Raw genomic sequence first — 57,671 nt, 5'->3', positions numbered from 1 at the left:
CACGAACGGATCGAGCGCGCCCGGCTTCACCCGGATCACCTCGGTGAGCAGCACGCCGGCGTTCGCGACGATCAGCCGGCCGGGCTCGAAGACGAGGCGCACGCCCCAATCGCGGGTCACCTCGGCGACCATCTTGCCATAGGCGGCCGGCAGCGGCGGCACCGGCAAGGCCGGGTCGTAAGGAACGCCAAGCCCGCCGCCGAGATCGGCAACCTGAATGTCGTGGCCGGCGGCGCGCAGCTCGCCGATCAGAGCGCCGACCTTCTCGAACGCGCGGCGCAGCGGCGCAAGATCGGTGAGCTGGCTGCCGATATGCACCGTGACCGCCTGGATCGCGAGGCCGCTGAGCGCGCGTGCCTGCTCATAGGCGGCGAGCGCTTCGGCGATCGGCACGCCGAACTTGTTGTGCGCAGCGCCGGTGGTGATCTTGGCGTGGGTGTTGGCATCGACGTCCGGATTGATCCGGAAGCCGACCGGCGCGACCTTGCCGAGCGCGGTCGCGACGTCGGACAGCATCTCCGCTTCGGCGAGCGATTCGAGATTGAACTGGTAGAGGCCGCCCTCGAGCGCCAGCGCCATCTCCGCCGCTGTCTTGCCGACGCCCGAAAAGACGATGCGCGAGGGCGCGATCCCCGCGGCGATCGCGCGCTGATACTCGCCGCCCGAAACGACGTCGGCGCCGAGGCCCTCGCGTGCCAGGGTCGCGAGCACGGCGGCATTGGGGTTGGCCTTGACCGCATAGGCGATCAGCGGGTCGGCGAGATCGGCGAGCGCCTCGCGAAAGATGCGCGCGTGGCGCCGCATCGTCGCGGTCGAATAGACATAGACCGGCGTTCCTACCGCTGCGGCGATGGTGGGCAAGGGAACGTCCTCGCAGTGCATGATCCCGTTGAGGAGTTGGAAATGGTCCATGGCGCCAGTCAGTCGAGGAAGGAGCGCGGCCTATATCGGCTCTGCCAAAATTCAACAAGCTACGGGTTGCATAATTATGCACGCATGTGCATAGGCCCGCGATGTCAATTCGAGTCGCCATTTTTGGTGCGTCGGGCTTCGTCGGTGCGGAGCTGCTCCGGCTGTGCGCCGCGCATCCCGAGCTCGAGCCAAGCCGCTTGTTCGGGGACAGCCAAGCGGGTTCCGCACTGGCGGCCGTGCATCCGCAGCTCGCGCTCGCCTATCCCGGCGCATTTGTCGAGCGTTTTTCACCCGACGCGCTGACCGGCATCGATCTCGTCTTCGCGGCGCTGCCGCATGGCCAATCGCAGACACTCGCCAGCGAAATCCTCGGGCGCGACATCGCCTTTGTCGATCTCGGTGCCGATTTCCGGCTGCGCGATGCCGACGTCTATCAGCAATGGTATGGCGAGCCGCACCACGCGCCCGAGCTGCTCGACCGCTTCGTATACGGCATTCCCGAGCTTCACCGCGCGGCGATCGCCGCCTCCCGCTGCGTCGCTGCCGCCGGCTGCTATCCGACCGCCGCCATCCTCGCGCTCAAGCCGCTGGTCGATGCCGGACTGGTCGATCCCGCCAGCCTCGTGGTGGATGCCGCCTCCGGAGTGACCGGCGCCGGACGGGCGCTCAAGGAATCGTCGCATTTCAACACCGTCGCCGAGTCCTTCTCGGCTTACGGCCTGCTCAACCACCGCCACACGGCGGAGATGGAGGCCTCGCTCGGCGCGCGCGTGCTGTTCACGCCGCACCTGCTGCCGATCAACCGCGGTATCCTCGCGACCTGCTATGGCACCGCGACACGCGAGATGGACGCAGGCGCGCCGCTCGAGGCGTTGCGCGCCGCCTATGCGGACGAGCCGTTCGTCCATGTCACCGATCAGTCGCCGGCGACCAAATGGACCTTGGGCTCCAATGCTGTCCACGTCACCGCGCGCTACGATCCTCGGACCGGGCGGGTGCTCGCCATCTCGGCGCTCGACAATCTCGTCAAGGGGGCGGCCGGGCAGATGATCCAATGCGCCAATCTGATGCTCGGCTTCGATGAGCGGGCCGGGCTTTCCACTGTCGGGGTCTATCCATGAGCGTTACTGCTGCCGAAGGGTTCGTTGCCGCCGGATGTCACGCGGGGGTGAAGCGGCGGCGCTACGACATGGCGCTGGTCGCGACCGTCGATGCCAAGCCGGTGACGACGGCCGCCGTCTTCACCCAGAACAAATTCTGCGCCCCGCCGGTGCAGCTCGACCGCCGCACCCTGGAGGAGAATGGCGGGCGCGCGGCAGCGATCATCGTCAATTCGGGCAACGCCAATGCCGGGACGGGCGAGGCGGGGCTGCGCGATGCGCAGGCGATGTGCCGCGCCGCCGCCGACGCTGTCGGCTGCTCGGCCGAGGACGTGCTGGTCTGCTCGACCGGGATCATCGGCACGCCATTGCCGATCGACAAGATCCTCGCCGCGACCCCGAAGCTCGCCAAGAAACTGTCGGTCGACGGGGCGCACGACGCTGCCAAAGGCATCCTCACCACCGACAAGGCCGCCAAGGAGGCGGTGATCGAAGGATCGACGTTCATTCTAGGCGGCATGGCCAAGGGCTGCGGGATGATCGCGCCGAATATGGCGACGATGCTGGCGTTCCTCACCACCGATGCGGATGTCGAGCGCGACGAGCTGCAGCGCATCCTGAAGCAGGCGGTCGACCGCACCTTCAATACGCTCAACGTCGACGGCGCGACCTCGACCAACGACACCGTCTTCCTGCTCGCCTCCGGCCGCAAGGGGAGGCCCGACATGGCCGAGTTCGCCGACGCGGTGCACAAATTGTGCGAGGATTTGACCTTGCAGATGGCTTATGACGCCGAGGGCATGACCAAGCTGGTCCGGCTCCGCGTGACCGGCGCGTCGAGCGACGGCGAGGCGCGGACCGCCGCCAAGTCCATCGCCGAGAACAATCTGATCAAATGCTCCTGGCACGGCGGCGACCCCTATTGGGGGCGGCTGCTGGGAGCGGCGGGCTCGGCCGGCGTGGCGTTCGAGACCGAGCCGACCCAGGTGTCCTACGGCGGCATCCTGGTCGCGGCGGGCGGCGTCGGCGTGCCGCACGACGAAGCCGCCGTCGCTGCCCATATGAAGCGCAAGGAGGTCGATATCCTCGTCGATCTCGGTCTCGGCGCGGGCGAGGCGCAGGTGCTCGGGATCGATCTCGGCCCAGGCTACATCAAGGAAAACAGCAAGACATCATGAGAGACGCTGCCGTAACCGCCGACGTTCTCGTCCAGGCGCTCCCCTATATCCGCCGCTTCGCCGGCAAATCGGTGGTCGTCAAGCTCGGCGGCGCCGCGATCGATGTCGAGCTCGACCGCGCGCTCGCGCAGGACGTGCTGCTGCTGCGCAGTGTCGGCGTGCGCTGCGTGCTGATCCACGGCGGCGGTCCGCAGGTCGACGCGGTGATGCGCAGGATGGGCAAGGAGCCGGAGTTCCGCGACGGCTTGCGCGTGACCGACGCCGAGACGCTCGAGATCGTGCGCATGGTGCTGGTCGGCAAGGTCAACCGCGACCTCGTCGCCACGATCAACCGCGAGGTGCTCGAAGAGCCGGTCGCGGTCGGCGTTTCGGGCGAGGATGGCGGGCTGCTCACCGTCACGCCACGCGACGGCTCATTGGGCTTTGTCGGCGACGTCGAGAGCGTCCGCGCGGGATTGCTCCACCAATTGCTCGACGATGGCCTGACTCCGGTGGTCTCGACGATCGGCGCCGACGCGACCGGCCAACCCTATAACATCAACGCCGACGAAGCGGCGCGGGCGATCGCGGTGGCGATGGGCGCCGAGAAGATCGTCTATCTCACCGCCGCGCCGGGGCTGATGGAGGACGTCAACGATCCCGACAGCCTGATCCGCCGCCTGAGCTGCGCCGAGCTTCGCGAGCGGATCGAGCATGAGAGCGTCAGCGCCGGCATGATCCCGAAGCTGCGCTCCTGCGCCGATGCGTGCGAGGCCGGGGTGGGCACCGCGCATATCATCGACGGGCGCGTGCCGCATGCGCTGCTGATCGAGCTGCTGACCGACGAGGGAGTAGGGACGATGATCAAGCGGGAGCGCGACTGGTGAGCCGGGATCTGCTGACGATCGCGGCGCTCGACCGGGATTCGCTCGGCCGCATTCTCGACCTGTCGACAGGCGATGCTCCCGGGCGGCCGCTTGCCGGCAAAGGCGTCGCTCTGGTCTTCCAGAAGCCGAGCGCGCGGACGCGCAACTCGATGGAAATGGCGGTCGTGCAGCTCGGCGGCCATCCGGTCTATATCCAGAAGGACGAGGTCGGCCTCGGCACGCGCGAAAGCGCCGAGGACGTCGCGCGCACGCTTGCCTGCTACCACTCGCTGATCGCAGCGCGGGTGATGGACCACGGCCATCTCGACCAGCTCGCCGCCGCCGTGGACGTGCCGGTGCTCAACATGCTGTCGGACAGCGATCATCCGCTGCAGGCGCTGGCGGATCTCCTCACCGTCAAGCAATTGCGCGGCACGCTCGAGGGTGCGCGCATCGCGTATATCGGCGATGCCAACAATGTCGCGCGCTCGCTGGCGCAGGGCTGCGCCTTGCTTGGGGTCGAGCTGAGGGTCGCCAGCCCGGACGGCTATGGCTTCTCGGCCGAGGAACTCGGCGGCTTCGGCGCGGCGGTGACGCAGACCGGCGATCCGGGCGAAGCGGTCAGAGGCGCGCAGTTCGTCTACACCGATGTCTGGGTATCGATGGGCCAGGACGACGAGGCGGAGGCGCGCAACGAGGCGCTCGCGCCCTATCGCGTCGACGAAAGCCTGATGGCGCAGGCGGACGACGCCTGGTTCCTGCACTGCCTTCCGGCCAAGCGCGGCCATGAAGTCACCGATGGCGTGATGGACAGCGCCAGGAGCGCGGTCTGGCGCCAGGCCGAGAACCGGATGCACACCGCGCGCGGCGCGATGGCGTGGATGCTCGGCGCATGATCGAGACGTTCGGCACCGGGACCCCGTCACGCGCGCGTCGGCAGAAGGCGATTTCGGAGCTGATCCGCGGCCAGCCGATCGCCAGCCAGGAGGAAGTGACCGAAAAGCTCGCTTCGCTCGGCTTTGCGGTGACCCAGGCGACGGTGTCGCGCGATCTCGAGCAACTGGGCGCGGTCAAGGTCAAGCGCGGCGGCGTGCTTGGCTACGCACTGCCCGAACAGTTCGCCGAAAGCGACTGGTCCGCCGATCGGCTGGCGCGGATCCTGAGCGAATGGGTGATCTCGGCCGAAGCGGCGGGCAACATCATCGTGCTCAAGACGCCGCCGGGATCGGCGCACCTCGTCGGCTCGGCGATCGACCATGCCGCCCCACCCGAAGTCGCCGGCACCGTGTCCGGCGACGACACTTTGTTTCTTGTCGTGCGCGACGGCTATCCGATGGGCGTCGTGCTGCACCGTTTCCGCGCGCTCGCGGGCCAGGAGTGAAAATGAGCGATACCAAGCCGAGGAAGGTTGTGCTGGCTTATTCGGGCGGCCTCGACACCTCGATCATCCTCAAGTGGTTGCAGACCGAATATCGCGCCGAGGTCGTCACCTTCACCGCCGATCTCGGGCAGGGCGAGGAAGTCGAGCCGGCGCGCCAGAAGGCGCTGCTGCTCGGCATCAAGGCCGACAACATCTTCGTCGAGGACCTGCGCGAGGAGTTCGTGCGCGACTACGTCTTCCCGATGTTCCGCGCCAACACCGTCTATGAGGGCCAATATCTGCTCGGCACCTCGATCGCACGGCCGCTGATCGCCAAGCGCCAGATCGAGATCGCGCGCAGGGTCGGCGCCGACGCGGTCTGCCACGGCGCCACCGGCAAGGGCAACGATCAGGTGCGTTTCGAGCTTGGCTATTATGCGCTCGAGCCCGACATCAAGGTCATCGCGCCGTGGCGCGAGTGGGATTTCGCCAGCCGCGAGCAATTGATCGCCTTCGCCGAGCAGCACCAGATTCCGATCGCCAAGGACAAGAGGGGCGAGGCGCCTTTCTCGATCGACGCCAACCTTCTCCATTCCTCGTCGGAAGGCAAAGTGCTCGAGGATCCCGCGGTCGAGGCGCCCGAATATGTCCACCAGCGCACGCTCTCGCCGGAGGACGCGCCCGACAAGCCGACCGTGATCAGCATCGCGTTCGAACGGGGAGACCCGGTCGCGATCGACGGCGAGCTTCTGTCGCCGGCGGCGCTGCTGACGCGGCTCAACCAGCTCGGCCACGACAATGGCATCGGCCGGCTCGATCTCGTCGAGAACCGCTTCGTCGGCATGAAGTCGCGCGGCGTCTACGAAACTCCGGGCGGGACGATCCTGCTGGCGGCGCACCGGGGCATTGAATCGATCACGCTCGATCGCGGTGCGATGCATCTCAAGGACGAGATCATGCCGCGCTACGCCAGCCTGATCTACAACGGCTTCTGGTTCTCGCCCGAGCGCGAGATGCTCCAGGCGCTGATCGACAAGAGCCAGGAGCATGTCGCCGGCACTGTGCGGGTCAAGCTCTACAAGGGCAATGCGACGGTGATCGGCCGCGAGAGCCCGCTGGCGCTCTACGACCAGGATCTGGTGACCTTCGAGGAGGGCACCAGCTCCTACGACCAGCGCGATGCCGCCGGCTTCATCAAGCTCAATGCGTTGCGGCTGCGGATTGCGGCGGCCCGCGATCGGCGGCCGCAAGACTAGACTTGAATTTCCCCTCCGCGCCGGAGGGGAAAAGTCACTCTTCGGCCTGCAGCGCTGCCTTCGCCTTCGCCGCCTGCTCGCGCACACGCTCGGGCGCGGTGCCGCCGTAGCTGTTGCGCGCCGAGACCGAGGCGTCGACGCTGAGCACGTCGAGCACGCGTGCATCGATGCGCGCATCGATTGCCTGCAGTGCCTCGAGCGGAAGCTCGGACAAGGCGGCATTGCGCTTGTCGGCGAGCCTGACCGCCTGGCCGGTGATGTGGTGCGCCTCGCGGAACGGGATGCCGGCAACCCGCACCAGCCAATCGGCGAAATCGGTCGCCGTGGCATGGCCGGCCTCGGCGGCGGCGCGCATCCGCGCGACGTTGAACCGACTGGTCTCGACCATTCCGGTCATCGCGGCGATCGACAGGCCGAGCAGGTCGTGCGCCTCGAACACCGGCGGCTTATCGTCCTGCATGTCCTTCGAATAAGCGAGCGGCAGGCCCTTCATCGTCACGCTCAGCGCGGTGGTCGCGCCGACGATGCGCCCGGCGTGGCCGCGCACCAGCTCGGCGGCGTCGGGATTGCGCTTTTGCGGCATGATCGACGAGCCCGTCGAATATTCGTCCGGCAGCTCGACGAAGCCGAACATCTGGCTCGCCCAGATGATGAATTCCTCGGCCAGCCGCGACAGGTGCAGCGCGCATTGGGTCGCGGCCATCAGATAATCCAGCGCGAAATCGCGGTCGGAGACGGCATCGAGCGAATTGGCGGTCGGCCGATCGAAGCCCAATACCTTCGCTGTCGCATCGCGATCGATCGGGAAGCCGGTGCCGGCGAGCGCCGCCGAGCCCAGCGGGGATTCGTTGAGCCGCGCGCGCGCATCGGCGAAGCGCGATCGATCGCGGCGGAGCATCTCGTGATAGGCCATGAGATGGTGGCCGAGCGTGACCGGCTGCGCGATCTGGAGGTGGGTGAAGCCAGGCATCACATCCGCTGCATGCTGATCGGCACGATCGACCAGCGCGCCCTGCAGTCCCGCCAGCGCGCGATCGACCTCGTCGATCGCGTTGCGCACCCACAAGCGGAAGTCGGTCGCGACCTGGTCGTTGCGCGAGCGCGCGGTATGCAGCCGCCCGGCGACGGGGCCGATCAGCTCCGCCAGCCGATGCTCGACATGCATGTGGATATCCTCGAGCGCGAGGTCCTCGGGGACGCCGTCCTGCTCATATTCGGCGGCGATGCGAAGCAGTCCCTCGCGGATCGCCGCGGCGTCGCCAGCAGTGATGATCTCCTGGGCCGAGAGCATCGTCACGTGCGCGAGAGACGCCTGGATATCCTCGCGCCAGAACCTCTTGTCGAAGCCGATCGAAGCGTTGATCTCGCGCATGATCGCGGACGGCCCCGCGGCGAAGCGACCACCCCACATCCGGTTCGATTTGTCGCCATCGTCGCTAATCTTCGCTCTCCTCGCCCGCTCGCGGCTGCGGTAAGGAAAAGGGCGGTGAGGCGCAAGATTGCGCCCGATCAGGGCTCGGGGTCGGGGCCGCCGTGGCTCGGCGCGGTGAGCAGGCGCGGCGCGAAACGCGCGAGCAGCGCGAGCAGGGTCGGCATCGCAAGCGTGTTCCACACGTCCTTGACGCTCTCGGCGATCTGCCACGCGCGCTGCCATGCGGGCCAAGGATCATAATGGAGATCATAAGCTTCGTTGGCCAGCACGGCGACCAGGACAACCAGCCACGGCAGCGGGCTTCGCAGCGACCGCCTCAGGATCAGGGCCGCAAGCAGCTGGACGATGATCCCGGCGTGGACGTGAAGCGCGTCCATGTCGAGGCCGGTCGCCGTCACGATCCCCAGCTTGAATCCGAAATAATCCATTTCGCTGCCCCAGGCATCGCTTACGGTGAGGCTTTGGCCAATCCAGCTGATCAAGGAAAGCGCTATGATGGCCGTCGGCAGATCGTTGCGTGGAACCGCTTGGCCGCGCTGGCGTATAGATTGATTGCGCCGGCCCGAGGCAGCAGCTAGAATCGCTTGGCCTCGAACGTGCGCCAGGATCGCTTGCACTCGCTGCGGGCGAATCGCGGTTGGGGAAAAGCCGTGCTGTTGGAGCTTTTGGGGCTCGTAAAGGTAGCGATAACGCTTTGATGGGTCTGTTCAAAAGGATTTCGCGCGGTTTGCTGACCGCCGACGCCAGCGCGCCGAAAGGCGCGGCGGGCGCGCGCGCCTATGCGATCGGCGACATTCACGGGCGGCTGGACCTGCTCGAGCTGCTCCTCCAGCGGATCGACGCCGATCGCGCCGCGCGCCCGGGGAAGAAGGAGTTCATCATCTTCCTCGGCGACCTGATCGACCGCGGACCCGACTCGGCGGGGGTGGTCGAACGGCTGCGCGGCTACAGGCCGGCGGGAGCGCAGGTGATATTCCTCGGCGGCAATCACGAGGAGGTGCTGCTTCGCATCCTCGCCGGCGAGAAGAAGATCCTCGCCAGCTGGCTCAAATTCGGCGGCGCCGAATGTCTCGAGAGCTACGGCATCGATGCCGAGGCGCTGCGCCACCGCGAGGAGGGGGACGCGATCAGGCTCCTCCAGGCGAAGATCCCGGCCGAGCATCGCCGCTTCCTGGAGAGCTTCGCCGACACGTTCCGGTTCGGCGACTATCTGTTCGTCCATGCCGGCATTCGACCCGGCGTCGCGATCGATGCGCAGGACAAATCCGACCTGCGCTGGATCAGGGAGCCTTTCCTGACCGACGCGAAGGAGCATGGCTGCGTCGTCGTCCATGGCCACACGATCGTCGACCAGGTCGAGGAGCGGCGCAACCGCATCGGCATCGACACCGGTGCCTATCAGAGCGGTATCCTGACGGCGCTCGCGATCGAGGACGAAAGACGCTGGTTTCTCGCGACCGAGGCCGGCGAGGGACGCTCGCTTGGATACGTGTCCGCCGCGGCTTGATCGCCGCGATTGGCGGCGCAGAGTGGCAATCCGGTTCAGCACAGGGTAATCTCGCCTTGGCGAGGAACGCAGAAAATCTTAAGAGGTGGCACGTGGTTAACAGCAAGAGGGGCTTGTCGCAGTGATACTGGCGAAGCGAATGCGCGCGTGCGCGCGGCTGGCGAACGCCGTTGTCGCGATTGGCGCTGCCGCCAGCATACTGCTCCTGGCGGGCTGCTTCCAGGGAACGCGCGGCGGGCCGATTCCCTACAATGTCGCCGATTTCAAGCAGCCGGACAGTCAGGTCATCACGACCGTCGATGACGACTACAAGATCGCGCCGATGGATACGGTCAAAGTGGCCGTCTACCAGGTGAACGATCTTTCGGGCGAGTTCGAGGTCGATTTGATGGGCAACATCGATCTGCCTCTCGCCGGCACCCTCAGGGCGGCGGACCTCACGTTGCGCGAGCTCGACAAGGCGGTCACGGCGCGTCTTTCCGAAAAATATCTGCAGAACCCGGACGTGTCGGTGGCGCTGAAGTCGTCGGCGCGCCGCAACATCACGATCGATGGTGCGGTGAACTCGCCCGGCCAGATGGCGATCAATGGCCCAACCACACTGCTCCAGGCGATCGCGATGGCGCGGGGCGTGAACGGCGAGGCTAACCCGCACCGCGTTGCGATCTTCCGCCAGATCGAGGGCAAAAGGATGGGAGCGGCTTTCGACCTCACCACGATCCGCAAGGGTAAGGCGCCGGATCCGCAAGTCTACAGCGGCGACATCATCGTAGTCGATGGCTCGAACGTCCGTTCGATTTACAATCAGTTCATGATGGCGTTACCAGTCATCGGCGTGTTCAATCCCATTCTCGGTATCTGGTGATCAGGCGCCTCCGCGCGACGTTTGAAAGGCCTACTCGTTATTTATGAGCAAGAATGAGCTACAGCCCACGGGTGGGACTCCCGTCTGGCCGCTGGCGGCCCAGCATGGCGGCGACCTGGCCCTGCCTCAGCAGTGGGGACCGCGTTCCTCCGGGCTGATCGACCTCAATGTCGCGACGATGTGGAGGATCATCTCGGAGTGGCGCTGGCTCATTCTGGGCTCGGTTGCGGTCGCGCTGGCCGCGGCGATCATCCTGACGTTGCTGACCCGTCCCCTGTACCGCGCCTCGGCCACCCTCGAGCTCAATCCGCCGACCGTCGAAGCTTTCGAGGATTCGAAAGGACGGAGCAGCTCTGGCAACGACAGCAACTTTCTTGCCACCCAATATGGCCTGCTGCGCAGCCGCACGCTTGCGGCGCGCGTCGCCCAGGAGCTGAACCTCGCTTCGAACCAGGATTTTCTTGATTCCGAAGCCGATCGTGCCACCCGGCAGAAGATCGCCGCAGCGATCCTGGCGGGCAATCTGTCCGTCGATCCGAGCCCGGGCAGCCGGCTGGTCACGATCAGCTACTCGTCTCCCTCGCCCGATCTGGCGGCGCGGATCACGAACGGCTTTGCCGACAGCTTCATCAACACCAATCTCGAGCGGCGGTACGAGGCGACCTCGTATGCCCGGCAGTTCCTGCAGAGCCAGATCCGGAAGGTGAAAAGGGAGCTGGAGCGATCGGAGCGTATCCTCACGGCCTACGCGCAGCAGCAAGGTATCGTCAGCACCGCCAAGGAGGCTTCGATGGTCGGCGGCGATGCGAGCTCGCTCACCGGCGAGACGATGATCGCGCTCAACCAGGCGCTCTCCGACATCGAGGCGAAGCGGATTGCCTCCGAGGAGGCCTATCGTCAGTTCCGCAACAAGGACAATACCGCCGAGGTCGCGCAGAGCACCTCGGTGTATCGCAATCAGAAAGCGCAGCTCGAATCGGAATATCAATCGAAGCTGACGACGTTCAAGCCCGATTATCCGGAGATGGTGCGGTTGCGCAGCCGGATCAATTCATTGGATGCTCTGATCGCTCAGGAGGCCGGCACGGTCGCCAGCGGCAGGACTGTCAGCGCCCTCGCCGAATATCAGGCGATGGCGGCTGCCGAGAAAAAGCTGAATGCGCGAGTCGAGCAGCTCAAGACCCAAGTGCTGGGTATGCGCAATCGTAACATCCGCTACAATATTCTGCAGCGCGAGGTGGATACGAACCGGTCGCTCTATGATGCGCTGCTGCAGCGCTACAAGGAAATCGGCGTTGCCGGCGGCATCGGCACGAACCAGGTCTCGGTCGTCGATCGCGCCGATGTTCCAGGCGCGCCTTATAGCCCCAACCTTCCGATAAATCTCGCGATCGGGCTCGCTCTGGGACTGATCGGTGGCGTCGGCGGCGCGCTGGGTATCGAGTTCGTGAACGACGTGATCAAGACGCCCGACGATGTCCGCGACAAGCTTCGCCTGACGCCGCTCGGCACGATTCCGCGAAAGCAGGGCGATGCCTCACTTTCGGAGGAGCTGAAGGATCATACTTCGCCGATTTCGGAGGCCTATTTCTCGCTGCGGACAGCACTGCAATTCTCGACCGACACCGGCGCCCCGACGACGATGCTCGTCACGAGCACGCGGGCGGCGGAGGGCAAGTCGAGCACCACCTTGGCGCTCGCGCAAAACTTCGCGAGCCTTGGCTACAAGGTGCTGCTGATCGATGCCGATCTGCGCAAGCCCGCGTTCGTGACCGGCACGGAGCCGAATATCGGCCTCTCGAAGCTGCTGACCAATCAGGATACGATCAGCAGTCATGCCCTGAAAACCTATCAGGACAATCTTTGGCTGGTGCCCTGCGGCCCGCTGCCGCCCAATCCCGCGGAGCTGCTGGCGTCGCCGCGCCTCAAGGCCCTCCTCGCCGAGGGTGCGAGCCAGTATGACATGGTGATCGTCGACGGGCCGCCTGTGCTTGGCCTGGCCGACGCACCCCTGCTCGGCGCTGTCTGTCGCGCGACCTTGATGGTGGTCGAAAGCGGCAAGACCCGGACGAGGGCGGCAGCGGACGCTGTCGGGCGGCTGCAATCTTCGGGAAGTCATATCGTTGGCGTGGTGCTGACCAAATATCGCTCGCGTGCCGCCGAATATGGCTATGATTATGAGCCTTACCGTTATGGCGGCGAGAACGAGCTCGAAAATCGTGAGCGTGAGATCCGGCTGATCGCGAACCATGAAGCGTAAAGGGAGGCACGGGCGCGGGTTCGATCTCGGTCCGGTCAAGCAAAGGTGGCGCGCACTGGCCGTAGCGTTGGTGGCGGCAGCGTTCTTTGGCTGGCTGATCATCCGGATGGCCATCGTCAGCGAGATGGGCCTGAGCCGCCCCCGCGTCGCGGCTTTCTTCGCGCCCGAAGACCCGCGGGTCAACGCCGGGCTGGTCAATATCGAGATGCGCAGGCGAATGGACAGGGTGCGCCCGGTCGTGAAAAGGGTCGCGCGCGAGGCGCTGGTGCGGGCGCCGCTGATGGAAGAGCCATTCCTGCTCGCCGGGATCGACCGGCTGCTCCGTCGAGACCAGCAGGGTGCCCATCGCTTCTTGTCGCACGCACTGAGGAGAAATGCCCGCTCGCGCGTCGCCCGGCTGTTCATGCTCGAACTCTCGCTGCGCCGCGGGGACGTTACGCGCGCGATCGCGGATATGACGATCCTGAGCCGCTTGATGCCCGAGAGCGAGGGTGTGTTCGTGCCCGAACTCGCGCGCATGGCGCAGGATCCGAAGATCCGGCCGACATTGCGGCAGATGCTCCAGAGCGACCCTCGCATCCTCGAGCTCGTGCTGAACCACCTTGCGACCAAGGGCAACAATCCGGAACTCGTCCTTCAGCTCGCGGGAAATAGGCGGACGGCAACGCAGGACGTTGGCGATTGGCGGCAGGCACTGATGGACGCACTAGTGAAACAGGGCAGGGTTGCGCGTGCGCGGCAGCTCTGGGCCTATTTTGGCGGAGCGGCCGGAACCGGCGACAATCTCGTCTATGACGGCGATTTCGAAGGCCGGCCAGGGCTGCCGCCGTTCAACTGGCGCCTCAACTCGTCGAACACCGGCGTTGCGGAGATGGACAAAGGCAAATCGCTGGAGGTGGAATATTATGGCCGCGCCGATTCGGAGCTCGCGTCTCAGCTCCTTGCGCTCCCCCCGGGCCCCTACCGGCTGTCATTCCATGCCGAGGGCGACCTGAAAGGGCCGGCCCATCGCATCATCTGGCGCGTGCAGTGCCTCGACGGCAAGACCACGCCGCTGTCACTGCCACTCGCGAACATCACCTATGCAGGGCGGACCGTCGCGGCCGCCTTCACGGTGCCCGCTTCCTGCCCCGGCCAATGGCTGCAGCTGATCGGCGAGCCGACCGAGTTTCCCAAGAATGAGAGCGTTTCAATTCGTAACCTGAAGATCCAGAAGATGGGCGGCGCATCGTGAGACAAAGTCTGCGCCCGGCGATCGTGCCGGTGTTTCTCGTGCTCTGCCTCACCTTCGGCGGAGCGAGCGCCGCCGGTCATTTTGCCAACGCGTTCCTGCAGCTGCTGGCGCTGGTCATCATCGCATGGGCGCTGATCGAGCGGCGTTCAACGCCGGTCCCGCGTGCGGGCAGGCAATTGCTCGGGTTCGCCGTCGCGGTGCTTGCTCTGATCATCCTCCAGCTGATCCCTCTGCCACCGGGTGTCTGGAGGAATTTCCCCGGACGAGAAGAGATCGTCGCCGGTTATCAGGCGCTTGGCATGACCTTGCCGTGGCTGCCGATTTCGACCACGCCCTATCCTACCGTCGCGTCAGCCTTGTGGTTGCTGCCGGCGCTGGCGGTGCTGCTGGCGACGGTGCGGCTCGGGGCATTCCACCCCGCCTGGATCGCATGGACCCTGATCGCCGTCGTCGCGGCCGGAATCGCGATCGGCGCCCTCCAGCGCGCGGGAAGCGACACGGCCTACCTTTATGAAATCACCAATTACGGCGTCGCGACAGGCTTCTTCTCGAACGCCAATCATTTCGGAACCTTGCTGGTCGTGACGATCCCATTCCTGGCCGCGCTTTATGTCGTCGGGCGCGGCAAGGGCGCGCGCGCCAGCCGGCAAGCGTCGGGATTGATGGTGATCCTTGCGGGCGCGATCGGGCTCGTCGTCGTCGGCATCGCGATCAACGGATCGCTTGCCGCGCTGGGCCTGATGGTGCCGGTGCTTGCCGCGAGCGGCTTGATGGTGCTCTCGCTCAAGCGGCGGATCCCGATCTGGTCGATCGTCCCGGTCGCCGCACTCGCGGTGGGGGGGCTGCTGCTCGTGTTCAGCGGGCCGCTTGGCAACAATCTCACCGCCACCGAAGCGCGCGTCTCGCCGGTGTCGCGCTACACGTCCTTCACGACCACGATCGAGGCCGCGGGCGATTATTTTCCATTCGGCTCGGGGATCGGCAGCTTCAAGACAATCTATCCGATGTACGAAGAGCCAACGACGCTGACCACGACCTACGTCAACCACACGCACAGCGACTATCTGGAGCTGGCGTTGGAGACGGGCTTGCCGGGCCTGTTGCTGATCGGCGCGTTCCTGCTGTGGTGGGCATGGCGCGTGGTGGCGGTCTGGCGCTCGGAGGAAGAGGATCATTTCGCGCGCGCGGCGACGATCGCCTCGGCGGCGATCCTGGCCCACAGCGTCGTCGACTACCCGCTCCGCACCGCCGCGATCAGCGCCGTGTTCGTCTTCTGCTGCGCGCTGATGGCCGAGACGAGGCCGTGGGTTCGTCAACGCGATCGCGATCGTGCCGCAGAGGCAAGGCATCTCACGGCTGACTGACGCGGGTGCTTGATCTGGATCGTTGCTGGCTGAAGCAGCCTGAGGCCTGCGTCAGGCGCTAGCGTGTTCGCGGCCGAGCGCTGCCTCGATCGCCGCGAGATAGAGGTCGATCACGATTTGCTGATCGAACCTTTGCTGCACCGTCCTCCGGCCGAGCGCCCCCATCTCGGCGCGGCGCTGATGCGGCATCTCGGCGATCATCATCATCGCATCGGCGAGCGAGCCCGGGTCGCGAACCGCACAGAGCAAGCCGTTCGCCCGGTGCTCGACGACGTCGCGGCAGCCGGGGACGTCGCTGGCGATCAGCGGCTTGCCCATCGCGGCGCCCTCGAGCAAAGTCCGTGGCAGGCCTTCGCGGTAGGAAGGCAGGACGATGCAATCGGCGGCGGCCACGAACGGCCTGACGTCGCTCTGAGCGCCGAGATATTCGATCAGCCCTTCCGCGACCCAGCCGTCGACGTCGCTGCGGCCGACCGCGGTGCGATTGGGAACGTCGAGGAAGCCAAGCAGCTGGAATCTTGTCCTCGGCAACCGGGCGCGCACCAGCCGGGCCGCCTCGACGAATTCGCGCACGCCCTTGTCCCACAACAGCCGCCCGACGAACAAAAAGGTGCAGCCGTCCCGCTCGCCGGCCGCCGGCTCCGCCGGTCGGAAGCGCTGAACATCGACACCCGATCCCGGCAGCAGCCCGGCTTGTTCGGGACGCACGATCTTGCGCGCCAGGAAGAGCCGGCGATCCTCGTCGTTCTGGAAGAAGATTGTGTGCGAGCGGCGCAGCGCAATCTTGTAAAGCCCGGTCGCGATCCTGGTCAGCAACCCTTCGTTGATGAACGCGGTGCCGAGCCCGGAGATGTTGTTGATCACCGGAATGCCGAGCGAATGAGCGGCGAGCGAGCCGAATATGTTGGGCTTGATCGTATAGCCGAGGAACAGGACCGGCCTGAGCCGGCTCAGCAGTGCGCGATAGCGAGCAAGCAGCATCAGATCGCGCAGCGGCGACATCCCTTTGCTGTCGATCGCGATCGGACAAAGCTCGACACCGATTTCCTCCAGGCGCGCGCGATATTCATCGTCCGGCGCCAGCGCGACGATGTGATACCCCCGCTCCTGGAGTGCCGAAATTACGCCTCTGCGAAAGTTGACGATGTTCCAGGCGGCATTGATCGAGATGACGATCGTGTTGCGCCTCATCGGCCTTTTTTCCTCTCGCCCAATCGCCACCGAACAAGTGGACTGGCGCGCGCCAACCACTATAGCCCTGCATTGCGCCGGGCGGCGCCCGAGTAAAGGCAGAGCGACCGTGTTTCCCTATTGGCTCCTGTTTTCGATTTTCGCGGTGGGTTCGCTGGAATATCGCCGTCGCGGCAACATCGGCAGCCAGACCAGCCTGCTGTTCCTCGCGGCAGCCGCCTTCGTCGCGCTGATGATCGGCTTCCGCTACGAGGTTGGCGGCGATTGGGGCTCGTATCAGCGGATGTTCACCGAGACGCGCTACCTCGCGCTCGGGCCGTCGCTCGGCCGGGGCGATCCCGGCTACATGTTCCTCAACTGGCTCGGGCAGCGCCTCGATCTCAACATCTGGTTCGTCAACTTCATCTGCGCCCTGATCTTCACCTGGGGTTTGATCAAGTTCGCGCGCCGGCAGCCGAGCCCGTGGCTCGCGGGACTGGTGGCCGTCCCTTATCTCATCATCGTCGTGGCGATGGGCTATACGCGGCAAGCGGCGGCTATCGGCTTCATCCTCGCTGCGCTTGCTTCGCTGGACCGCTCGGAGATCACGCTCACCTCGCTCATGCGCCTCGCTTTCTACGTCTTCGGCGCCGTCATCTTTCACAAATCGGCGATCATCGTCCTGCCCTTGGTCGCGGTTGCCGGGTCGAAGAACCGCTTCGTCACCGCGGGCATCGTCGTCGCGCTGGCCGCGATCCTCTATTATCTGCTGGTCGAGAGTGCCGTCGACAAGCTGCTTTCCGGCTATGTCGACGCCGGATATGAGTCGCAGGGCGCCCTCGTCCGAAGCGCGATGAGCCTTCCGCCGGCCTTGCTCTACCTGCGGTTCCACAAGGAGTTCCGCCTTACCCCGGTCCAGCGCAAGCTGTGGCGGAATTTCGCGTTCGCGGCGATCGCGACTTTCGGCTTGCTGATGGTATCGACATCCTCGGCGGCGATCGATCGCCTCGCGCTCTACCTGATACCGTTGCAGATGTTCGTTCTATCCCGCCTTCCGGAAGCCTTCGGCAATGGCGAACGGCCCAACGGCCAGGTGGTCCTGGGGGTGATCGCCTATTCGGCGATAATCCAGTTCACGTGGCTCAATTATGCCCAGAATTCGGGCTTCTGGATTCCCTACAAGCTGTTTCCGCTCGGCACGCAGTTCTTCTGAAGCGGGAAGCACGCAAACGCCACCGAGCTAGCCGCCCGCAGCGGGATAGCGCCGGCCATTGAGGATCAGCTCCCCGAGGAACTTCGATCCGTAAAGGTCGACATTGCCATTGATGATCGTGCGCCCGCGGAAGGTTCCGCGCGGATAGGATTGGGCCGGGGATTTCTGCTCCATCACGCAATCTTCGTAGATCGCGTGGACCGACCACGGCAGCGTGCCCTCGTGCCGCGCCAGGAAGGAGCATTTGCTGAACAGGATGTTGGCGGCATCGGACAGGTCGGCGAGCGGGCGATCCGGATTTCCGCCCGGATAGATCTTGCCGGTCGGTGAGAGCGATGGATCGTCGAGGAAGCGGCAGTTGAAGAATTGCGTCGCGCGTGCGGGATCGCCGTCGCCGAACGCCCGCGCCACCGCACCGACGAAGCGGCAATCGTCGAAGCGGAACCCTGGCTTGCAGGGCCAGGCCGACCAGTTCGTCGTGCCGATGAACGAACAACGCATGAAGCTCACGTCGGCGCTGTCGCCGGTGTCGGCGACCATGCCGCAGCCGTAATTGTCGGCGAACTCGCAGTCGACGAAGCGCAAGTCGCGATTGGTTTTTCCGCCTTCGGCCTCGATGTCCACGCCTGCGCCGGGGTTGCTGGCGAACCCCGCCTTGCCGGTGTGGTTGAAGCGGCACCGCTCGAAGCGATAGCCGCGGGCGCCGACGATGCTGCAGCCCTGTCGCCCGTTATATTCAGACTTGAGGTCGGCGACCTCGCGCCGCGGTACGACCCCGGCCGGGGATGCGAGCCCATCGATGTAGAAGCCGTCCTGGCCGTGGTGGTGGGTGTGGATGTTGCGGACGATCTCCGCGCCATGATTGTCGATCAGGGCGAGCCCGACCGCCGGGATCTGCCATCCCGTGTCGCCAAATTCACCACCCAGCACCAGGGTGGTGTTGCTCCCGTCGAGCTCGAGATCGGAGACTTCGACCGGGCCGGTGCAGTCGGCGATCCGGATCATGTAGAGATAAGGCGTCGCGCGGCCGGGCCCGGTATAGGGCATCGGGTGCCGGGCGGGCTTGCCGTCGGCGGCGAAGACGCCATAGCGAAGGCCTTCGACGCATTTCAGCCGCGCACCGTTGCCGACGATCTTCAACGCCGTACGGCAGCCGCTGAACTCGAGAAGCCTCACCGGTTCGAACAGATAGGAAGCATCGTCCCGAGCCGCGCGAACCTGCCCGCCAACGAGATAGGTCGTGCGGCGGAATTTGACGGTGCCGCCGCCGTTCGCATTCACCGCCGCTGCCAGGGCGGCCATCGCGGCGCTGTCGTTGGTGACGCCGTCCCCCTTCGCGCCGAACATCTCAGGGGTGAAGCGGCGGGTTCGCCTGGCTTGCGCCGCCACGGCGGGACGATGCGGCAGGACGCTCAAGCCGGCGAGGGCGGCGGCTCCAGCCAGCAGCGATCGTCGTGTCGTGGCCATCTGGCATTCACCCTTGCTGGAAGATGGGCGAGCCGCGCTTTCCGGAGCACCCATGGATTATCGGGAGAAGATACCGGCGGAAGCCATCAACCTTGGCTTGGTCCTGCCGTGCGCGACGTTGCGAATGGCTGCTTCGCGCAGAGTGCCGCATGGTAGGGCATGATCCCCAGCAGCAGGCGATTGATGAGGAAGTTCGCGACTTTCCCAAGCGGCGAGTTGAGCGCCTTGACGAGCGCGCCGCGGATGCGTCCGCCGGTCACCGTCGATCGGAGCCTGCTCGGGATGAAGCTGATCCGGACCGTGGGGAACTCTGCCCTCAGCAGGCGGTGCAGCCGGCCTAGCGAAAGCAAGTTGATGTCGTCGACGCCGAAGCCGGACAGCGGCTCGACCTTGCGCGAGACATAGGCTCGCCGGATCGACTGTGGGATAAAGCCGTAAAACGGCAGGCCGAAATGAGGCTCGGTATAAGCGGTGAAGTGGTTCGGCGAGATCACGAACAGCAGCCCGTCGTCGGCCAGCACCCGGCTGGTTTCGCGAAACATCGCAGCCTTGTCGCTGACATGCTCGACGACATTGTTGGAGTGGATGAAGTCCACCGATCCACTCTCGAGCGGCAGGCGCTCGGCATTCGCACAGATCAAGGTGACATTCTCGAGCCGCGCCTCGTCGACGAGCTTCTTGCACAGCACGAGAAAGCACATCGAGAAATCGACCGCGATGACCCGCTCGAACGCAGCCGAAAAGCCATGGAGATACTTGCCGTGGCTGCTGCCGTTTTCGAGGATGACGCCCTTGCTGGGCATGATTCCGTCGGCATCGGCGACATATTGCTCGACCTTTCCGAGAATCGCGTGGCCGTGGATGATGTCGTCATCCCGCAACGGCACAGGAGCATGCCGGCCGCTGGCGAGGATCTCATCGACAATGGCCGGCCCGAGCTCCTCCTTGGCAATATTGCGAACACGCAATTCCTCGTAGATGCCGACGAGCTCGTTGTAGGTTCGCGACCGGTCGTAAGCGTAAGCCAGCAGGCGCGCGATCTTGAGATCGTCCTCGATCGAGAAGCCGGCGGTATTGTCGAGCGCAGGATCGCGGAAATCGGCGATGCCGAGGCCCGAAAGCGGATCAGTCCGCTCCGCCATTGTACTGCTGCTCTGCATCGCCCCCGGGTAAGCCATCGCTTCCACTCGATCAAGCGGCGCGGCAGAGGAGGCCGGCGCCGCCGCCACTAGCGATTTTCCGCGAGCCACGCCTGGAACATCAGCACGGTCCAGAGCGCCTGGGTCGAATCCTTGCGGCCGGCAAGATGCGATTCCCAGCGCTGCCGAACGACGGCAGGATCGAAGAAGCCGTCGCCCTCGAGACGCGCCGGATCGAGCAGCGCCTCGGCCCATGGGCGGAGCGGGCCCTTGATCCATTCGCCGACCGGGACCGCGAAGCCCGCCTTGGGCCGGTCGAACAGCTTCTCTGGGGCATGCTTGTAGAGCAAGCGGCGCAGGATGAGCTTGCCGGTACCCCCGTCGATCTTCATCGAGAGCGGGATGCGCGCGGCGAGCTCCGCGACCCTGTGGTCGAGGAACGGGACGCGCGTCTCGAGGCTGACCGCCATCGCCGCGCGGTCGACCTTGCACAGGATATCGTCAGGCAAATAGGAGACGGCGTCGCAATACATCATCCGCGCGACATCGGGCGCGTTCGGCCCGAGATCCATATCGAACGCGGCTTCCGCAGGCGGCGCGGCGGGGGGAAGCACCGGCGAGTGCTTCCCGGCCCATTCGTCGAGGAAGGTCGCGACTACGTCATCCAGAGTCGAGCAGTCGCGCATCGTGCGCGCCATCTTCTGGACCTTGGTGCCGAAGAAGGCAGGCCGGCGGCCCGACGGCAATGCCGCGGCAAGCCCATTCCACGCGGCAGGGGGGACGAGGGCGAGGCTTCCTCCCAGCGCCGCGCGAACCGGCCGCGGAACGCGCTGCAGGTGCCGCCACACCCGACTGGTGGCGAGATAGCGATTGTAGCCGCCGAACAGCTCGTCGCCGCCATCGCCCGAGAGCGCGACCGTGACGAGGCGGCGTGCAAGCACGCTCACCAGATGAGTGGGGATCTGGGAGGAATCGGCAAACGGTTCGTCGAACATTGCCGGAAGCGTGGGGATCACCTGCTGCGCCTCGCGCGAGGTGACATAATGTTCGTGGTGCTCGGTGCCAAAATGCCGGGCGACCTGCTTGGCGTAGACCGCCTCGTCGAAACCGGCTTCCTCGAAGCCGATCGAAAAGGTCTTCACCCGGCCGGGCGAGTGCGCCTGGTAGAGAGCGACCACGGTCGAGGAATCGATCCCGCCCGAAAGAAAGGCTCCGACCGGGACATCGGCGACCGCCTGGCCGTCGATCGCCTGCGCCAGCACCGCCTCGAGCTGCTCGAGCGCCTCGCGCTCGTCGAGGATCGGATCGGCCAGGCCCTTCATCGCCGCCTGCCGGTACGACCAATAGCGTTCCAGCCGGAGCGGCCCGGAGGCCTGGCCTTCGACGGGCGGGCTCGAGGACGGATGCTGCGGCGCGTCCGTCCCGAGGGTCAGGATGCATCCCGGCTCGAGCTTGAAGATGCGCTCATGGATCGAGAAGGGCGCCGGTATGTAGGTGCGGGCGGCCAGCAGCCGCATCGCGCGCCGATCGATCGGATTGTCGAAGGCCGGATGCTTGCGCAGCGCCTTCAGCTCGGAAGCGAAGACGAAGTCGCCGCCGACCCAGCCGAAATAGAGCGGCTTTTCGCCGAACCGGTCGCGCGCCAGTTGCAGACTGCGCGTCCGCCTGTCCCACAAAGCGAGCGCGAACATCCCCACCGCACGTTGCAGCGCCTTTTCCAGGCCCCAGGCGGCGATCGCCTCGATGAGCGTCTCGGTGTCGCTGTGGCCGCGCCAGGCGATATCGCGTTCGGCCTCGAGAAGCACCCGAAGCGCCTGGTGATTGTAGATCTCGCCGTTGAACGCCAGCACCAGGCGCTCGTCGCCCGACTCCATCGGCTGATGGCCCATCGGCGAGAGATCGACGATCGCCAGCCGGCGATGCGCGAAGCCGATCCCGGCGGCATCGTCGCGCCAGATCCCCTGATCGTCAGGCCCGCGGTGCGCGAGCGAACCGGCCATTTCCTGGAGCAGGTTGGGCGTGCGCGATCCGGCGCCCAATATTCCTGCCAATCCGCACATTCGCAAACACACCCGGTCTGAGCATCGCCGGCGCAAGCCACGCAAGGCAATGGGAAAGCCACCTTTTAGAGGCGTCAAGGCGGACTGCAACCCGGCTGTGCCGGTCGCTGCCAGTGGAGGCCAGCCACAGCGCGGCACTGGCCGCTGCCCCGCTCGCCTTGAACAGCCCATGACCGTTCGCTACGGCATCGTCGTGCCACTCGCCCTGACCCTGCCGAACAGCCTGGCGCTCTGCGATTCCCCGCTGCCGTGGGCCGCTATTGCTCGTTCCTAGCGGAAAGAGCAGCGGCATGAAGAGTGATCGCGGTGTAGGATTCCGCCAGGATATTCAGGCGCTGCGCGGCTTGGCCGTGCTGCTGGTCATCCTTTATCACGCCGGGCTCGGCGTTTTCCCCGGAGGCTATCTCGGCGTCGACATCTTCTTCGTCGTGTCGGGCTTTCTGATCACCGGCATCATCACGCGCGAACTTGCGGCCGGAACGTTCAGCTTCAGGCGCTTCTATCTGAGGCGTGCCCGCCGGCTCCTGCCTGCCGCCTACACGATGCTGGCACTGACGACCGTCGCTGCGGCGCTGCTGCTCTCGGCGACGCAGTTCCGCGAATATCTCCAGCAATTTTACGGATCGATCCTGTTCGTCGCGAACGTCGTGCTGTGGAAGCAGACCGGCTATTTTGCCGAAGCGGCCTATATGAAGCCGTTGCTCCACATGTGGTCGCTCTCGCTGGAAGAGCAATATTATCTGATTATCCCCCTGCTGCTCGCGATCTCGGGGCGGCGGCTGTGGCTTCCGCTGCTCCTGCTTGGTTCGGCGATCAGCCTTTGTGCGGCGCTGGTGCTTGTCACCACCATGCCGTCGGTCACTTTCTTCATGCTGCCGACGCGCTTCTGGGAGCTGGGGATCGGATCGGTCGGGGCGCTCCTGGCGGCGCACCCGAGCAGCCGCGCCTGGGCGACGAGATTGCTCGTTCCCGCGGTGGCGTCGCTGCTGATCATTCCAAGCTTCCCGCTCGACCTGCCTCACCCGGGCGCCAATGCGCTGATCGTCTGTCTCGCGACCTTGATCGTCATCCTCGCGCACAGCCAGTTGCTGTGCGGCAATCCGGCGACGGCCGCGCTGGCGGCGGTTGGCGACTTTTCCTACTCCTTATACCTGGTCCATTTCCCGATTTATGCGCTGACCCGCGTGATGTTCATGTCGGCCGACCTCCCCGTCCCGCTGAGCATTGCACTGCTCGTCCTGTCGCTCGTGGCCGGATATGCGCTGTACCGCTGGGTCGAGTATCCGGGACGCTACATCAGCTGGCGTCCTTCGCGCCTCGCCGCCGCACTGGTTTCGCTCAGCGCGCTCACCTTGCTGGTTCCAGTGCCTTTCCTGCTGGCGAAGGAAGCGTCCGACAAATATGCCGAGGTGCTTGCGCCCAATCGCGGCATCGCCTGCCAGACGGGGGAAGGGCTTGGCCTTGGCTACGACAAGAATTGCGCCGAATCGGATCAGCCGCGGATCCTGATCTGGGGAGATTCGCTGGCCGCCGCTTTGGGGCCGGCCGTCACGGCGAGCAGCGATCTGCCGATCGCCCAGGCGTCGCTCGGCATGTGCGCACCGATCCTGGGAATGTCGGCGATCGAAGGACCGAACGAGGCGGGCTCCGCCGGAGGCTGCATCGATTATACGCGCAGCGTCGTCGATTATGTCGGCGGCGCCCCAAGCGTCGAGGTGGTCGCGCTGACCGGGTCGTTCCTCCGCTTCCTCATTCCCGGCTTTCAGATGGTGAAGGCGGACGGTGCCGCCAAGGTCATTGCTCCGGCCGATCCGGCAGCGGTCGCGAGCGCGTTCGTCAACACGATCGGCGAGCTCCGGAAGCGCGGCAAGCGCGTGATCATCGTCTCGCCGCCCCCGCAGGCCCGTTTCGACCTCGGCCGCTGCTGGGAAAGGGTCGCGCAGCGCCTGCCGAACGCCGGCCCCTTCCGCGATTGCGCGCTTAGCCCGCAAACCATCGATCCCTATCAGGACGAGGTGTTCGCCTTGCTCGAGACGGTTTCCAGACGGGCCGATGTGCCGCTGATCCGCCTTGACCGGCATCTCTGCCGGGCCGACGCCTGCGCCACTGTGTCCGACGGCAAGACGATCTACCGGGACGAGACCCATTTCACCGACGAGGGCTCGGCGCGCGTCGGACAGCGGATCGGCTTGGGCGCACGGATATGGCGAGAGGCGCGATGACGGCTGGTTCTCGCGCTCTTACGGTTCGCCGCTAGCGCAATGGCCGCGCCGCCGCTCCGCGCCGCCGTGATCGCGAATGGCGATCCTCGCGATCCAAACCTGTGGTCGGGAACGCCCTCGCACATGCTTGCCGCGCTCGAGAAAAGGTTCGATGTCGCGCTGGTCGTCCAGCGGCCCTGGCCGTTCTGGTACCGGCCGCTTGGACGCGCGCTCAAGCTGCTGTCGGGCCTTGCGTTCGAATATAGCTGGTCGCGTTGGTATTCGGCGCTTGCCGCGCGATCGGCGATCCGGCGGATGCGCGCGGCACGGCCCGACGTGGTCTTCGCCGTGGCGCTGACCGACATGGCCTATCTCTTCGTCGACAGGCTCCCGGTCGTCTATGTGACCGACGCCACCATTCCGGATCTGATTGCCTCCTACGAGATGTTCCAGCGCATCTCGCTCACCGCGCAACGCAAGGCGATCGCTGCCGAGCGGCACGCGTTCAAGCGATCCTTCCTGATCCAGCTCCCGTCGCGCTGGGCGCGCCGTTCCGCGGTGGAAAAGCAGGGTGCGCCGGAAGATCGCATCGCCGAAATCGCCTGGGGTGCGAACATCACGCTCGAGCATCGTTCGGCGCGCGCGATCGGCCGAGGGCCCGTGCGCTTGCTGTTCGTGGGCACCGATTGGGAACGCAAGGGCGGCGCGATCGCGCTTGAAACGATCGAAGAGCTCAACCGCCGCGGGATCGATGCGCGCCTGGACGTGGTCGGCCGTTCGGCGGCGGCAGGCAACGCGCTCCCCAATGTCATCTTCCACGGCTTTATCGACAAGCGAACCGCCGCTGGCCGCGCGCATCTCGAAGGCTTGTACGCAGGTGCCACTTTCCTCCTCCTGCCGAGCCTGGCGGAAGCTTATGGGATCGTATTCGCGGAAGCCGCCCACCACGGCCTCCCGTCGCTCGCTTATGCGATCGGCGGCGTGACGTCGGTCGTTCTCGACGGCAAGACCGGCGTCCTGTTGCCGGCCGGGGCACGCGGCGGCGATTTCGCGGACGAGGTCGAGCGGCTTCTCAACGCCCCCGAAGTTTACGCCCAAATGTCTCAGGACGCGCTCGATGACGCCAAGGCGCGGCTGAATTGGGACGTTTGGGCCGAGAAAGTCGAAGCTGCCGTCAGATCGAGGCTGAGCCGGTAAGTCGGAGGCCGTCCCCGCGGGGGTATTGCTGCGCAAGCCCCGACCTTGTGGCGTGCAGTCCGGACAGATAGGGCCGCTCAACCAATCGCGCAGAGGATCAAATGCCCATTCGGGACCTACTGAGACCATTGATTCCAGCTGTCGTTCGCCGGGCGCGCATGAACTGGCTCCATCAGCGCGAAGAGCGACGTCTGGCAGGCCTGCCGGTCGTCGAAGCCTTTTCGCAGATCTACGAAAGCGGCCTGTGGGGCGGCGAGCGGGACGAATATTTTTCAGGCCTCGGTTCGCGCGAGCCGCGCATCGTCGCTCCCTATGTCGAGAGCATCAGGGCGTTCGCCGCCGGCTTTCAGGCCAAGCTCGATGCGGTCGACCTGGGATGCGGCGATTTCAGCGTCGGCGCTCAAATTCGCAGCGCCTTCAACGCCTATCGTGCCTATGACGTCGTTCCCGCCGTCATCGATCAGAACAGACGAGAATATGATGGCGAGGATGTCGAATTCGGCTGCATCGACATCGTCGAGCAGCCTCTCCCGCCTGGTGACGTCGTGATGCTTCGGCAGGTCCTGCAACATCTCTCCAATGCGCAGATCGCGAAGGTCGTCCCGAAGCTCGCGAATTACCGCTACGTGATCATAACCGAGCATTGGCCTGGCAACGCCGATTTCCGTCCCAATCTCGACATGCCGATGGGGCAAGGCGTGAGAGTTGGCCGCCAGAAAAAGGGCATTGCCGAAGACAGCGGCGTGGTGGTGACCGCGCCTCCATTTTCGCTCTCGGTCGCCTCGGAACGTGTGCTGTGCGAAGTCGAGGATCCCTTCAATCCCGGGACCCGCATCCGCACGACGCTCTACGAGCCCGCCAGGGACTGATGGCCTCATCCGCGGCGGAGCCGGGCAGATCGTTCAAGCAACCGCGGAAGAGGCTTGGGTAGATTTTCCCTCGGAATTGCCACACGGTGAGCGCTGCGCTGACCACGACCCTTCGGATAAAGCGACGATATGAGTGATCAAGAGGCGAGTGTCGCCAACATGCGGCTTCCCTGGCGAGGGGCAGCCGCGATGTTCAGCGTCATGAGCCGTCGCCGTCGCATCCAGCTTGTGCTCACCATCGCGCTGACATTCGTCGGCGCGATTGCCGAGCTGGTGACGATCGGCGCGGTCCTGCCGCTGCTCGCACTGGTCGCCGATCCTACCTATTTCGAGCGCTACCCGATCGTTGTGAGCACCCTCGCTTCGCTTGGTCTCGCGCCAGGGACGAACCTGATCGGCATTGCCGCGCTGTTTCTGATTGCCGCCGCAATCTTCTCGGCCGTCGTCCGTTCCGCGCTCTCCTGGACGAATTACCGTTTCATCTATGGCGTCGGATACGACATCAGCATGCGTGTCTACGCCCGGTTGCTGCGCCAGCCCTATGATCATTATGTGAGGCAGAACAGTAGCGCTGCGCTATCGGCCGTGCATAAGATCAATGCCGTGGTTGGCGGCATCGTCGGCCAGGCGATCACTGCCTTCACCTCGAGCCTGATCGCGCTCTTCATCGTCATCTTTCTGTTCGTGATCGATCCCGCAACGGCCGCTTTCGCATCGATCTCGGTCGGCGCGATCTACATCGGGATCAGCCTCGTCACCAAGCGTGCGCTGCTCACGACGTCGCGCCGGTTCTCCTTCGTCTATACCGAGCGGATGAAGGTCGTTCAGGAAAGCTGGGGCGGCATGCGGGACATCATCCTCGATCATTCCCAGCCGATTTTCGAGCGCAAGCTCAGCGAGCATGAACGTGAGATCCGGCGGCTCTCGACCGTCACCGGCTTCATCTCGGAATTCCCGCGCTTCATCGTCGAGAGCTTCGGCATCATCGTGGTGGCGTTGCTCGCGGTCTATTTCAGCTGGCAGCCGGGGGGCGTGCTCGCCGCAATCCCGATCCTCGGTGCGTTCGCGCTGGGTGCGCAACGCCTGCTGCCGCTGGTCCAGACGATGTTCCGCGCCTGGACGAGCTATTCGATCAACGCGCATTTCCTCAATGACGTGCTGGAGCTGATGAACGCACCCATCAGCAATGCCGTCATGTCCGAAGCGGGCGCGGCGAGATTGCCGGCGCGCGTGCAAATCGACGTCGAGGGGCTTTGCTTCGGCTATTCCGCCGATGAGGAGGTGTTGAAGGACATCAATCTCACGATCAGGCCGGGCGAGCGGGTCGCGTTCATCGGCAAGACCGGGAGCGGGAAGAGCACGCTGACGGACGTCCTGATGGGGCTGCTGACGCCAAGCCGCGGGCGGATATTGCTGAATGGCGAAATTCTCGACGACAGCAACATCGCCGAGTGGCAGCGCCGCATCGCGCATGTACCGCAAGCGATATTCCTTTCGGACGACAGCATCGCCGCCAATATCGCGTTCGGATCAAGCCCCGAAGACATCGACATGGAGCGTGTGCTGCGCGCCGCCCAGCGCGCCGACATCACTGACTTCGTCGAGCGGCTTCCCGAGGGTTTCCTGACGACTGTGGGCGAACGCGGCATCCGCCTGTCGGGCGGACAGCGCCAGCGCATCGGCATCGCGCGCGCGCTCTACAAGGATGCCTCGGTGCTGGTTCTGGACGAAGCGACCAGCGCGCTCGATGCCTCGACCGAAGCCGCCGTGATGGAAGCGGTCTCCGGCCTCGATCGCGAGCTGACCGTGATCGTGATCGCGCACCGACTGACGACGGTGGCGGTGTGCGACACGATCTATCGGCTGGAGAGCGGCCGGATCGTTCAATCCGGAAGCTATCAGGAGGTGGTGGGCGATCCCACGCCGGTTGCGGCCGGCGGACGCCGCGGCCGCCGCCGCGTCTGAGCACCGGTGGCCGGGATGGAACGAAGGCGGTGAGCGCAGAGGTGCAGCCATCGGCCCGGCCGCGTTTCTCGGTGGTCGTCCCGCTGTACAACAAGCAAGCCCATATCGCCGCGACCTTGGCGTCGGTGGCAGGCCAGAGCTACGCGCCATTCGAGGTGATCGTCGTCGACGACGGCTCGACCGATGACAGCGCGAGCATCGTGCTCGCCGCCGATCTCCCAGGATTGCGGGTCGTCGCGCAAGCCAATGCCGGGCCGGCCTGCGCGCGCAATCGCGGCATCGCCGAAGCGGCGGGCGACTGGATCGCGTTCCTCGACGCGGACGATCTCTGGCTGCCGGACCATCTCGAAACCCTGGCAGGGCTGATCCACGCCTATCCCGTCGCAGATGTCGTCAGCTCGGGCTATGTGCGGGCCAGGCGGATCGACATGCCCGACATTCTCGCCGGCCGTCGCCCCCGCCAGCCGCTGGGCCTGGTCGACTTCCTCAACGATCATCAGCTCGTTCACACGTCGGTCGTCGCGGTTCGCGCGGCGACATTGCGCGAGCAAGGCGGGTTCAAGGCCAAATGGCCCGGAGAGGATCTCGAGCTCTGGACGCGTCTCGCACTCGACCGGCGCTTTGCGATCCACCCTTATGTGACGGGAATTTACGTCCAGGGCACCGGCGGCGCGATGGACAGCCAATTGGATGCCGATGACGATGCAGGCGGCGATCCGGCGCTGCAGACGATCGAGCAGGCGCTCGCCGACGATGCTTTGCGCGACCGGCGAGAGCAACTCCTGGAATTTCGCGCGCGGCTTCTCACGGCCTATAGCCGCGGTGCGCTGTTTCACGGCCGCACCAGGCTCGCGCGCGATTATCTGGCCGCGTTGCGCGTGCAGGGAGGGAGTGCGCCTGTCGCCTATCGGCTGCTTGCGCGGCTGCCGTCGCCGATGCTTCGTTCCGGCATGAAGCTGTACAGCCGGATGAAACAACTCGTTCGCGAAAATGCCGCGGCCTAAACATTTGAATGAGCCTGATTCACGCTTTCGGCGAAAGCGCGAAGCGCTTCCACCTCAAACGATCAGGCTCTAGGGCGCCGCGGACAGCGGAATCCTGATTGCTGGCGCGGATGTGAAGGGGATGGATGATCATGAGCTCAGCCGCAGTGCCGGATTTCGAGACGGTGTCGCTGGGTACGGCTATCCCGAGGATCATCCATCAAACGATGACGTCGCGCGATCTTCCCGAGATTTTCACCGACAACATCCGCAAGATAAAGGAGATGAACCCGGGTTGGAGTCATGTCTTCTACGACGGCGACGATCGCGAGCGCTTCATCGGCGAGAATTATGGAAGCGGGATCCTGGCTTATTACCGGCGGATCGATCCGCGCTACGGAGCCGCACGCGCGGACCTGTTTCGCTATCTCCTGATGTACAGGGTCGGCGGGGTCTATTTCGACATCAAGAGCACGACGGTCCGCCCGCTCGACGAAGTGATCCGACCGGACGATCTTTATATCCTCAGCCATTGGCGGAACCAGGCGGGCGAAGCGCGCGCGGAGTGGGGAATGCACGACGAGCTGAAGGAAACCAGCCGCGGCGAGTATCAGCAATGGCATATCGTCTGCGCCCCGGGTCATCCGTTCCTCAGGGCGGTGATCGAGCGGGTTCTCCGCAATATCGACGCCTATCGGCCGTGGCGGGAGCGGCTGGGGCAGCATGCGACGGTGCGCGTCACCGGCCCGATCCCCTACACCAAGGCCATCCACCCGATACGCGCGCTGCATCCCCATCGGCTGGTCGAGGACGAAAGCGAGATCGGGCTGGAATATTCGATCCTGCCCGGGTTCGACCACACGCGGCTTTTCGCCAGCCACTATGTCTATCTCGATCGGCCGATGATCGCCACGAGCGGTCTGGTTTGGTGCGGGACGCAATTCTACCTCGCGGCGCGGTGGGCGAGGAACAAGGCCAGAGATTTCCTTGCGCCGCGCGCCTCGCAGACGAGATGAGGGCCGATGTTGCTCTGCCGCGGCCGGCGACTAGTCTGCGCGCATGGGAAATGAGGACCGACATTCGATGAGCCGTGTTGCCGTGCCGAAGCTTCCGGCGGTGCCGCTGGGTGCCCACATCCCCAAGATCATCCATCAGACCTTCCGATCGCACGACCTTCCGGATGAGCTCAGGGCAAATGTCGCGGCGATGAAGGCGATGAATCCCGGTTGGGAGCACAGGCTTTACGACGACGCCGACATCGAAGCTTTCATCCGCCAAAGCTACGGCAACGAGATCCTCGCTTATTACCATCGCATCGATCCGCGCTACGGGGCGGCACGCGCCGATCTGTTCCGCTATCTGCTCCTCTACCGGGTCGGCGGGGTCTACCTCGACATCAAGAGCACGACCGTGCGCCCGCTCGATGAAATGTTGCGGCCGGACGACGTCTACCTGCTGAGCCATTGGGGCAACCACGCGGGCGGCCCGCGCGCCGGCTGGGGCATGCATGGCGAGATCGAGGCGACGGGACGCGGCGAATATCAGCAATGGCATGTCATCTGCGCCCCGGGCCACCCGTTCCTCAAGGCGGTGATCGAGCAGGTCCTGCAGAATATCCACGGCTATCGTCCGTGGCGGCAAAAGCTGGGGCAGCATGCCGTGCTCCAGGTCACCGGGCCGATCGCTTACACCAAAGCCATCCTGCCGATCCGGCACCTCCATCCCCATCGTTTGGTGCAGGACGATCGCGAGATCGGCGTGGAATATTCGATATTCCCGGGCGTCACGCACAATCGCCTGTTCACCAACCATTATGTGCCGCTCCAGCGGCCGATGATCGCGACGACCGGTCTGGTCTGGTGCTGGACCCAGGTCTATCTCGCCGCCCGCTGGGTCAGGAACAAAGCAGTGGAGATGCGTCGCGCACGCGCGGCACCGCAAGCCTAGACCTTAATCGCTTGAGGCTGAAGTAGCCGATAGAGCTGCTCGACCTGGCCGGCGAGCCTGGCAAATTCGAACGCGCGGATTCGCTCGACGCCATAAGCGACAAGCTCTTGCTGACGCTGCGGGCTGTCGAGAACTGCGGCGATCGCGGCGGCGATCGCGCCGCTGTCTTCCGGGGGAAAATAAGCCCCCCGGCCTTCGGTCAGTTCGCGAAACACCGGCGTGTCGCTGAGCACCAGCGGCCGGCGCGCAGCCATGGCTTCGAGCACCGGTATCCCGAAGCCTTCGTAGAATGACGGAAAGGCGACCAAAGTGCACAAAGCATAAAGCGACTGCAGCTCCAGATCGCTTACGCCCTCGAGGATCATCACCTGGTCGGTGATGCCGAGACGCAATGTCTCCCGCCTGATCTCTTCCCGCTCGCCACCATCATTGCCGACGATGACGAGCGAGATCGTTTTTCCGGCGCGGCGCAGCTCGGCCACCGCCTGGACCAGCCCGACGTAATTCTTGCGCGCTTCGAGATGGCCGACCGCCAGGATGAACTCGGGTGGCAGGCGGTGCCTCGCGCGCAACGCCTCGGCATCGCCATTCGCGGCGGCAAAGGGGCCGGGGTCGATGCCGTTGTAGATGGTGGTGACCGTCGCCGATGGCTCGATTTCGGCGATTTCCTGCTTCATCGTCTCGGAGACGGTGATGACATGATCGGCGCGCCTCAGCGCCTGCCGCAGAACCCGGCCGTAGAGCAGGCGCTTTACCAGCGGCACCTCGCGGCGCACCGGCCGTGCATCATGGACGGTCAGGATCGTCGGGCAATTCGGTGCCCTCACCAGCGGCAGGTGGAAGGTCTCGAACAGGTCGAGGCGATCGCGGCCCAGCGCCAAGCGCCAATAAGGCAAGCCGCCCAAGCCCCTGCGGAACCGCCCGCTGCTCGGCAGCGGCGTGCGGCGCACCGAGACATTCGGCGCGCCCGCGAACCATTCGCCGACGCGGCAATCGCGGGGCTCGTAGATGACGAACTCGATGTCGCGGCAGCGCTCGATCAGCGCGCGGTAAATACCCGTGAAGCGCTGCTTCGCTCCCGACGGTCGTTCGTTGAAGCAGGTCGCATTCAGGCCGACTCGCATCGTTCAGACCCGCTCGCTGAGGCCGAGCAGTTCGAAATGACGCTTGACGACGGCATCGCGCTCGAACGAGCGAATCCCTTCGGCCAAGATCTCCGGAGCGATCGGGCGGTCCAAGGCCATCTCTATGCCGTCAGCCAAGCGAGCGGGGTCGTGCATCGGCACCAGATAGCCGTATTTTCCGTCCTGCAGCACCTCGCGTGGGCCGGTCGGGCAATCGGTGGCCACCGGAACGGCTCCGCACATCATCGCCTCGACGAGAACGTTGGGCAGCCCCTCGGAATAGGATGAAAGAACCGAGACATCGGCCCTCGCGAAATATTTGAGCGTATTCTCGACGCGCCCCGGCAGCCAAACTTTGCCGGCGAGGCCCAGTTCATCGACCAGAGCCTCGAGCTCGCCGCGCATCGGGCCTTCGCCCAGGATCGCGGCTTTGACCGGCCGATCGCGATCGTGAAGCTCGCGGACGGCGCGAATGAGATCGTCGAAGCCCTTTCGCTTGGTCAGCGTGCCGGCGGAAACGATCGTCGGCAAATGGTCCGCGGTGAACCAAGGGTCATCGACCGGCTCGCTCATCCTCAGGCGCGAAGCCTCGTCGACGATGATGTTGTGCACGCAAACATGGGTGCTGCCCTTGAACAATTTGCGATATTCCTCGGCCAGGTCAGCCGAGACGCAGGTGAGAGCATCGGCGCGCCACATGACCATTCGAGTCAGCTGCTTGAACAGCCACTTTCGGCTCAGCTTCTGGTTCGAATAGGGGCCGTCGTGGCCGGTCGTGCTCACCGGAAGCACGCGCGACGAGCCGCTCACCTTCGCGCGCGATCCTGTCACGATCGCGGCCAACAATACGATGTCGTTGAGATGATCTTCGGCCGAGAAGACCACGTCCGGCTTCTCTTTCCTGAGATAGCGGCAGAAAGGCAGGAACAGGCTCCGCACCTTTCCCTTTCCCCATTCCATCATCTTGACGCCGGGCACCTCGGGCAGCTTGCGCTTGCCCTCCGGCAGATGGTCCTCGTCGATGCATCCGAAGATCATGTCGACGTTATGGCCGTCTTCCGCGAGCGCTCGAGCAAACCGTATCTGGGCCAGCGCCACGCCGGTGAATGTATAGCGCGGCGAGATAACGCAAATTTTCATGCAGTTCGGTCTCCAGGATCGCTGGCTTGCCGACCAGCGCGAAGCTGGTCAAATCGCGCGCGGCTCAGGCGTGCATCCGCCGGCTCATCAACTCGCGATATTCCCCGGCATCGATCCGGCGGGCGCCGAGGAAAATGAAGTTGTTGCAATAGGGCCCCTGCCTCCCGGCGAACGCCTCCATCGACTGGTGCCGTTGAAGGTCGAAGTCGGCCAATGGCAGCAGCTTGCCTTCGGTCAGGAAAAAGCCGCGATAGCCGTGATCTTCGATCTGCCGGAAGATGGCATCGATCGGCCCTTTGTTGTGGCGCTGCTCGATCTCGACCAGCAGCGCCGGATGCGAGGCGCGCAACGTCGCCGCTGCGCCCGCGATCACGCTGGCCTCATGGCCTTCGACGTCGATCTTGATGAACCTCACGTCGATGAAGCCGAAGCTGTCGAGCGGGCGGAGCGGCACGTCGATCGTGCGCGAGGAGATGCCGGCCATCGCTTCGATCGAGGCCGACGCATCATGCTCCACGCCATGCTCGTCGACCGGGACATGGAGCTCGGCAATGCCCTCGTGATCTGACAGCGCGACGGCATGGACAGTGACCGCCGGCTTGCCCTTCGCCCAATGCTGCAGGATGCTCGCACAGGCGGGGTTCGGCTCGAATATGTCGAGACGCGCGCCGAGCTTCCACAGGCAATAGGCATAGGTGCCGCGATTGCCGCCGATGTCGAGGACATGATCATGGGCGCCGAGCAGCTCGCCGAGCAGCGACATCTCCTGCTCGGTGTCGCCGCGCAGCCGGCCATACCAATATTTGACCGGGACCTGATGACGCGGTGGCAGCGCGTTACGCGCGAAGGTCTTCACTTTTTGCAGCACGCCGGTTTCCCCGCTGATTTCAGGACAGGATTTGGGCCAGCCGGTCCAGGGTCGCCTGCTCCGAATAGTGAAGTTCGTACAGGCTGCGCAAGGATCGGTCGAACCGAGGCAGCGGCATCGCCTCGAGCTGACCTATGGCGGAGACGAATTGCGCCTGCGTCTCGCAACGCCAGCCCGCCTCCGGCCCAAGCGCATCATAGCCGCAAAAGGCCTCGTTCGTGCCGACGATCCGCTTGCCGAACATCAAAGCTTCCGCGACCTTCGTCTTCATGCCGGACCCATCGAAGATCGGCGCGATCACCGCCTTTGCGCCGCGGTACCAATCGTCGAGGTGGTCGACCGGTCCGACCAATGTGACGTTGGCGCTGCGGGCCGCGTCCTGAAGGCCTTCGAGGCCGCGCCCAACGATACAGGTCCGGATGGCGACATGCGGCGCGACCTGCTCGATGAACCATCTAATGCCGGAGAGGTTCGCGTAGAAACCGCCGCCGACGAAGAGGAGGTAATCCTCGCCGATCGCGTCGGGCGCGCCGGATGTGCCGGGGCGGAGCTGGTCTTCGAGCGCCATGGGCAGCAAGTCGGTTGCGCCGCGTCCGTAGAGCTTGGCCAGTCCGCGGCTGTCGCGCTCGTTGAGCGCGATCAGCCGGTCGCTGTGGCGGACGGCCATCCGCTCCGCGGCGTAACTCGCCACGAGCACCGCGAGCGCTCGTGCGCTCCAACGGTCCCGCAACGCGCCCTGGAAGAAGCGCGCCTCGACATTGTGGAAGAAAGTCAGCACTTCGACTTCCGGCAGGTGCTTTTTCACCGCGCGCGCGATGCGGCCGAGGTTCGAGCCGTTGAGGAAGACCCGGCCGACGTCCGCGTCGGCGATTCGTGCGATCACCGCCTGCTCGGCTTCGGGGGTGACGCCATCGATGAAGCCGCGGAGCGCCTGAAACGTTGCGCGACCGCCGGCGATCGGATTGCGATCGAGCGGATGCACGACCAGTTGCTCGCCGAGCAGCGCCTCGAGGCATTTTCGGTGGAGGTGCGACAGCAATGCGCGGCCGCCCTCGGGCGGCGCGGAAATCCGTGGAGTGATGAGCATCAGTTTCGACATGCGCGCGCACCGGCATAGTCATGCGATTTCGCTGCATCCACAAATTGTTGGCGTCGCGGCGGCGGCCCAATCGCTTGCTGATGCCGGCCGGCGCTCCTAGACCTTGATCGTCTCAGGCTGAACAGCCTGAGACGTGAATCAAGGTCTCAACCATATGAATAGAGCCTGATTCACGCTTTCGGCGGAAGCGCGTAGCGCTTCCCCCTCAAACGATCAGGCTCTAGAGGATCGGCGTGAGCGTAAGGGGGAAATGATGAGCGACGCGACCGGCCGAACGTCCCGCCGCATCACGCCCGTGATCTTGTGCGGCGGCTCGGGCACGCGCCTGTGGCCGCTCTCGCGCCGCGCCCGCCCCAAGCAGATGCTGGCGCTCACCGCGGCCGGCACGATGCTGCAGATGACGGCGGCGCGGGTGAGCGACCGCGCCAAGTTCGAGGCTCCGCTGGTGATCGCCGGTGCCGAACAGGCGGACAGCGCGGTACGGCAGCTCGACGAAGCGGGCATCGCCGCGGGCGGGCTGATCGTCGAACCGGTCGGCCGCAATACCGCGCCTGCGATCGCCCTCGCGGCGGCAAGCCTGTCCGAAGATGACCTGCTGCTGGTCATGCCGAGCGACCATCTGATCGGCGAGCCGGCCCGTTTTGTCGCCGCGATCGAGACTGCCGCGCCGGTGGCGGAGGCGGGCTGGCTCGTCACCTTCGGCGTCCAGCCGGATCGCCCCGAGACCGGATACGGCTATATCCGTCGCGGCGACCAGATCGAGCCGGGCGTATTCCGGGCTGAGCGCTTCGTCGAAAAGCCCGACGCCGCCACCGCCGCGATTTATGTGGCGGACGGAAATCATGCGTGGAACGCCGGCATCTTCCTGTTCAGGGCCGGCACCTATCTCGACGCGCTGCGCGCGCATGCGCCGGACATCGCCGCCGACGTTCGCGAAGCGATCGACAAAGGCGTGCGGGAGGGGATTAGGATCAGCCCCGACGCTGCCTTGTTCGAAGCCGTGCGGGCGCAGTCGATCGATCACGCCATCATGGAAAAGGCGGAGAAGATCGCGCTGGTCCCGGTCGACATGGACTGGTCCGACGTCGGCAGCTGGGAGGCGCTGTACGATGCGAGCCCCCACGACGAGGAAGGCAATGCAGTCTCGGGAGAGGCGCTCGTGGTCGATTCCAGCGGCTGCCTGATCCGCTCCGACGGACCATTGGTAACGGCCATCGGCGTCGAGGATCTGGTGATCGTCGCGACCGGGGACGCCGTCCTCATCATTCCTCGCAAGGACAGCCAGAGAGTCCGCGAGGCGGTGGCGCTGCTTGGAGAGCGGGGCGATCCTCGCCTCTGACGATCACCGAAATAGCGCGTGCGGCACCCCATGCCGCGGTTGTGAAGTGGCCGGGCGGCTGATATTCGCTTGGCTTCAGGGGGTCGGGCACAAGCCTTTGCAATCAGAGGATCGTTGATGAAGGCGGTGATATTGGCCGGCGGCTTGGGGACCCGGCTGGCCGAAGAGACGGGGACGCGGCCCAAGCCGATGGTCGAGATCGGCGGAAGGCCGATCATCTGGCACATCATGAAGATCTATTCGCACTTCGGAATCAACGATTTCGTGATCTGCCTTGGCTACAAAGGCTATATGATCAAGGAATATTTCGCCAATTACGGCCTGCACATGTCCGACGTGACGATCGACATGCGCAGCGGCACGATCGACGTTCACCGCAATACGGCCGAGGATTGGCGCATCTGCCTGGTCGACACCGGTGACGAGACGATGACCGGCGGTCGTTTGAAGCGGGCGATGCGCTTCATCGGGGATGACGATGTCTTCTGCCTGACCTATGGCGACGGCGTCGGCGATGTCGACATCGGCGCATCGATCGACTTCCACAAACGGCATGGCAGGCTCGCGACGGTGACGGCGGTCCGGCCGCTGAGCCGGTTCGGGCAACTCGCGCTGGAGCGTGACGAGGTGACCGCCTTCGCCGAGAAGCCGGTCGAAGAGGGCGGCTGGATCAACGGCGGCTTCTTCGTCCTTTCCCGCGGCGTCGAAAACTATCTGGATGACGACGATACTGTCTGGGAGCGCGAACCGCTGGAAAGGCTTGCCGCCGAGGGCAATCTGCGGGCCTATTTCCACCACGATTTCTGGCAGCCGATGGATACCTTGCGCGACAAGCAATGGCTGGAAGAGATGTGGACGGAGCGGACCGCGCCGTGGAAGCTCTGGGATTGAACCGCGCCTTCTGGCGCGGAAGGCGGGTCTTCGTCACCGGGCACACCGGTTTCAAAGGCGCATGGCTCCTGCTCCTGCTGCACGAGCTCGGTGCCCAAGTGCACGGCTTTGCCTTATCCCCTCCGACCGAGCCCAACATGTTCGAGCTGCTCGAGCTCGATAAGCTTTGTGAGCATGCGATCGGGGACATACGCGACCTGGCGCTGCTCGAAGAAGCGCTGGTTCGAGCGCAGCCGGAGATCGTCCTCCACATGGCGGCACAATCACTGGTGCGCGCTTCCTATGACAATCCGGTCGAGACCTATGCGGTCAACGTCATGGGCACCGTCAACCTCCTCGACGCATGCCGACGGGCTGTCGGGCTGAAGGCGGTCGTCGTCGTCACCACCGACAAATGCTATGAGAATTTCGGCTGGATCTGGGGATATCGCGAGAATGATCGCCTCGGCGGCGCCGATCCTTATTCGAACAGCAAGGCCGCTTGCGAGCTTGCCGTCGATGCGTACCGGCAAAGCTTCTTCGCTCCGGCCGATCATGAGCGCCATCAGCTGGGTCTTGCCTCGGCCCGGGCGGGCAATGTCATCGGCGGGGGCGACTTTGCCGTCGACCGGCTTGTGCCGGACGCGATGCGCGCGTTCATGGCGGGCACGTCGCTTCAGATCCGCAATCCGCTGTCAGTTCGGCCCTGGCAGCACGTGCTCGAGCCGCTCCACGGCTATCTGATGCTCGCCGAGCGATTGCACGACGATGGCGGCTTCGCGCGCGGCTGGAATTTTGGCCCACATCCCGACGAAAGCGCGCCGGTGCGCGACGTGGTGGACCGGCTGGCCGATCTATGGGGCGATGCGCCGCGGTGGACGCAGGATGAAGCCCATCATCCCCATGAGGCCGCGACCCTCAAGCTGGATTCGACGCTCGCCCGGGTCGAGCTCGGCTGGAGCCCGCGGCTCGGGCTCGACGAAGGGCTGAAGTTGACGTGCGAATGGTACCGAGCCTTGCATCGCGGGGACGATCTCGCCGAGCTTTCGATGCGGCAAGTGCGCGACTTCATCGGGTCATGATCACCGAGAAAGCCGGCGCGGGAGAAATCGCGCGAAGCGGGAGCGCCGGCGGCGGACCCGGCCATTTCGCGAAATTCCTGCTCGTCGGCGTGCTCAACACCGCCGTCGGCTACGGCCTGTTCGCAGCCTTCATCCTCGCCGATCTCGGCCCCCCGCTCGCGCTTGCGCTGGCAACTGTCCTGGGTGTGCTGTTCAACTTCAAATCCTTCGGTCTTCTCGTCTTTCGCAATGGCGATAGCCGCCTGCTGCCGCGCTTCGTCGCCGTCTATGCGGTCCAATATGTCGTCAATCTGATGTGCCTGCGCTGGCTCGCATCCCTCGGTCTGTCGCCGTTGCTGGCGCAGCTCCTTCTCCTGCCGCCGCTCTCGCTGGCGAGCTTCCTCCTGATGCGTCGCCTGGTGTTCCGCGCCAGGCCTGGATCTCCTTCGGGTCAGCCCCGGTAACCGGCTCTATGCATGCGCATTTCTCTCGTGCGAGACATTCTTAATGGATCGTTTACCATAACCGCATATTCCGGACTGGGGCGGACGGTGCCGTCGGTTTTGCGAGACGAAAATGACCAAGCATTTCGTGGTGCTCTCCGATGAGAGAAAGACCTTAATGACGACCAAGGTTAGTGATCTCGTCGCCCAATTCATCGAGCGCATGGACATGCGCCATGTCTTCGGCATCGTCGGCGCCGGCAACGTCCATATCTTCGACTCGCTCGGCACGCGCGGCGCCACGCAGATCGTCTGCACTCATCACGAGCAGGCGGCGACGATGGCGATGCAGACTTATTATCGGGTCTCGGGCCGAGTCACGGCCGCGCTCGTCACGACGGGCGGCGGTTCGACCAATGCGCTGACCGGAGTCGTCAGCGCCTGGATGGATTCGCTTCCCGGACTGGTCATTTCGGGCAATGAAAATTCGCGCTTCACACGCGAGGACAACCCGCTGCGCATCTGGGGCGTGCAAGGCTATGACAGCAGCGGCGTCGTCGAGAAGGTCACCAAATATGCGGTCCGGGTGACCGACCCCGCGCGGGTGATCTACGAGCTCGAAAAGGCCTACCACATCGCCACGAGCGGCAAGCCCGGGCCGGTGTGGGTCGATATCCCGATGGATATCCAGGCGGCGCATGTCGATGAAGGATCGATCGCACGCTTCGATCCGGCCGAGCTTGCGACGCCCGCGGCAAGCGACCTGCGCGTCGCGGCGGAAAATGTGGTCGAGATGCTCCAGGGCGCCGAGCGGCCGGTGCTTTGGCTGGGCAATGGCATTCGTCTCGCCGGCGCGGCGGACCAGGCGACTGGCTTCGTCGAGCGCCTGGGCATCCCCGCTTTGGTCTCCTGGGCCGGCATCGACCTGGTCGATTCCGATCATCCGTTGCTGTTCGGCCGCGCCGGCGTCTACGGGCAGCGCTCCGCCAACTTCGTCTTGCAGAACGCCGATCTGGTGATTGCCGTCGGCACCCGCCTCGCGGTCCCGCAGATCGGCTATGTGCTGGACGAGCTCGCGCGCGCGGCGAAGATCGTCGTGGTCGACGTCGACCGGGCCGAGGCGGAAAAGCACGGCGAGCGGGTCGCGCTTCCGATCGTCGGCGATGCCGGCGCGTTCATCGAGGCGCTGACCGACGCGGTCGCCCGGACCCCGGTCGCGGCGCCGGCCGAATGGATAGAGACATGCGTCGACTATCGCCGCCGCTATCCATGGGTGGGGCCCGAGCATCAGGACGAGCCCCCGTTCATCAACTCCTATCCTTTCATGGACCGGCTGATCGCGCAGATGAAGCCGGACCAGGTGGTGGTGACCGACATGGGCACCGCTCTCTTGTCGGGTCACCAGGTCCTCAAGATCAAGCCGGGGCAGCGGATGATGACCTCAACCGGGCTCGGCGAGATGGGATATGGCCTGCCCGGAGCGATCGGAGCATCGTTCGCGCGCGATCGAGGCGAAGTGCTGTGCCTCAACTGCGACGGCGGAATGATGATGAACCTGCAGGAGCTGCAGACGATCGTCCACCACGAGCTGCCGATCAAGATGATCATCTTCAACAACGACGGCTATCTGATGATCAAGCACACCCAGACCAACCTCTTCGCCGGAAGAGGCGTCGGCGTGGACGAGAAAAGCGGCGTGACCTGCCCGAACTACTCCGCGCTTGCTGCGGCGTTCGGCATCCCGTCCTACCAAATTCGCAGCTGGGACGATTTCGACGCCGTCATTCCCAAGGTGCAGGCCGAAAACGGGCCAGTCATTTGCGAGGTGTTCATGCACCCGCGCCAGCTGTTCGTGCCCAAGCTCTCGCTCGCGCCGCGGGCCGACGGGTCGATCGTTTCCCCGCCGCTCGAGGATCTCTCGCCGCTGCTCCCGCGCGACGAATTGCGCGCGAACATGATCGTCGGCTTGCACCCCAAGTCAGCGGAGCTGGGCGATAGCCATTGACCGCTGACGTTCCCCACCATCTGTTCCAGACGCCCGCGCGCGCGCGAATCGTGGCTGACGACGTGGCCGCCATCCTGCAGGCCGACCTGCCGTGGCGCGAGCTCGATGGTGCGGTGGTGCTGGTCAGCGGCGCCTCTGGGTTCCTGGCCGCCTATATGGTCGAAACCCTGCTGGCGATGCGCGAGCATCTCGGCATCGGGCCAAGACGGATCGTGGCGCTCGTCCGCAGTCTCGCCAACGGCCGGGCGCGGTTCGGCCATCATGGCGAGCGGGACGATCTCCAGTTCGTCGAGGCCAATGTGGAGGATGTTTTCACCATCGACGGCGAGGTCGATTATATCGTTCATGCCGCGAGCCCGGCGAGCCCGCGCTTCTATCTCACCAACCCTGTCGGGGTGCTGAGCGCGAATCTGGCGGGCACGGCCAATCTGCTCGCGCTGGCCCGCGAGAAGGGCAGCCGGTTTCTCTTCTTCAGCAGCGGCGAGGTCTACGGCGAAGCTCCGATCGTGCCGACCGGCGAAGGCGATTACGGCTTTCTCGAACCGGTCGCGGTGAGGTCATGCTACGCCGAGAGCAAGCGGGCGGGAGAGACGATGTGCGTCTGCTGGACGCATCAATATGGTCTGCACACGTCGATCGTAAGGCCGTTCCATACCTATGGCCCGGGTGTCGCGCTGGATGACGGCCGCGTCTTCGCCGACTTCGTCGCAGACGTCGTCGATGGTCGTGACATCGTGATGAAGAGCGACGGCAGCGCGAAGCGGGCCTTCTGCTACATTGCAGACGCGACCGAGGGCTTCTTCACCGTGCTTCTGAAGGGCGAAAGCGCGACGCCCTACAATATCGGCAACGAGCAGGCGGAGATCAGCATCAAGGAGCTTGCCGAGACGCTCGTCGCCCTGTTTCCCGAAAAGGGATTGAAGGTCGTCACCGATCCCTCGCGGCAGAGCGGCGACTATGCCGCCAGCCCGATCAGGCGAAATGCACCCTCGACCGCACGTGCCCGACGATTGGGATGGGTTCCGCGAACCTCAATCGAAGATGGCTTTCGCCGGATGGTTTTGAGCTATGCCTGATCGCCCGCCGCGCAGGCGCGAACCGAAGATTTCGTCACTCTCCACCCGAATTGGCTAAAGCATGAAAAAGATCTCGATCATCTCCCCGGCCTATAACGAGGAAGACAATGTTCGGGCCTGCTATGAGGCTGTCCGGACGCTGTTCGAGGGGCCGCTTGCCGGCTATGAGCGCGAACATATCTTCGCCGATAATGCCTCCGCCGACGCCACCGCCGACATCCTTCGTGAGATCGCGGCGAGCGATCCGCATGTCAAAGTGATCCTCAACTCGCGCAATTTCGGCGGGTCGCGCTCCTTGTACAATGCGCTGCGCTACGCCACCGGCGATGCCATTCTCGTGCTCCTCGCCGTCGACCTGCAGGACCCGCCCGAGATGCTCGTCGAATTCGTCCGGCTGTGGGAATCGGGCTATGAGATCGTCGCCGGCGCCCGCGCGGTGCGCGAGGAAGGCTTCCTGCTGCGCGCCAGCCGAGGCATCTTCTACCGGCTGATCAATCTGTTGTCTGACATCGATCTTCCGGTGAACGTCGGCGAGTTCCAGCTGATCGACCGCAAGGTGTGGGAGGCGGTCCTCCAGCGCGACGACCATTATCCCTATGTCCGGGGCATCATCGCCTCGGTCGGATTTCGCAGGGTGATCGTCCCCTACACGTGGAAGGCGCGCACGGCGGGCATTTCCAAGCATAATTTCTCTCGCCTGATCAACGAGGCGCTCAACGGCATCTTCGCGTTCACCAACGCGCCGTTGCGCCTGTGCACATATCTCGGTCTCGCGCTCGCGGCATTCTGCCTGCTCTATGCCTTCGGCGCGACGATCGCTTATTTCATCCGGCCGGACGTGGCGCCTCCCGGCGTGGCGACCTTGATCGTATCGCTGTTCTTTCTGTCCGGTGTGCAGCTCGCTTTCATCGGCATTCTCGGTGAATATGTCACGGCCATCCATTCGCAGGTCCGGCGCGGTCCGATGGTCATCGAGCGAGAGCGGATCAACGTCGCCGACGAACCCCAGCAGAGCGCAAGGACCGCCGCGTGAACCCAAAGGATCAGATGAAGACGATCGAGCAGATCAAGCGCTCGATGGAGCAGGGCGAGATCAGCCGCGAAGACTTCTGGCTTGGAATGCAGCAATCGCACATGCGGCTGCGCGATTATCAGGCCCTGCTCGACGGCGGCCAGCTTTCGACCATCGAAGTCGCACGCGATGAACTGAGGGTCGTGACCAGCGACGGCGTAAAGCTTGTCTGGCACCCGGAGGATTTGCGCACGGCAGCGAACATATTGGTCAACACCGGCACCTATGAGCCCGTCGAAAGCGCGGCACTGATGAAGGGGGCGACCGGCGCCACGGTTATTTGCGACATCGGCGCGAACATCGGTTTTTATTCGCTGCATTGGGCGAAGGTCGTGGCGCCCGGCGGAAAGGTCCATGCCTTCGAGCCGGTTCCGACGACCTACGATCGGCTGGTCCGCAACGTCGCGCTCAACGAGGCGGCGGACATCGTGCGTGCCAACAATCAGGGTGTCGGCGACAAAAGGACGAGCGTGACCATCTATCTGCCCGCCTTCTCAGGTTCGGGCGCGGCATCGATCAAGAACCTCCATCCCGAAGAGCAATCCATCGAGGTGGAAGCGCAGATCGACACGCTCGATGCCTATTTCGAGCAGGGCGGCATCGACGGATTCGATCTGGCGAAGATCGATGTCGAAGGTGCGGAATTGATGGTCATCAAAGGCGGCATGGCGAGCATCTCGCGGCACAAGCCGTTGCTCTTCATCGAGCTTCTGCGCAAATGGTCGAAGCCTTTCGGCTATCACCCGAACGACGTCATCATGCTGCTCCGACAGATCGGCTACCGCTGCTACAGTTTCGAAGGAAATGTCTTGCGTGCGTTCGATGAAATGACCGACGAGACCGTCCAGACCAATTTCTTCTTCGCCCATCCCGAACGCCATCAGAGCTGGCTTGAAGCAAACGGAATAGCGGCGTCCTGATCCAGGGGCCCTGTTCGCGGGGCGCCGCACGAGAGAGACTTGTATGAGCGATGAGATGCGATCCGAAATCATTCGTCTGGCTCGCGAATATCACGACTCCCGTCCTCGCGAGGAATTCGTGCCAGGCACCACCTACATCCCGCCGTCGGGAAAGGTGATGGATGCTGACGATTGTGCGCATCTGATCGATGCTTCGCTGGATATGTGGCTGACCGCCGGTCGCTACGCCGATCGCTTCGAGGCCGACCTCGCAGCCAAATTCGGCCGTCGCTACGCCAAGCTCACCGTGTCAGGCTCGGCGGCAAATCTGCTCGCCTTCGCCTGCCTGACCTCGTGGAAACTCGGCGACAGAAGGATCAAGCCGGGGGACGAGGTGATCACCGTCGCGGCGGGATTTCCGACCACGGTGTCGCCGATCGTCCAATATGGATGCATCCCGGTTTTCGTCGACGTCGATCTCGCAACCCACAACGTCGACGTCGATCTGCTCGAGGCGGCGATCGGGGAGAAGACGCGAGCGATCATGATCGCCCATTCGCTCGGCAACCCGTTCGACGTCGCAAGGGTCGCCGCGCTCTGCAAGCAGCATGACCTCTATTTGATCGAAGATTGTTGCGACGCGTTCGGCGCGTTCGTCGGCGGCCAGCATGTCGGCACGTTCGGCGACGTCGCGACCCTGAGTTTCTACCCAGCGCACCACATCACCATGGGTGAGGGCGGCGCGGTGCTGATGAACAATCCATTGCTCGCCAAAATCGCCGAGTCATTCCGCGATTGGGGGCGCGATTGCTACTGCAAGCCTGGCATGGACAACACCTGCAACAAACGGTTCGGGTGGCGGCTGGGCCAATTGCCCAAGGGCTATGACCACAAATATACCTACAGCCACATCGGCTATAATCTCAAGGTCAGCGACATGCAGGCGGCCGTGGGGCTCAGCCAGCTCAACAAGCTCGATCATTTCGTCGCGCGCCGGCGAGAGAATTTCAGCGCACTCGAAAGCCGCTTTCGCACGCTCGGGCTCGACCTCCATTATCATCTGCCCGAGGCAACCCCTGGGACGGATCCCAGCTGGTTCGGTTACCTGATGACGGTGCGAGACGGGACGGCGATCGATCGCCACATCCTGACTCAGAGGCTTGAAGAACGGAAGGTCGGCACGCGCCTGCTGTTCGCGGGGAACCTCACCAAGCAGCCTGCTTTCCGCGACGTGCCGCACCGTGTTCACGGGTCGCTGGAGAACACCGACAAGATCATGAACGACAGTTTCTGGATCGGGGTGTGGCCGGGTATCGATGCGCCGCGCCTGGATTATATGGCGAGCACGATCAACGCAGTGACGCAGGAACTGCTGGCCGCCGGACACTAACCCGATCCGCTCGGGCCGGAGGCCTGAGACAAGCGGTGATATAGACCTCGACGGCATAGACCTTCTCGGCTCCGCCGAATTCCCGGCACGTCCAGCTGGAGCCCGGTCCTGAAAGATCGAGCCGCCGCCCGACCGTTATTGCTCCGACGGTCTGGCGTCGCGCTTCACCCGTGGATGCCGCCGCAAAGATCGCGCGGCGGAAATCGTCATCGCTGCCGGTCGCGATCGTCACTGCGTCGCTGGCGACCATGACGCCGTCACGATGGAGAAAGAAGGCGCCGACACGCGCCAGCTGATCCCGGTCGGCAATCCTGACGGTTGGATTGTCCAGGACGAAAATGGTTCGCTGCACGCCATTCGCACGCAGATAGTGCGATGCTTCCTCCCAACTATAGCCTCGCTTGAAATCGAGCTTGGGATAGCGGAGCTGGATGACCATTTCGGTGAGCGCCATGAGAAGGCAGATGAGGATCAATGCCGCGGGGAACGGCGATCTTGGTCCCCAGCCGTTCGCCCACAGGCTGACCCCGAGAAGGAACCCCGGAATCATCGGAACCATGTAACGATCGGTATAGCTCGGCGAAATGAAGCCGACCGCAACGACGATCGTAACGGCGACGATGCTCGCAAGCACGGGCACCATATCGTCCATGCCATAGCCGAATTTCCTCGCCCCGATCGCGGCCTTCACGACTGCCCATAGCGAGATGCCGAACACCAGGATCGCCAACGGAAGCCCGATCGGCCCCATGCCGAACAGGAACCTCGGCAGCTCGTAGAGATGCTCCGGCGTCAGCAAGGGTTGCCAGGCAACCTTGGGGTCCGAGAAGCGGATGAGCAGCGGCAGCCGAAACAGCGTCCATGCCGCCGCCGGGAGCAAGAGGAGGGCCGCGGGCCAATGCCCAAGCGCCTTGCTGCGATGGACGGCAAGGTACATCAGGCCCTGCACCGCGGTAAGCAGCGCCGTATGGGTGTGGGTGAGAATGAGTAAGCTCGAAATGCCCGCCCAGATACAGGCGTCGCGCCGACGATTGGAGGCAACAAGCCTCGCGAGCGCGATCACCTGCAGCGAGCCGAGCAGGAACAGCAGCGAATAGGCCCGCGCCTCGGTCGTATAATAGAAGCCTGGGAGCCAGAGCGCTGCGATTGCGGCCCAGGTGAAGCGAATGCGTCGGTTGGCGTGGCCCTTCCAAAGGATGATCAGCGGCGTCGCAACAGCGAACAGCAGGCTGGGCGCACGCAGGGCGATATCGCTCGCGCCGAACACTCGCGCCCACCCCCAGACCAATGAATAATAGAGGGGCCCGCTGAGCTCGTGAACGCAATCCCGCCAAAGCCCTGCGAGGGTCGGCTGGATCGCTATCGCCCCGGTAAAAGCCTCGTCCAGCCACAAGGGTGAATCCCATCCCATCCAGAGCCGGCGGAACAAGCCGGCGAGAAGGGCGGCGACGAGGAAGGCCGCGAGAAATTGGTCGCTTCCTAGCGAATAAGGTGAAGCGACTTGCCTTCGTGCGCCCGCCGGATCGGCTTTGGCGTCGTCCCGCGCGTCAAGCGACATCGGCTATACCTGCCACGCGTCCCGATTGGCGATCTGGCCGCACCGGCTGGATCGGTGACGCCTCTGCCCAGGAACGCCGGATCCGCCACCGCCGGTCCCAGCATGTTCGAGGATCTCGGGATATGGGCACGATCGCGGCCCGCCGGGGCTGGAGGAAGCGGGGTAGAAGGGTCAGTGGCGCGAAGTAGGTCGCCTTGGTCGTGATCGGAAGCTCGGCGACCTGGTCCCAGGCGGAAGGCAGGCTGCATTGCACCCGGGGCGAGGGCCGATAAATCATGCTCCGGCGCAGCTCGAACATGATTGTGACGCTTCCCACCGCCAGCACGAGGATCAGCAGCCGGCGCCAGATCAACCCGGACTCGTCCTGCGCGGCGAGGACCTTTGCCACCAGAACCGACAGGATCGCGAGCGACGTGATCGAGGCGCGCATCACGAAGTCCGACAGCTCGCCGATCTGCACGAACGGCGCCAGCAGCAGACAGACGGCAACGATGGCAAGCGTGATCCGGGTCTGGTTGTCCTTTGCGCCCAGCGCCGCGACCGCCGCGAGGTAGGGCAGAGCTTCAAAGGCTATGAAGAGGCCGTAGATCAAAGGTGATACGCTGAACAGGCGCACCCCCACTTCTCCGCCGCCGGCCGAAAGGTAGAATAAGGCCGGCACGCTCAGCAGGAGGGTCAGACTTGGGAGGATAATGTCGGCTACGGCGAGCGTGCGCGTGAAAAGGCTCTTCAGGCCTGCCCAAAGCGCGAACGGCAGGGAACCGATCATCCCCAGCGGAGAGAGCAGCACGAGCAAAGGGAAGAAGGCGAAGAAGGCGCCGAGGCGAAGCCATGCCTGCTTCCAGAGCAGGAAGAGAAGAGCCCCATACCAGCCTGATAGCGCATGCTGGGGGACCCAGAACGCCTGTGTCACATGTGACGAGAATTGGATCCAGGCCCAGCGCTCGATATGGTCGGGCAGAACGTCACCGCCGTACAGGGTGCGCAGCAGCTGGCCCAAAATGTCCATCCCGCTGAAGCTCATCACCACCGCGAGAGCGATCACCCGCGACCTTGTGTCGGAGAAGAGCGTCGACCCCAATGTGAGCAGGATCGTCAGCAGCAGGCTGTTCTGGACGAGCAAAGCATAATCTGCGGCCGCGAGACCGCAGAGCTTGCCGACCAGCGCGGGCAGCAGAAACATGCCCAACGGCGCGCGCAGCACCAAAGGATCGCCGCCGGTCGGATAGATGAACGGCCAGCTGTTGATCGTCAGGTCGCGCAGGACGGCGTCGCGGACTTGCCAATCGGCATTGGCAAAGAAAAGCCTGCCTTCACCCCCGAGCAGGTAGAGCAGGAGCGAGACGGCCGCGGCGCCTGCAAGCGCTCCCAACGTCGGCCGCGGCATGGCCTCCGCGGCGCGCGCGATCCCGCGGCAGGCCAGCAGAGCGAGCGCCACTGCGACCGGGTAGAGCCACCATGGTGCGAAATCGAGGAAGCGCCAGAGCAGCAGATGTTGAGCGGCAAAGATGCCTGCCGCCAGGCTCAGCAGCCAGCCGGGATCGATCTCGCGTCCGGACCACGACGACAGGCGGGAGGGAGGGGAAGGAGCTTGGGTGTTTTTCGCGCTGCCGCCGGCGCTGGCTGCCAATGCATTCAATCCCCGCATGCGGCGAGAAGACCACGTCGATGGTTCAAGATCAATAAGGACCGCCACAAGAACGGAATGCCCGCCGCGGTGGCGGAAGCCGTGGCAATGACGACCGAGCATTGACCTGCCAACCGCGCTGCTGTCGAACGACCGCGGCTGTCGGTGCGGAACACCTTGAGCGCATGACTGCTTGATCGGTGATGCAACCGCTGTAGCAGGCGCTGGAAAGTGCTGAAGGGGCTCAGTGGGGGCATCCTGGAGGCCTTCGAGGCCCCGGCCAACGATGCAGGTCCGGATCTCGACATGCGGCGCGACCTGCTCGATGAACCAGCCTCTCAGCGAAGCCGCGCGGTGGGGCGATCACTTGCCGCGAGGTGCGGTCGTGAAAGTGGCCGGACGGCTCAAATGAGCGCGGTCAGCTTCGCAGGCGCAATCGGCCGAGAATCGCCCAGTGGGCCGAGGCATAATTCCAGACGAACAGGACCGCCGTCGCGACCGGCGCGGCGATGATGACTGGTAAGCCGAAACCAGTGCACAAGATTGCCATCACCAGCAGCGAGAGCGGGAAGCCGGCCGCAATCCCGGCCGCGAAACGAAGAAAATTGCGGAAGGATAGCGGACCCCGGAACGTGAAGTCGGAGTGCAACCAATAGGCGACCGGAGTTACCAGCGCGAATGAGACGAAGCTCATCGGCAGATAGTGCGCGCCCAGCCAATCGCCGCCGATCATGATGAAATTATGCATCGCCGCGCAAATCGCGCCGACCACTACATAACGCGCGGGGCGCCAGCCAGTGAGCCGAGAAATCACGGCCGGACCAGCAGTGACAGGTTGTTCCGCCAGGGTCGAACTCGTTGCTCCGCTATGATCGAATCGCGGCCGAAGCTCTGTGCGATCGACTGATGGAGCTCGTCGCGGCTCATGTAGCTTATCCGATCCCCCGTGATCCAGCGATCGGAGAAATAGCCGAGCCAATGGATCGGCGTTCGGTTGCGCTCCCATTCCTTGAACGCGAGATGTCCCCCGGGCGCGATCATCTTGCGGATGGCGTCGAGCAGCGAAGCGCGAAGCTGGAGTGGCACGTGGTGCAGCACGTCAGCCAGGACGACGAGATCGAACTCGCCCGGCGCCGTGGCGTGATACTGCTCGATCGTTGCTTGGACAAAACGCACCCGCCCGGGAGGACCAGAATAAAGCCGTCCGACGTTCGGTGCGATGTCGATCCCAATGATTTCGGCGTCCGGATAGACTGCCGCCAGCCGCTCGCTCACGGCGCCCTCGCCGCAGCCGACTTCGAGGATGCGCCGTGCATTCGGCACCCATTTGCTGATGCCGGCGACATATTCGTCCACATTGACGTAGATCGAGCGATAGGCCTCGCTGATCTGCCGTTCGTACGGGCCGAACATCCGGCGTATGAACTGGCCGCAAGGCATAGGCTAAAGCGATCCTGTGAGCTTGGCGCGAAGGCGGGGAACCAGCCGATCGACGATCCGAGAATCCCGCATGTAACGAAGCAGATCGGCTGGGCCAAGCGCGAGCAGGCTAGTGGCGGCCGCCAGCGAGCCGCCCCAGCCGCCGGCCCACGCCGCCGCGAGCGCGCAATTGACCTTGATCGATGCGGTGCTGGCGCGCTCCACGCGCGCGGCGGTCGAGCTGTCGGCTGCTGCGAGGCGTGGCAGGTGACGATCGAGTACGATGCGCATCTGCCGCTCGAAATCGTCAATATTCCGGCTGCCGGTGACCGTCAGCGAGGAGGCGTGGATCCGGAAGGCGGTGGTCACCTGGGCGTGATGATGCACCGGCCCCTGCGCCGCGAGCTTCAACCAGACGTCCCAATCACCAGTATACCAAAGCTCCTCGTCGAGCCCGCCGCAGGCCAGCCACGCGTCCTTGCGATAGACTGGGGCGGGTGCCGCAATGAAATTCTGGACGAGCAATCGCTCCACAAAAAGGGCGGGCTCTATCTCCCCTTCTTCTTTGAACGGGCAACGCCACAATCCGAGCCGACGCCCCGCGCCATCGATGATCGCGCTCGTGGCTAGATGCAGCGCGGCTTCCGGTGCTTTCCTGATCCAATTGCGAATGGCCGCGGCGCGCCCTGGGAGCCACAAATCGTCCTGGTGAAGCCAGCAGATATGATCTGCCTTCGCAAGCGTTGCCGCATGGTTGGTTTTCGACTGCCACGACTGCAGCGGGCTATGCTCTTGAATTTGCATAGACAGCCGATCGGAGAAGCGCCGGGCTATCTGCGCCGTGGCGACATCCGGGCTGCTGTCGATGATCAGCAGCTCGATCCCGTCATCAGCCTGATCGGCGAGCGAGCTAAGGGTAGCTTCGATCCAGCGTTCGCCGCGGTGCGCCGGCATGATGACCGTCAGCCATGGTGTGTTGCGCTCGGTGCCGTCGGGATGTTCGATGTTCAACGTATCCGGCCTTGCTTGCATCAGAATGAAGAGACGATGGTTCCGCAAGCATCAAAACTGCGTCAGGGTCTAGCGTGCGCAGAAGGTGGCGGCCAACCTTTGTCAACTTGGTAAAAGTTGCCGCGTCGAGGCGGCGAAGCCGGATCGCGCGTTGTTTGACCGCCAACCACCGCTGATCTAAGCCCGCGATTGCTCTACAGGGGCGCTCGCACGCGGCCGTGAAACGGGAAGCGCTTGAGGCATGTGCGGTGAATCGTCCCGCCGAGGACCTGCCAGAGAAGAGTATTAGATGGTCGACGTCAGCATCGTCATTCCGTGCCTCAACGAAGCCTTGTGCCTCGCGCATTGCATCGAGAACGCCAAAGCGGCGCTCGCAGAAATCGCGCGCGAGCACGGCTTGTCGGGCGAGATCGTGATCGCCGACAATGGAAGCACCGACGGAAGCCAGCAGATCGCGCGCGATCTCGGCGCGCGGGTCGTCGCGGTTGCGCAGCGCGGCTACGGCGCGGCCTTGATCGGAGGCTTCTCCGAGGCGCGCGGGCGCTATCTGGTGATGGGCGATGCCGATGGCTCATACGACTTCCTCGACGCCGTGCCGATGATCGCCCGGCTCATCGACGGTGCCGATCTGTGCATGGGTTCGCGCTTCCTTGGTGAAATCAAGCCAGGTGCCATGCCCTGGAAGAACCGCTACATCGGAAATCCGGTCCTCTCCGGCATCTTGCGGCTGCTGTTCCGCACGCATGTCCACGACGCGCATTGCGGCATTCGCGCACTGACAAAGGAGTGTTTCACGCGTCTCCGCCTTTCGGGGTCAGGCATGGAATTCGCGAGCGAGATGGTCATCAAGGCGGCACTTCTCAAAGTGCGGATCGACGAGACGCCAGCAACGCTTTACCCCGACCTTCGCGATCGCGCGCCGCATCTCCGCCCGTGGCGCGATGGCTGGCGCCACTTGCGCTACCTGCTGATGCTGAGCCCTACCTGGGTGTTCGCGATTCCGGCTGCGGTCGCAATCCTGCTGGGACTGGCAATCCTGCTGTTGTCGGGCCTCCATTTCTTCGGCCTCAGCCCGATCGCAAATTTCGGCACAAGCTGGACGATCTTCGCCGGCGCGCTCGTCGGGATCGGCCACACCTCTGCGCTGCTTGCCGCCGCAACCCATTTATACGGCGTCCGGCAGGGTTATCGTGTCGCCACGAGGAGAAGCCGAAAGCTCGCGCGCGCGATCACCCTCGAGACGATGCTTGCAACCGGCGCAACCGCGGTTGCGGCCGGCGTCGCGCTGCTCGCCGCGGTTGCCATTTACTGGTCGGCGACCGGATTCGATCAGCTTGCCAACATCTTCCCGGTCGTCGCCGGGACGGCCTTGGTGGTCATCGGCAGCCAGAACATCCTCGGCGGATTTCTGCTTGCGATCGTCGGCGGCAATGAAGCGGCATTCTTCCAGGACGTGCCTGCCGCCCAACCAAGGCCGGCCGAGCCGCATCCGGCCGAGGCGGACCGCGCCCGTGCCGCCTAGCTGGCGTTCGACGTGCCGGCGGGGTCGCCGTTCTCCCCGCAAAGCTTGACCGCTCCGACGTGATGCGCCGCCGTCGGACAAACGAGCGGTCGAGCGACCGCGCCGCCGTCTTCGCCACATCCCTCCTGCTCGCGATGGGCATCTTGGTGGCGCTGACCGCGATCGCCGCGGCCGAATATTTCCTGTCGGCGTCGGTCCCGATCTACTCGGGCTGGGGGCTGTCCAACTATTTTGTTTATCGCCAGGATCTGGTTGCGGTCCCGATCATCCTTGGCACCCTGGCGGCCGTGTTGGCGTGGCGCCCCGGGGCAGGCCCGCCTCAGTCCCGGCTCGATCCTCGCCTGGTGGCGGTGGCATCGGCAGGCGTCGTCCTGGTCCTTGGCTACGCCGGCACCTATTTCGTCTTCCGCAATTATGCGCTGTCGCTCGACGAGTTCCTGGTCGGCTTCGATGCAGCCATCCTTCGCCATGGCTCGCTGCTCGCTCGGATTCCGGTGGAGTGGCGCAATTATGTGGACGCGTTGCAGCCGCTGTTCGTCCTGCATGCTCCCGGCGACATAGCCTGGTCTTCGGCCTACCTGCCCGGCAATGCTGCGATCATCGCGGTTTTCGAATGGTTGGGGGATGGTGCCCTCGCCCCGTCCGTGCTCGCCGCAGCGTCTGTCATTCTCCTCTATCTCGTAGCGCGGAAGCTCGCGCCCGCGGACGACGAATTTGCGATCCTCGCCGTGCTGCTGCTCGTCACGTCGAGCCAGTTCCTGCTCACCGCGATGACGCCCTATGCGATGACGGCGCATCTGGCGCTCAACCTCGCCTGGTTGTGGCTGGCGCTGCACGACCGCCCGTGGAGCCGTGGCACGGCGATCGCGGTGTCGTTCGTCGCGTGCGGCCTTCACCAGATGGTCTTCCATCCCCTGTTCGTGGCACCGTTCCTCCTGTGGTTCTGGTGGACTGGACGGCGAAGCCTCGCACTGTTCTATTTTGCAGCGGTCAGCGTGTCCGCCTTGCTCTGGATCGTCTATTGGCAGCTGGCCGTCGTCGTCACCTTGCCGGATGCCCCTGACGCAGCCCCGCTCGGCAGCGCTTTGTTCACCGAGCGGGTCCTCGACGTGGTCGAAGACGCGTTCCGGATCGAGGCGCTTGGCCTGATCGCCGACAATCTGCTGCGTTTCTTCACCTGGCAGAACCCGCTCATGCTGGCGCTCGTCGCAGCGGCATTGCTGACGATCCGGCGCCAGCCGCCGATCGCCAAGGCATTGGTCGGCGGTATCCTCCTGATGTTCGCGGCGACGATCCTGTTGATGCCTTATCAGGGCCACGGTTGGGGCTATCGCTATTTCCACGGCCTGCTCGGCAGCTTTGCGCTGCTTGGCGCGTACGGCTGGCGGACGATCATCGCCCAGGCGCCCGAATTGCGGCGAAGGCTGCACGTCGGCTTGGGGCTCGCAATCCTGGTGTCGCTCGGCGTCCTCCTGCCGCTTCGTGCCGTTCAGGCCTATCGCTTCATCACACCCTATGCGGTGGCGAGCGACCAGATCGCCCGGGCCGATGCCGATGTCGTGATCCTGGACAGCGGAGACCGCTGGTTTGGCTGGGACCTGGTGAGGAACGATCCTTTCCTGCGCCACCGGCCGATCATCGTCTACGCCCGGTCGCTGCGGACCGCGCAGGCGCGGGCGCTGTGCCGCAATTATAGAGTCAAGGTGATCAGCTCCTCCAGTCCCGAGCTGGCGTTGCTCGAGAGGATGAAGAGATCTGCCCGATCCACCACCGAGGCCCAGCGGCGGCAAAGATTGCGGATGGCGGGATGCGGCGATAATCCTGTAGAGGGGAAGAGGATGCCGCTTCGGGAAGCGGCCGGCGCTCACAGGGGAGCGGTTCAGTCCGAACGCCTGCCAGCCGAACGCTTGCCATAGGGTCGAATGATGAGGCCAAGTTCGCCATTGCTCTCGGTGATCGTTCCCTGCTTCAACGAGCAGGACGTCATCCGCCACACCCATCAGCGGCTCGACGCGGCGCTGCGTGCGATCACCGCGGATTTCGAGATCATCTATGTCGATGACGGCAGCCGCGACGCCACCGGCGAGCTGCTTCACACGATTCAGGCCGCCAGCCCGGAAGTCCGGGTGCTGCGCCTGTCGCGCAATTTCGGCCACCAGATCGCGGTCAGCGCCGGTCTCGAATATGCACGCGGCGACGCGATCGTGCTGATCGACGCCGACCTCCAGGATCCGCCCGAGGTGATCGCCGAAATGGTCACGAAGTGGCGCGAGGGCTATCACGTCGTCTACGGCCAGCGGGTCGACCGTTCCGGCGAGAGCCGGTTCAAGCTGTGGACCGCACGCGCCTTCTACCGGCTGATCAACCGGCTTTCGGAAGTGCCGATCCCGCTCGACACCGGCGATTTCCGGCTGATGGACCGCAGCGTTGTCGACGCCTTGCTGAGGATGCGCGAGAAGCACCGGCTGCTGCGCGCGATGACCAGCTGGGTCGGCTTCCGGCAGGTCGCGCTTCCCTACAGCCGTGCCGAACGCTTCGCGGGTACCTCCAAATATCCGCTGCGCAAGATGCTGACCCTGGCGCTCGACGGGATCATTTCCTTCTCGGCGATTCCGCTCAAGATCGTCACCAGCGTCGGTCTGGCCTTTTCGGCGCTGTCGGTGATCGGCATCATCTACGCGGTGGCGCAACGCCTGCTCACCGACAATTGGGTCCCCGGCTGGACGTTGATCTTCATCACCGTCCTGCTGATCGGCGGGCTGCAGTTCATCTTCCTCGGCGTGATGGGCGAATATATCGGCCGCATCTACAGCGAGGCGAAGGATCGTCCTTTGTTCCTGGTGATGGAGGAACTCGGCTTCGATCAGGCGGCACGCAGCGGCCAGCTCCCCGGCCACCAGGCCAGGAGCGGTGAGCTGCCGCTGGCATCGGCAGCCTCTTCGTCGCGATAGCGCTGCCGGTGCCCCCTGTCCCGCAGAGTGCGCGCCGCGGCATCAAGCTCGTCCTCGGCCTCCTGATCAGCGCCTTGTTCCTCGCCGCGACCTTGCGCGCGGTTCCGCTTCGCCAGGTCGGGGAGACGCTCGCCGATGCTTCGCTCTCGTGGGTGCTGGTCGCGCTTGGCTTCGTCGGCCTGGCCTATCTGCTCAAGATCTACCGCTGGACGGTGATGCTGCGCAGCCTCGGCGCCGAGGTCCGCCTCGGGGAGGCGGCGGTTCCGTTCCTTGGCGGCGTCGCGTTCAACAACGTCCTTCCGTTCCGCGCCGGAGACGTCATCCGGGTGATCGCCTTCCAGCGCTTCACCGGCGTCCCTGCGTCCGGCCAGATCGGAACCTTGGCGCTCGAGCGGCTGATGGACTTGTTCGTGCTGCTGGCGCTGCTGTTCGCGACCGTCACCTTCTCGGAGGTGAGGCTGCTCGATGCCGGGCTCCTCGCCGGGCTTCAGCTCGCCGCCGCGGCGCTGGCCGTGGCGGTGCTGCTGTTCATCGCCGCGCCCCGCACGCTCCGGCTGGTCGTCACCTGGGCCGAACGCAATTGGCCGAAGCTGCACCGTTTCGGCGACGCGCTGCTGCGCCTCTCGGATGCGGTGGCGACGCTGTCGCGGCCGTCATTCCTGCTGCGCATCCTGGTGCTGAGCGTGGCGGCATGGCTCGCTGAGGGAGGAGTCTATTTTGCGGTCGGGCAGGCGCTGGGTGTCGTTACGACGCCGCAGGCGGCGCTGCTCGCGCTCAGCGTCGCGACGCTCGCGACCTTGATCCCGAGCGCGCCCGGCTATGTCGGCACCTTCCATTATTTTGCCGCACGCGTGGCCGTCGCCTCCGGCGGCAGCCAGGTCGGCGCCGCCGCTTTCGCGATCCTCGTCCACGGCCTGCTGTGGCTGTCGACAACGGCAGCGGGCTTCCTTGCGCTCGCAATTTCCGGAATGAGGGCGCAGCCGCTGGTCGCGGCGTCCGCCAACACGAACTCGGAGCCCGATCCCCAGTGAATGCCCAGACGCTTTCCCCATCCGGCGATCCGGCCCAATCCGGCGATCCGCCCCAATCCGGTGACCCGATCGTGATCGTCGGCGCCGGCTTCACCGGGCTCGCGGCGGCCTATGAGCTCGCCAAGGCCGGGCAAAGGGTCGTGGTGCTCGAAAAGGAGCCGGTGGTGGGCGGCCTCGCCAGCGGCTTCAAGGTCGGCGATTTCACGCTCGAGCGCTTCTACCACCATTGGTTCACCAACGACGTGCACGTGATGGACCTGATCGACGAGATCGGATGCTCGGATCAGGTCGTGTTCCGGCCGACGCGAACCGGCATGTATTATGCGAACACGATCTTCAGGCTGTCGACCCCGCTCGACCTGCTGCGCTTCAGCGCGTTGAGCTTTGTCGACCGCATTCGCCTCGGGCTGCTCGCGCTACGCGCACGGCGGATCCGGGACTGGAAGAAGATCGAGCATATGACGGCGCGCGACTGGCTGATCCAGCTCGCCGGCACCAAGGTGTTCAAGGTCGTCTGGGAGCCTCTGCTGACCGGCAAGTTCGGCCCTTATGCCGACAAGGTCGGCGCCGTGTGGTTCTGGAAAAAGCTCGCGCTGCGCGGCGGCAGCCGCGCCTCCGACGGGCGCGAGGTGCTGGCTTATT

At 64.6% G+C, this 57,671-nt stretch carries 49 protein-coding genes (2 of these 49 cut by a window edge); 33 read left to right on the top strand and 16 right to left on the bottom strand.

The window, feature by feature from the left end:
- Positions 1-912 carry the 5' portion of a diaminopimelate decarboxylase gene (lysA, locus tag V6M48_RS01565; RefSeq protein WP_332810760.1) on the bottom strand. Its footprint begins 360 nt before the window's first position, so 912 of the gene's 1,272 nt are visible here — the first part of the coding sequence; it begins with the start codon at positions 910-912; its stop codon lies off the left edge, out of view.
- A gap of 101 nt (positions 913-1,013) precedes the next feature.
- Here lysA and argC point away from each other — a divergent pair, with 101 nt between their 5' ends.
- From argC to V6M48_RS01535, 6 genes are read left to right on the top strand one after another with little or no spacing between them, the layout of a single operon-like run.
- Complete coding sequence (gene argC, locus V6M48_RS01560) at positions 1,014-2,033, top strand: N-acetyl-gamma-glutamyl-phosphate reductase (RefSeq protein WP_332810759.1); 1,020 nt, start codon at positions 1,014-1,016, stop codon at positions 2,031-2,033.
- Entirely contained in the window at positions 2,030-3,190 is a 1,161-nt protein-coding gene (argJ, locus tag V6M48_RS01555; RefSeq protein ID WP_332810758.1) for a bifunctional glutamate N-acetyltransferase/amino-acid acetyltransferase ArgJ, read from the top strand. Before argC ends, argJ begins: the two co-directional genes overlap by 4 nt.
- Positions 3,187-4,056 carry an acetylglutamate kinase gene (argB, locus tag V6M48_RS01550; RefSeq protein ID WP_332810757.1) on the top strand — a complete coding sequence of 290 codons (870 nt, stop codon included), beginning with the start codon at positions 3,187-3,189 and terminating at the stop codon, positions 4,054-4,056. Before argJ ends, argB begins: the two co-directional genes overlap by 4 nt.
- Positions 4,053-4,931, top strand: coding sequence for an ornithine carbamoyltransferase (argF, locus tag V6M48_RS01545; protein WP_332810756.1), 879 nt, complete (start codon positions 4,053-4,055; stop codon positions 4,929-4,931). The genes argB and argF overlap by 4 nt, the downstream gene beginning before the upstream one ends.
- Entirely contained in the window at positions 4,928-5,416 is a 489-nt protein-coding gene (locus tag V6M48_RS01540) for an arginine repressor (protein ID WP_332810755.1), read from the top strand. The genes argF and V6M48_RS01540 overlap by 4 nt, the downstream gene beginning before the upstream one ends.
- A 2-nt stretch (positions 5,417-5,418) precedes the next feature.
- Positions 5,419-6,651 (top strand): argininosuccinate synthase, encoded by a 1,233-nt coding sequence (locus V6M48_RS01535; protein ID WP_332810754.1) that lies wholly within the window; start codon positions 5,419-5,421, stop codon positions 6,649-6,651.
- A gap of 34 nt (positions 6,652-6,685) precedes the next feature.
- Here V6M48_RS01535 and argH read toward each other — a convergent pair whose 3' ends face one another.
- Together argH and V6M48_RS01525 are read right to left on the bottom strand one after the other, a co-directional pair.
- Positions 6,686-8,062: an argininosuccinate lyase gene (gene argH, locus V6M48_RS01530; protein ID WP_332810753.1), complete on the bottom strand. Its 1,377-nt coding sequence runs from the start codon at positions 8,060-8,062 to the stop codon at positions 6,686-6,688.
- A gap of 98 nt (positions 8,063-8,160) precedes the next feature.
- Positions 8,161-8,511 (bottom strand): hypothetical protein, encoded by a 351-nt coding sequence (locus V6M48_RS01525; protein WP_332810752.1) that lies wholly within the window; start codon positions 8,509-8,511, stop codon positions 8,161-8,163.
- A 269-nt stretch (positions 8,512-8,780) separates the two neighbouring features.
- Between V6M48_RS01525 and V6M48_RS01520 the strand changes: the two genes are divergently transcribed.
- The 5 genes from V6M48_RS01520 (at position 8,781) to V6M48_RS01500 (ending at position 15,313) form a co-directional block, all read left to right on the top strand.
- Complete coding sequence (locus V6M48_RS01520; protein WP_332810751.1) at positions 8,781-9,590, top strand: metallophosphoesterase; 810 nt, start codon at positions 8,781-8,783, stop codon at positions 9,588-9,590.
- Between the two features lie 139 nt (positions 9,591-9,729).
- Positions 9,730-10,455 (top strand): polysaccharide biosynthesis/export family protein, encoded by a 726-nt coding sequence (locus V6M48_RS01515; protein WP_332810750.1) that lies wholly within the window; start codon positions 9,730-9,732, stop codon positions 10,453-10,455.
- 43 nt (positions 10,456-10,498) lie between these two features.
- Positions 10,499-12,715, top strand: coding sequence for a GumC family protein (locus V6M48_RS01510; protein ID WP_332810749.1), 2,217 nt, complete (start codon positions 10,499-10,501; stop codon positions 12,713-12,715).
- 70 nt (positions 12,716-12,785) lie between these two features.
- Positions 12,786-13,949: a hypothetical protein gene (locus tag V6M48_RS01505; RefSeq protein ID WP_332810748.1), complete on the top strand. Its 1,164-nt coding sequence runs from the start codon at positions 12,786-12,788 to the stop codon at positions 13,947-13,949.
- The gene (locus V6M48_RS01500) at positions 13,946-15,313 is read left to right on the top strand and encodes an O-antigen ligase family protein (RefSeq protein ID WP_332810747.1); all 1,368 of its coding nucleotides are present in this window, start codon (positions 13,946-13,948) and stop codon (positions 15,311-15,313) included. Before V6M48_RS01505 ends, V6M48_RS01500 begins: the two co-directional genes overlap by 4 nt.
- 51 nt (positions 15,314-15,364) lie before the next feature.
- Here the strand turns inward: V6M48_RS01500 and V6M48_RS01495 are convergent, their stop codons facing one another.
- The gene (locus tag V6M48_RS01495; protein ID WP_332810746.1) at positions 15,365-16,504 is read right to left on the bottom strand and encodes a glycosyltransferase family 4 protein; all 1,140 of its coding nucleotides are present in this window, start codon (positions 16,502-16,504) and stop codon (positions 15,365-15,367) included.
- Between the two features lie 109 nt (positions 16,505-16,613).
- Between V6M48_RS01495 and V6M48_RS01490 the strand changes: the two genes are divergently transcribed.
- Positions 16,614-17,696, top strand: a complete 1,083-nt coding sequence (locus V6M48_RS01490) for an EpsG family protein (protein ID WP_332810745.1) — start codon at positions 16,614-16,616, stop codon at positions 17,694-17,696.
- A 27-nt stretch (positions 17,697-17,723) separates the two neighbouring features.
- Here V6M48_RS01490 and V6M48_RS01485 read toward each other — a convergent pair whose 3' ends face one another.
- The 3 genes from V6M48_RS01485 to asnB all read right to left on the bottom strand — a co-directional run bounded on the left by V6M48_RS01485 (position 17,724) and on the right by asnB (position 22,362).
- Entirely contained in the window at positions 17,724-19,163 is a 1,440-nt protein-coding gene (locus V6M48_RS01485; protein ID WP_332810744.1) for a right-handed parallel beta-helix repeat-containing protein, read from the bottom strand.
- A gap of 86 nt (positions 19,164-19,249) precedes the next feature.
- On the bottom strand, positions 19,250-20,305 hold the full coding sequence (locus tag V6M48_RS01480; RefSeq protein ID WP_332810743.1) for a class I SAM-dependent methyltransferase: 1,056 nt from the start codon (positions 20,303-20,305) through the stop codon (positions 19,250-19,252).
- A gap of 86 nt (positions 20,306-20,391) precedes the next feature.
- On the bottom strand, positions 20,392-22,362 hold the full coding sequence (gene asnB / locus V6M48_RS01475) for an asparagine synthase (glutamine-hydrolyzing) (RefSeq protein WP_332810742.1): 1,971 nt from the start codon (positions 22,360-22,362) through the stop codon (positions 20,392-20,394).
- 290 nt (positions 22,363-22,652) lie between these two features.
- On the opposite strand from asnB, the gene V6M48_RS01470 reads away from it, so the two are divergent.
- The 7 genes from V6M48_RS01470 to V6M48_RS01440 all read left to right on the top strand — a co-directional run bounded on the left by V6M48_RS01470 (position 22,653) and on the right by V6M48_RS01440 (position 31,524).
- Positions 22,653-24,584 carry an acyltransferase family protein gene (locus tag V6M48_RS01470; RefSeq protein ID WP_332810741.1) on the top strand — a complete coding sequence of 644 codons (1,932 nt, stop codon included), beginning with the start codon at positions 22,653-22,655 and terminating at the stop codon, positions 24,582-24,584.
- A 39-nt stretch (positions 24,585-24,623) separates the two neighbouring features.
- The gene (locus V6M48_RS01465; RefSeq protein ID WP_332810740.1) at positions 24,624-25,760 is read left to right on the top strand and encodes a glycosyltransferase family 4 protein; all 1,137 of its coding nucleotides are present in this window, start codon (positions 24,624-24,626) and stop codon (positions 25,758-25,760) included.
- A 158-nt stretch (positions 25,761-25,918) separates the two neighbouring features.
- Positions 25,919-26,629, top strand: coding sequence for a class I SAM-dependent methyltransferase (locus tag V6M48_RS01460; protein WP_332810739.1), 711 nt, complete (start codon positions 25,919-25,921; stop codon positions 26,627-26,629).
- A gap of 129 nt (positions 26,630-26,758) precedes the next feature.
- Positions 26,759-28,594 carry an ABC transporter ATP-binding protein gene (locus V6M48_RS01455; protein ID WP_332810738.1) on the top strand — a complete coding sequence of 612 codons (1,836 nt, stop codon included), beginning with the start codon at positions 26,759-26,761 and terminating at the stop codon, positions 28,592-28,594.
- Positions 28,595-28,623: 29 nt separating this feature from the next.
- Positions 28,624-29,598: a glycosyltransferase family 2 protein gene (locus V6M48_RS01450; RefSeq protein ID WP_332810737.1), complete on the top strand. Its 975-nt coding sequence runs from the start codon at positions 28,624-28,626 to the stop codon at positions 29,596-29,598.
- A gap of 131 nt (positions 29,599-29,729) precedes the next feature.
- The gene (locus V6M48_RS01445; protein ID WP_332810736.1) at positions 29,730-30,593 is read left to right on the top strand and encodes a glycosyltransferase family 32 protein; all 864 of its coding nucleotides are present in this window, start codon (positions 29,730-29,732) and stop codon (positions 30,591-30,593) included.
- A 67-nt stretch (positions 30,594-30,660) separates the two neighbouring features.
- Positions 30,661-31,524, top strand: a complete 864-nt coding sequence (locus V6M48_RS01440) for a glycosyltransferase family 32 protein (RefSeq protein ID WP_332810735.1) — start codon at positions 30,661-30,663, stop codon at positions 31,522-31,524.
- Here the strand turns inward: V6M48_RS01440 and V6M48_RS01435 are convergent.
- From V6M48_RS01435 to V6M48_RS01420, 4 genes are all read right to left on the bottom strand, one after another.
- On the bottom strand, positions 31,521-32,648 hold the full coding sequence (locus V6M48_RS01435; RefSeq protein WP_332810734.1) for a glycosyltransferase family 4 protein: 1,128 nt from the start codon (positions 32,646-32,648) through the stop codon (positions 31,521-31,523). The two genes, V6M48_RS01440 and V6M48_RS01435, sit on opposite strands and share 4 nt — an antisense overlap.
- Before the next feature lie 3 nt (positions 32,649-32,651).
- Positions 32,652-33,788, bottom strand: a complete 1,137-nt coding sequence (locus V6M48_RS01430; RefSeq protein WP_332810733.1) for a glycosyltransferase — start codon at positions 33,786-33,788, stop codon at positions 32,652-32,654.
- Positions 33,789-33,852: 64 nt separating this feature from the next.
- Positions 33,853-34,656, bottom strand: coding sequence for an FkbM family methyltransferase (locus V6M48_RS01425; RefSeq protein ID WP_332810732.1), 804 nt, complete (start codon positions 34,654-34,656; stop codon positions 33,853-33,855).
- A 19-nt stretch (positions 34,657-34,675) separates the two neighbouring features.
- Positions 34,676-35,743 carry a glycosyltransferase gene (locus tag V6M48_RS01420; protein WP_332810731.1) on the bottom strand — a complete coding sequence of 356 codons (1,068 nt, stop codon included), beginning with the start codon at positions 35,741-35,743 and terminating at the stop codon, positions 34,676-34,678.
- Between the two features lie 265 nt (positions 35,744-36,008).
- Between V6M48_RS01420 and V6M48_RS01415 the strand changes: the two genes are divergently transcribed.
- The 9 genes from V6M48_RS01415 to rfbH all read left to right on the top strand — a co-directional run bounded on the left by V6M48_RS01415 (position 36,009) and on the right by rfbH (position 45,910).
- Positions 36,009-37,094, top strand: coding sequence for a mannose-1-phosphate guanylyltransferase/mannose-6-phosphate isomerase (locus V6M48_RS01415; protein ID WP_332810730.1), 1,086 nt, complete (start codon positions 36,009-36,011; stop codon positions 37,092-37,094).
- Between the two features lie 117 nt (positions 37,095-37,211).
- Positions 37,212-37,985: a glucose-1-phosphate cytidylyltransferase gene (gene rfbF, locus V6M48_RS01410; protein WP_332810729.1), complete on the top strand. Its 774-nt coding sequence runs from the start codon at positions 37,212-37,214 to the stop codon at positions 37,983-37,985.
- Positions 37,982-39,046: a CDP-glucose 4,6-dehydratase gene (rfbG, locus tag V6M48_RS01405; protein ID WP_332810728.1), complete on the top strand. Its 1,065-nt coding sequence runs from the start codon at positions 37,982-37,984 to the stop codon at positions 39,044-39,046. Before rfbF ends, rfbG begins: the two co-directional genes overlap by 4 nt.
- Positions 39,043-39,489, top strand: coding sequence for a GtrA family protein (locus V6M48_RS01400; RefSeq protein WP_332810727.1), 447 nt, complete (start codon positions 39,043-39,045; stop codon positions 39,487-39,489). Before rfbG ends, V6M48_RS01400 begins: the two co-directional genes overlap by 4 nt.
- A gap of 112 nt (positions 39,490-39,601) precedes the next feature.
- Positions 39,602-41,473, top strand: a complete 1,872-nt coding sequence (locus V6M48_RS01395; protein ID WP_332810726.1) for a thiamine pyrophosphate-binding protein — start codon at positions 39,602-39,604, stop codon at positions 41,471-41,473.
- Positions 41,470-42,549: an NAD-dependent epimerase/dehydratase family protein gene (locus V6M48_RS01390; RefSeq protein WP_332810725.1), complete on the top strand. Its 1,080-nt coding sequence runs from the start codon at positions 41,470-41,472 to the stop codon at positions 42,547-42,549. Before V6M48_RS01395 ends, V6M48_RS01390 begins: the two co-directional genes overlap by 4 nt.
- A gap of 61 nt (positions 42,550-42,610) precedes the next feature.
- Positions 42,611-43,582: a glycosyltransferase family 2 protein gene (locus V6M48_RS01385; protein ID WP_332810724.1), complete on the top strand. Its 972-nt coding sequence runs from the start codon at positions 42,611-42,613 to the stop codon at positions 43,580-43,582.
- Positions 43,579-44,541: an FkbM family methyltransferase gene (locus V6M48_RS01380; RefSeq protein ID WP_332810723.1), complete on the top strand. Its 963-nt coding sequence runs from the start codon at positions 43,579-43,581 to the stop codon at positions 44,539-44,541. The genes V6M48_RS01385 and V6M48_RS01380 overlap by 4 nt, the downstream gene beginning before the upstream one ends.
- A gap of 43 nt (positions 44,542-44,584) precedes the next feature.
- Entirely contained in the window at positions 44,585-45,910 is a 1,326-nt protein-coding gene (gene rfbH, locus V6M48_RS01375; protein ID WP_332810722.1) for a lipopolysaccharide biosynthesis protein RfbH, read from the top strand.
- Here the strand turns inward: rfbH and V6M48_RS01370 are convergent.
- The 5 genes from V6M48_RS01370 to V6M48_RS01350 all read right to left on the bottom strand — a co-directional run bounded on the left by V6M48_RS01370 (position 45,870) and on the right by V6M48_RS01350 (position 51,525).
- Positions 45,870-47,468: a hypothetical protein gene (locus V6M48_RS01370; protein ID WP_332810721.1), complete on the bottom strand. Its 1,599-nt coding sequence runs from the start codon at positions 47,466-47,468 to the stop codon at positions 45,870-45,872. The two genes, rfbH and V6M48_RS01370, sit on opposite strands and share 41 nt — an antisense overlap.
- The gene (locus tag V6M48_RS01365; protein WP_332810720.1) at positions 47,458-49,218 is read right to left on the bottom strand and encodes a hypothetical protein; all 1,761 of its coding nucleotides are present in this window, start codon (positions 49,216-49,218) and stop codon (positions 47,458-47,460) included. The genes V6M48_RS01370 and V6M48_RS01365 overlap by 11 nt, the downstream gene beginning before the upstream one ends.
- A gap of 295 nt (positions 49,219-49,513) precedes the next feature.
- Positions 49,514-49,867, bottom strand: coding sequence for a GtrA family protein (locus V6M48_RS01360; protein WP_332810719.1), 354 nt, complete (start codon positions 49,865-49,867; stop codon positions 49,514-49,516).
- Between the two features lie 38 nt (positions 49,868-49,905).
- On the bottom strand, positions 49,906-50,508 hold the full coding sequence (locus V6M48_RS01355) for a class I SAM-dependent methyltransferase (RefSeq protein ID WP_332810718.1): 603 nt from the start codon (positions 50,506-50,508) through the stop codon (positions 49,906-49,908).
- A gap of 30 nt (positions 50,509-50,538) precedes the next feature.
- Positions 50,539-51,525, bottom strand: coding sequence for a glycosyltransferase (locus V6M48_RS01350; RefSeq protein ID WP_332810717.1), 987 nt, complete (start codon positions 51,523-51,525; stop codon positions 50,539-50,541).
- A gap of 289 nt (positions 51,526-51,814) precedes the next feature.
- Here V6M48_RS01350 and V6M48_RS01345 point away from each other — a divergent pair, with 289 nt between their 5' ends.
- The 5 genes from V6M48_RS01345 to V6M48_RS01325 form a co-directional block, all read left to right on the top strand.
- Positions 51,815-53,047, top strand: coding sequence for a glycosyltransferase family 2 protein (locus V6M48_RS01345; protein WP_332810716.1), 1,233 nt, complete (start codon positions 51,815-51,817; stop codon positions 53,045-53,047).
- Between the two features lie 62 nt (positions 53,048-53,109).
- The gene (locus tag V6M48_RS01340) at positions 53,110-54,963 is read left to right on the top strand and encodes a hypothetical protein (RefSeq protein ID WP_332810715.1); all 1,854 of its coding nucleotides are present in this window, start codon (positions 53,110-53,112) and stop codon (positions 54,961-54,963) included.
- Positions 54,964-54,972: 9 nt separating this feature from the next.
- Positions 54,973-55,998, top strand: a complete 1,026-nt coding sequence (locus V6M48_RS01335) for a glycosyltransferase family 2 protein (RefSeq protein ID WP_332810714.1) — start codon at positions 54,973-54,975, stop codon at positions 55,996-55,998.
- A gap of 8 nt (positions 55,999-56,006) precedes the next feature.
- Positions 56,007-57,029, top strand: a complete 1,023-nt coding sequence (locus V6M48_RS01330) for a lysylphosphatidylglycerol synthase transmembrane domain-containing protein (RefSeq protein ID WP_332810713.1) — start codon at positions 56,007-56,009, stop codon at positions 57,027-57,029.
- Positions 57,026-57,671, top strand: partial view of an NAD(P)/FAD-dependent oxidoreductase gene (locus V6M48_RS01325; RefSeq protein WP_332810712.1) — the 5' portion only. It continues 782 nt past the right edge of the window; only the first 646 of its 1,428 coding nucleotides appear in the window; the start codon lies at positions 57,026-57,028; its stop codon lies beyond the right edge, outside the window. The genes V6M48_RS01330 and V6M48_RS01325 overlap by 4 nt, the downstream gene beginning before the upstream one ends.

It is taken from the genome of Sphingomonas sp., assembly GCF_036677245.1.
In the GTDB taxonomy this organism is placed as follows: domain Bacteria; phylum Pseudomonadota; class Alphaproteobacteria; order Sphingomonadales; family Sphingomonadaceae; genus Allosphingosinicella.
Note: the sequence above shows the minus strand (reverse complement) of the source record. Positions and strands in the feature narration are given on the sequence as shown.

Bases quoted from the DNA above. Each gene is read 5' to 3' on its own strand.
- asnB (WP_332810742.1), bottom strand. From the start codon at position 22,362: ATGTGCGGATTGGCAGGAATATTGGGCGCCGGATCGCGCACGCCCAAC.
- V6M48_RS01480 (WP_332810743.1), bottom strand. From the start codon at position 20,305: ATGGCGGAGCGGACTGATCCGCTTTCGGGCCTCGGCATCGCCGATTTC.
- argC (WP_332810759.1), top strand. From the start codon at position 1,014: ATGTCAATTCGAGTCGCCATTTTTGGTGCGTCGGGCTTCGTCGGTGCG.
- V6M48_RS01340 (WP_332810715.1), top strand. From the start codon at position 53,110: ATGCGCCGCCGTCGGACAAACGAGCGGTCGAGCGACCGCGCCGCCGTC.
- V6M48_RS01415 (WP_332810730.1), top strand. From the start codon at position 36,009: ATGAGCGACGCGACCGGCCGAACGTCCCGCCGCATCACGCCCGTGATC.
- V6M48_RS01495 (WP_332810746.1), bottom strand. From the start codon at position 16,504: ATGAGGCGCAACACGATCGTCATCTCGATCAATGCCGCCTGGAACATC.
- V6M48_RS01460 (WP_332810739.1), top strand. From the start codon at position 25,919: ATGAACTGGCTCCATCAGCGCGAAGAGCGACGTCTGGCAGGCCTGCCG.
- V6M48_RS01515 (WP_332810750.1), top strand. From the start codon at position 9,730: ATGCGCGCGTGCGCGCGGCTGGCGAACGCCGTTGTCGCGATTGGCGCT.
- V6M48_RS01400 (WP_332810727.1), top strand. From the start codon at position 39,043: ATGATCACCGAGAAAGCCGGCGCGGGAGAAATCGCGCGAAGCGGGAGC.
- V6M48_RS01455 (WP_332810738.1), top strand. From the start codon at position 26,759: ATGAGTGATCAAGAGGCGAGTGTCGCCAACATGCGGCTTCCCTGGCGA.
- V6M48_RS01535 (WP_332810754.1), top strand. From the start codon at position 5,419: ATGAGCGATACCAAGCCGAGGAAGGTTGTGCTGGCTTATTCGGGCGGC.
- V6M48_RS01440 (WP_332810735.1), top strand. From the start codon at position 30,661: ATGAGCCGTGTTGCCGTGCCGAAGCTTCCGGCGGTGCCGCTGGGTGCC.
- V6M48_RS01370 (WP_332810721.1), bottom strand. From the start codon at position 47,468: ATGTCGCTTGACGCGCGGGACGACGCCAAAGCCGATCCGGCGGGCGCA.
- V6M48_RS01385 (WP_332810724.1), top strand. From the start codon at position 42,611: ATGAAAAAGATCTCGATCATCTCCCCGGCCTATAACGAGGAAGACAAT.
- V6M48_RS01395 (WP_332810726.1), top strand. From the start codon at position 39,602: ATGACCAAGCATTTCGTGGTGCTCTCCGATGAGAGAAAGACCTTAATG.
- V6M48_RS01435 (WP_332810734.1), bottom strand. From the start codon at position 32,648: ATGCGAGTCGGCCTGAATGCGACCTGCTTCAACGAACGACCGTCGGGA.
- V6M48_RS01465 (WP_332810740.1), top strand. From the start codon at position 24,624: ATGGCCGCGCCGCCGCTCCGCGCCGCCGTGATCGCGAATGGCGATCCT.
- argH (WP_332810753.1), bottom strand. From the start codon at position 8,062: ATGTGGGGTGGTCGCTTCGCCGCGGGGCCGTCCGCGATCATGCGCGAG.
- V6M48_RS01365 (WP_332810720.1), bottom strand. From the start codon at position 49,218: ATGCTCGGTCGTCATTGCCACGGCTTCCGCCACCGCGGCGGGCATTCC.
- V6M48_RS01420 (WP_332810731.1), bottom strand. From the start codon at position 35,743: ATGCTCATCACTCCACGGATTTCCGCGCCGCCCGAGGGCGGCCGCGCA.
- V6M48_RS01470 (WP_332810741.1), top strand. From the start codon at position 22,653: ATGAAGAGTGATCGCGGTGTAGGATTCCGCCAGGATATTCAGGCGCTG.
- V6M48_RS01520 (WP_332810751.1), top strand. From the start codon at position 8,781: ATGGGTCTGTTCAAAAGGATTTCGCGCGGTTTGCTGACCGCCGACGCC.
- V6M48_RS01335 (WP_332810714.1), top strand. From the start codon at position 54,973: ATGAGGCCAAGTTCGCCATTGCTCTCGGTGATCGTTCCCTGCTTCAAC.
- argB (WP_332810757.1), top strand. From the start codon at position 3,187: ATGAGAGACGCTGCCGTAACCGCCGACGTTCTCGTCCAGGCGCTCCCC.
- V6M48_RS01445 (WP_332810736.1), top strand. From the start codon at position 29,730: ATGAGCTCAGCCGCAGTGCCGGATTTCGAGACGGTGTCGCTGGGTACG.
- rfbF (WP_332810729.1), top strand. From the start codon at position 37,212: ATGAAGGCGGTGATATTGGCCGGCGGCTTGGGGACCCGGCTGGCCGAA.
- V6M48_RS01540 (WP_332810755.1), top strand. From the start codon at position 4,928: ATGATCGAGACGTTCGGCACCGGGACCCCGTCACGCGCGCGTCGGCAG.
- V6M48_RS01525 (WP_332810752.1), bottom strand. From the start codon at position 8,511: ATGGATTATTTCGGATTCAAGCTGGGGATCGTGACGGCGACCGGCCTC.
- V6M48_RS01430 (WP_332810733.1), bottom strand. From the start codon at position 33,788: ATGAAAATTTGCGTTATCTCGCCGCGCTATACATTCACCGGCGTGGCG.
- V6M48_RS01345 (WP_332810716.1), top strand. From the start codon at position 51,815: ATGGTCGACGTCAGCATCGTCATTCCGTGCCTCAACGAAGCCTTGTGC.
- argJ (WP_332810758.1), top strand. From the start codon at position 2,030: ATGAGCGTTACTGCTGCCGAAGGGTTCGTTGCCGCCGGATGTCACGCG.
- V6M48_RS01355 (WP_332810718.1), bottom strand. From the start codon at position 50,508: ATGTTCGGCCCGTACGAACGGCAGATCAGCGAGGCCTATCGCTCGATC.
- V6M48_RS01485 (WP_332810744.1), bottom strand. From the start codon at position 19,163: ATGGCCACGACACGACGATCGCTGCTGGCTGGAGCCGCCGCCCTCGCC.
- V6M48_RS01510 (WP_332810749.1), top strand. From the start codon at position 10,499: ATGAGCAAGAATGAGCTACAGCCCACGGGTGGGACTCCCGTCTGGCCG.
- rfbH (WP_332810722.1), top strand. From the start codon at position 44,585: ATGAGCGATGAGATGCGATCCGAAATCATTCGTCTGGCTCGCGAATAT.